The sequence below is a fragment of the Myxococcus xanthus genome (assembly GCF_013116825.1).
GTDB lineage: Bacteria > Myxococcota > Myxococcia > Myxococcales > Myxococcaceae > Myxococcus > Myxococcus xanthus_B.
In genome coordinates this window covers 1-50,491 of sequence record NZ_JABFNS010000059.1, presented here as the reverse complement: position 1 = coordinate 50,491, position 50,491 = coordinate 1, and the positions used below count along the sequence as shown (strand labels likewise).

The 50,491-nt window shown below is 68.6% G+C and carries 44 protein-coding genes and 2 tRNA genes; 21 read left to right on the top strand and 25 right to left on the bottom strand.

The window, feature by feature from the left end:
• A partial coding sequence (locus HNV26_RS18815; RefSeq protein ID WP_171452843.1) for a hypothetical protein occupies window positions 1-998 on the bottom strand: 998 nt, incomplete at its 3' end.
• Between the two features lie 235 nt (window positions 999-1,233).
• Here HNV26_RS18815 and HNV26_RS18810 point away from each other — a divergent pair.
• The gene (locus tag HNV26_RS18810; RefSeq protein ID WP_171442708.1) at window positions 1,234-2,223 is read left to right on the top strand and encodes a hypothetical protein; all 990 of its coding nucleotides are present in this window, start codon (window positions 1,234-1,236) and stop codon (window positions 2,221-2,223) included.
• 65 nt (window positions 2,224-2,288) lie between these two features.
• On the opposite strand, the gene HNV26_RS18805 is transcribed toward HNV26_RS18810, so the two are convergent.
• Window positions 2,289-2,960 carry a DsbA family oxidoreductase gene (locus tag HNV26_RS18805; RefSeq protein ID WP_171442709.1) on the bottom strand — a complete coding sequence of 224 codons (672 nt, stop codon included), beginning with the start codon at window positions 2,958-2,960 and terminating at the stop codon, window positions 2,289-2,291.
• Window positions 2,961-3,125: 165 nt separating this feature from the next.
• The gene (locus tag HNV26_RS18800) at window positions 3,126-4,115 is read right to left on the bottom strand and encodes an ATP-grasp domain-containing protein (RefSeq protein WP_171442710.1); all 990 of its coding nucleotides are present in this window, start codon (window positions 4,113-4,115) and stop codon (window positions 3,126-3,128) included.
• A gap of 78 nt (window positions 4,116-4,193) precedes the next feature.
• Here HNV26_RS18800 and HNV26_RS18795 point away from each other — a divergent pair, with 78 nt between their 5' ends.
• The 5 genes from HNV26_RS18795 to HNV26_RS18775 all read left to right on the top strand — a co-directional run bounded on the left by HNV26_RS18795 (window position 4,194) and on the right by HNV26_RS18775 (window position 10,015).
• Window positions 4,194-5,624 (top strand): sigma 54-interacting transcriptional regulator, encoded by a 1,431-nt coding sequence (locus tag HNV26_RS18795; protein ID WP_171442711.1) that lies wholly within the window; start codon window positions 4,194-4,196, stop codon window positions 5,622-5,624.
• Window positions 5,625-5,789: 165 nt separating this feature from the next.
• Entirely contained in the window at window positions 5,790-6,575 is a 786-nt protein-coding gene (locus HNV26_RS18790; RefSeq protein WP_020478445.1) for a TadE/TadG family type IV pilus assembly protein, read from the top strand.
• Window positions 6,572-8,188 (top strand): pilus assembly protein TadG-related protein, encoded by a 1,617-nt coding sequence (locus HNV26_RS18785; RefSeq protein ID WP_171442712.1) that lies wholly within the window; start codon window positions 6,572-6,574, stop codon window positions 8,186-8,188. The genes HNV26_RS18790 and HNV26_RS18785 overlap by 4 nt, the downstream gene beginning before the upstream one ends.
• 1 nt (window position 8,189) lies before the next feature.
• A complete protein-coding gene (locus HNV26_RS18780) occupies window positions 8,190-9,206 on the top strand; it encodes a TadE/TadG family type IV pilus assembly protein (RefSeq protein WP_171442713.1) in 1,017 nt (338 codons plus the stop codon).
• Window positions 9,206-10,015, top strand: a complete 810-nt coding sequence (locus tag HNV26_RS18775) for a hypothetical protein (RefSeq protein WP_171442714.1) — start codon at window positions 9,206-9,208, stop codon at window positions 10,013-10,015. Before HNV26_RS18780 ends, HNV26_RS18775 begins: the two co-directional genes overlap by 1 nt.
• 21 nt (window positions 10,016-10,036) lie before the next feature.
• Here HNV26_RS18775 and HNV26_RS18770 read toward each other — a convergent pair whose 3' ends face one another.
• On the bottom strand, window positions 10,037-10,354 hold the full coding sequence (locus tag HNV26_RS18770; protein ID WP_171442715.1) for a hypothetical protein: 318 nt from the start codon (window positions 10,352-10,354) through the stop codon (window positions 10,037-10,039).
• 125 nt (window positions 10,355-10,479) lie between these two features.
• Here HNV26_RS18770 and ileS point away from each other — a divergent pair, with 125 nt between their 5' ends.
• A complete protein-coding gene (gene ileS, locus HNV26_RS18765; RefSeq protein ID WP_171442716.1) occupies window positions 10,480-13,380 on the top strand; it encodes an isoleucine--tRNA ligase in 2,901 nt (966 codons plus the stop codon).
• A gap of 71 nt (window positions 13,381-13,451) precedes the next feature.
• Here ileS and HNV26_RS18760 read toward each other — a convergent pair whose 3' ends face one another.
• The 7 genes from HNV26_RS18760 to HNV26_RS18730 all read right to left on the bottom strand — a co-directional run bounded on the left by HNV26_RS18760 (window position 13,452) and on the right by HNV26_RS18730 (window position 22,312).
• Complete coding sequence (locus HNV26_RS18760) at window positions 13,452-14,099, bottom strand: pilus assembly FimT family protein (RefSeq protein ID WP_171442717.1); 648 nt, start codon at window positions 14,097-14,099, stop codon at window positions 13,452-13,454.
• 2 nt (window positions 14,100-14,101) lie between these two features.
• Window positions 14,102-15,301 (bottom strand): PilW family protein, encoded by a 1,200-nt coding sequence (locus HNV26_RS18755; RefSeq protein ID WP_171442718.1) that lies wholly within the window; start codon window positions 15,299-15,301, stop codon window positions 14,102-14,104.
• An 11-nt stretch (window positions 15,302-15,312) separates the two neighbouring features.
• Window positions 15,313-15,846 (bottom strand): type IV pilus modification PilV family protein, encoded by a 534-nt coding sequence (locus tag HNV26_RS18750; protein ID WP_171442719.1) that lies wholly within the window; start codon window positions 15,844-15,846, stop codon window positions 15,313-15,315.
• Complete coding sequence (locus HNV26_RS18745; protein ID WP_171442720.1) at window positions 15,843-20,090, bottom strand: PilC/PilY family type IV pilus protein; 4,248 nt, start codon at window positions 20,088-20,090, stop codon at window positions 15,843-15,845. The genes HNV26_RS18750 and HNV26_RS18745 overlap by 4 nt, the downstream gene beginning before the upstream one ends.
• Window positions 20,090-20,557 (bottom strand): c-type cytochrome, encoded by a 468-nt coding sequence (locus HNV26_RS18740; protein ID WP_141618490.1) that lies wholly within the window; start codon window positions 20,555-20,557, stop codon window positions 20,090-20,092. Before HNV26_RS18740 ends, HNV26_RS18745 begins: the two co-directional genes overlap by 1 nt.
• A 14-nt stretch (window positions 20,558-20,571) precedes the next feature.
• The gene (locus HNV26_RS18735) at window positions 20,572-21,315 is read right to left on the bottom strand and encodes a type IV pilus modification PilV family protein (protein WP_171442721.1); all 744 of its coding nucleotides are present in this window, start codon (window positions 21,313-21,315) and stop codon (window positions 20,572-20,574) included.
• Between the two features lie 238 nt (window positions 21,316-21,553).
• On the bottom strand, window positions 21,554-22,312 hold the full coding sequence (locus tag HNV26_RS18730; protein WP_171442722.1) for a Mut7-C ubiquitin/RNAse domain-containing protein: 759 nt from the start codon (window positions 22,310-22,312) through the stop codon (window positions 21,554-21,556).
• Window positions 22,313-22,551: 239 nt separating this feature from the next.
• Between HNV26_RS18730 and HNV26_RS18725 the strand changes: the two genes are divergently transcribed.
• Window positions 22,552-23,910, top strand: a complete 1,359-nt coding sequence (locus HNV26_RS18725; RefSeq protein ID WP_171442723.1) for an endonuclease/exonuclease/phosphatase family protein — start codon at window positions 22,552-22,554, stop codon at window positions 23,908-23,910.
• A 60-nt stretch (window positions 23,911-23,970) separates the two neighbouring features.
• On the opposite strand, the gene HNV26_RS18720 is transcribed toward HNV26_RS18725, so the two are convergent.
• Entirely contained in the window at window positions 23,971-24,324 is a 354-nt protein-coding gene (locus HNV26_RS18720; RefSeq protein ID WP_171442724.1) for a hypothetical protein, read from the bottom strand.
• 141 nt (window positions 24,325-24,465) lie between these two features.
• Between HNV26_RS18720 and lspA (HNV26_RS18715) the strand changes: the two genes are divergently transcribed.
• The 5 genes from lspA (HNV26_RS18715) (at window position 24,466) to HNV26_RS18695 (ending at window position 28,973) form a co-directional block, all read left to right on the top strand.
• A complete protein-coding gene (gene lspA / locus HNV26_RS18715) occupies window positions 24,466-25,062 on the top strand; it encodes a signal peptidase II (RefSeq protein WP_171442725.1) in 597 nt (198 codons plus the stop codon).
• 33 nt (window positions 25,063-25,095) lie between these two features.
• The gene (lspA, locus tag HNV26_RS18710) at window positions 25,096-25,704 is read left to right on the top strand and encodes a signal peptidase II (protein ID WP_171442726.1); all 609 of its coding nucleotides are present in this window, start codon (window positions 25,096-25,098) and stop codon (window positions 25,702-25,704) included.
• An 88-nt stretch (window positions 25,705-25,792) separates the two neighbouring features.
• A complete protein-coding gene (locus HNV26_RS18705) occupies window positions 25,793-27,097 on the top strand; it encodes a prolipoprotein diacylglyceryl transferase (RefSeq protein WP_171442727.1) in 1,305 nt (434 codons plus the stop codon).
• A 41-nt stretch (window positions 27,098-27,138) separates the two neighbouring features.
• Window positions 27,139-28,356 carry an MXAN_5187 C-terminal domain-containing protein gene (locus HNV26_RS18700; RefSeq protein ID WP_171442728.1) on the top strand — a complete coding sequence of 406 codons (1,218 nt, stop codon included), beginning with the start codon at window positions 27,139-27,141 and terminating at the stop codon, window positions 28,354-28,356.
• Window positions 28,357-28,586: 230 nt separating this feature from the next.
• A complete protein-coding gene (locus tag HNV26_RS18695) occupies window positions 28,587-28,973 on the top strand; it encodes a hypothetical protein (protein ID WP_141254034.1) in 387 nt (128 codons plus the stop codon).
• Between the two features lie 180 nt (window positions 28,974-29,153).
• On the opposite strand, the gene HNV26_RS18690 is transcribed toward HNV26_RS18695, so the two are convergent.
• Window positions 29,154-29,981: an SDR family NAD(P)-dependent oxidoreductase gene (locus HNV26_RS18690; protein ID WP_171442729.1), complete on the bottom strand. Its 828-nt coding sequence runs from the start codon at window positions 29,979-29,981 to the stop codon at window positions 29,154-29,156.
• Between the two features lie 185 nt (window positions 29,982-30,166).
• Between HNV26_RS18690 and HNV26_RS18685 the strand changes: the two genes are divergently transcribed.
• Together HNV26_RS18685 and HNV26_RS18680 are read left to right on the top strand one after the other, a co-directional pair.
• Window positions 30,167-30,457, top strand: coding sequence for a hypothetical protein (locus HNV26_RS18685; RefSeq protein WP_171442730.1), 291 nt, complete (start codon window positions 30,167-30,169; stop codon window positions 30,455-30,457).
• Window positions 30,457-31,362 (top strand): tetratricopeptide repeat protein, encoded by a 906-nt coding sequence (locus HNV26_RS18680; RefSeq protein WP_171442731.1) that lies wholly within the window; start codon window positions 30,457-30,459, stop codon window positions 31,360-31,362. Before HNV26_RS18685 ends, HNV26_RS18680 begins: the two co-directional genes overlap by 1 nt.
• A 20-nt stretch (window positions 31,363-31,382) precedes the next feature.
• Here the strand turns inward: HNV26_RS18680 and HNV26_RS18675 are convergent, their stop codons facing one another.
• The 3 genes from HNV26_RS18675 to HNV26_RS18665 all read right to left on the bottom strand — a co-directional run bounded on the left by HNV26_RS18675 (window position 31,383) and on the right by HNV26_RS18665 (window position 35,065).
• A complete protein-coding gene (locus tag HNV26_RS18675; RefSeq protein ID WP_171442732.1) occupies window positions 31,383-32,294 on the bottom strand; it encodes a DUF6929 family protein in 912 nt (303 codons plus the stop codon).
• Between the two features lie 44 nt (window positions 32,295-32,338).
• Entirely contained in the window at window positions 32,339-33,664 is a 1,326-nt protein-coding gene (gene mgtE / locus HNV26_RS18670) for a magnesium transporter (RefSeq protein ID WP_171442733.1), read from the bottom strand.
• Window positions 33,665-33,805: 141 nt separating this feature from the next.
• Window positions 33,806-35,065 (bottom strand): hypothetical protein, encoded by a 1,260-nt coding sequence (locus HNV26_RS18665; protein WP_253816768.1) that lies wholly within the window; start codon window positions 35,063-35,065, stop codon window positions 33,806-33,808.
• Between the two features lie 258 nt (window positions 35,066-35,323).
• Between HNV26_RS18665 and HNV26_RS39015 the strand changes: the two genes are divergently transcribed.
• From HNV26_RS39015 to HNV26_RS18655, 3 genes are all read left to right on the top strand, one after another.
• Window positions 35,324-35,458, top strand: coding sequence for a hypothetical protein (locus HNV26_RS39015; protein ID WP_301338487.1), 135 nt, complete (start codon window positions 35,324-35,326; stop codon window positions 35,456-35,458).
• Window positions 35,459-35,554: 96 nt separating this feature from the next.
• Window positions 35,555-35,626 (top strand) — tRNA-Gly (locus HNV26_RS18660).
• Between the two features lie 37 nt (window positions 35,627-35,663).
• Window positions 35,664-35,737: transfer RNA gene (locus HNV26_RS18655), tRNA-Leu, on the top strand.
• 58 nt (window positions 35,738-35,795) lie between these two features.
• Here HNV26_RS18655 and HNV26_RS18650 read toward each other — a convergent pair.
• Together HNV26_RS18650 and HNV26_RS18645 are read right to left on the bottom strand one after the other, a co-directional pair.
• The gene (locus HNV26_RS18650) at window positions 35,796-36,185 is read right to left on the bottom strand and encodes a VOC family protein (protein ID WP_171442735.1); all 390 of its coding nucleotides are present in this window, start codon (window positions 36,183-36,185) and stop codon (window positions 35,796-35,798) included.
• Window positions 36,186-36,273: 88 nt separating this feature from the next.
• The gene (locus HNV26_RS18645; protein WP_253816766.1) at window positions 36,274-37,119 is read right to left on the bottom strand and encodes an AraC family transcriptional regulator; all 846 of its coding nucleotides are present in this window, start codon (window positions 37,117-37,119) and stop codon (window positions 36,274-36,276) included.
• A gap of 548 nt (window positions 37,120-37,667) precedes the next feature.
• On the opposite strand from HNV26_RS18645, the gene HNV26_RS18640 reads away from it, so the two are divergent.
• Window positions 37,668-38,630: a hypothetical protein gene (locus HNV26_RS18640; protein WP_171442737.1), complete on the top strand. Its 963-nt coding sequence runs from the start codon at window positions 37,668-37,670 to the stop codon at window positions 38,628-38,630.
• A gap of 30 nt (window positions 38,631-38,660) precedes the next feature.
• On the opposite strand, the gene rraA is transcribed toward HNV26_RS18640, so the two are convergent.
• From rraA to HNV26_RS18620, 4 genes are all read right to left on the bottom strand, one after another.
• Window positions 38,661-39,158, bottom strand: coding sequence for a ribonuclease E activity regulator RraA (gene rraA / locus HNV26_RS18635; RefSeq protein WP_171442738.1), 498 nt, complete (start codon window positions 39,156-39,158; stop codon window positions 38,661-38,663).
• Window positions 39,159-39,173: 15 nt separating this feature from the next.
• The gene (locus tag HNV26_RS18630) at window positions 39,174-40,151 is read right to left on the bottom strand and encodes an aldo/keto reductase (RefSeq protein ID WP_171442739.1); all 978 of its coding nucleotides are present in this window, start codon (window positions 40,149-40,151) and stop codon (window positions 39,174-39,176) included.
• 93 nt (window positions 40,152-40,244) lie between these two features.
• Complete coding sequence (locus HNV26_RS18625; protein WP_366816901.1) at window positions 40,245-41,063, bottom strand: hypothetical protein; 819 nt, start codon at window positions 41,061-41,063, stop codon at window positions 40,245-40,247.
• Between the two features lie 263 nt (window positions 41,064-41,326).
• Window positions 41,327-42,313, bottom strand: a complete 987-nt coding sequence (locus HNV26_RS18620; RefSeq protein WP_253816765.1) for a hypothetical protein — start codon at window positions 42,311-42,313, stop codon at window positions 41,327-41,329.
• Between the two features lie 290 nt (window positions 42,314-42,603).
• Here HNV26_RS18620 and hemL point away from each other — a divergent pair, with 290 nt between their 5' ends.
• Together hemL and HNV26_RS18610 are read left to right on the top strand one after the other, a co-directional pair.
• Window positions 42,604-43,899 (top strand): glutamate-1-semialdehyde 2,1-aminomutase, encoded by a 1,296-nt coding sequence (gene hemL, locus HNV26_RS18615; RefSeq protein WP_171442741.1) that lies wholly within the window; start codon window positions 42,604-42,606, stop codon window positions 43,897-43,899.
• Window positions 43,883-45,886 carry a serine/threonine protein kinase gene (locus HNV26_RS18610; RefSeq protein WP_171442742.1) on the top strand — a complete coding sequence of 668 codons (2,004 nt, stop codon included), beginning with the start codon at window positions 43,883-43,885 and terminating at the stop codon, window positions 45,884-45,886. Before hemL ends, HNV26_RS18610 begins: the two co-directional genes overlap by 17 nt.
• Before the next feature lie 15 nt (window positions 45,887-45,901).
• Here the strand turns inward: HNV26_RS18610 and HNV26_RS18605 are convergent, their stop codons facing one another.
• The 3 genes from HNV26_RS18605 to HNV26_RS18595 form a co-directional block, all read right to left on the bottom strand.
• Window positions 45,902-46,759, bottom strand: a complete 858-nt coding sequence (locus tag HNV26_RS18605; RefSeq protein WP_171442743.1) for a hypothetical protein — start codon at window positions 46,757-46,759, stop codon at window positions 45,902-45,904.
• A 52-nt stretch (window positions 46,760-46,811) separates the two neighbouring features.
• Complete coding sequence (locus HNV26_RS18600) at window positions 46,812-49,439, bottom strand: GAF domain-containing protein (RefSeq protein WP_171442744.1); 2,628 nt, start codon at window positions 49,437-49,439, stop codon at window positions 46,812-46,814.
• 167 nt (window positions 49,440-49,606) lie between these two features.
• Window positions 49,607-50,125, bottom strand: coding sequence for a YbhB/YbcL family Raf kinase inhibitor-like protein (locus tag HNV26_RS18595; RefSeq protein WP_171442745.1), 519 nt, complete (start codon window positions 50,123-50,125; stop codon window positions 49,607-49,609).
• Window positions 50,126-50,491 lie beyond the last annotated feature (366 nt).

Sequence of the window (50,491 nt, the reverse complement as noted above, 5' to 3'; positions counted from 1 at the left end):
ACAGACCCGCGTCCCCAGCCCCCGCCGCTGGAGCTGGAGCCCGAGCTGCTGCTGGAGCTCCGGTTGCTGTTGCCGGAGCTGCCGCCACCGCGTCCCCAACCGCTGCCGCTGGAGCTGGAGTTGCTGGAGCCCGAGCTGCTGGAGCCGCTGCTGCTGCCTCCCCGCGTGTTCCAGCCGCTGCCGCTGTTGGAGTTGCCGCCGCTGTTGGAGTTGCCGCTGCTGTTGGAGTTGCCGCCGCTGTTGGAGTTGCCGCTGCCCCAGCGGTTGCCGCTGTTGTTGTCACGCGAGTCATCGTCCTTCGACGCGGCGTTGTTCGAGGAGCGTCCCGCGGGAGGGCTGTTCCAGCCGCTGCCGGAGTTGTTGCTGGGCGCGACGTTGTTCGAGGAGCGTCCCGCGGGAGGGCTGCCCCAGCCGTTGCCGGAGTTGTTGCCCTGGCCACGCGACGGCCGGTGGTAGTCGCCCGAGCTGGAACCGCGCGGCGTGCTCCAGCGCGTACCTCCCGGGGGCGGCCGGGTGCCGCTGTACGTGTTGCCGGGCACCACGGGGCGGTTGGAGGGGCGCGTCGTCGGGCGGACGTAGCCGTAGCCCGCGGAAGCGCTGTGCGTGCGGCTCCACACGTAGCCGCGGTTGCGCTCGTAGCGGTAGATGCTGCCCGTGCTCGGGTAGTAGTCGTGGGAGTGGCGCCCGTGCATGTTGCAGAGGCCGCCGTGCGCGTGCGGGTGGTCGTTCCAGTACCAGACCACCGACGGGCCACTGTAGTAGTACGCGTTGTCCGAGTAGACGTAGTACGTCGTGGCCGGCTCGTAGTCGTGGACATGCACGTGCGAGTACGGGCACCAGCCGCCGCCGAAGTCATCGGGGATGGGGTGGTCGCTCGAATAGCTGTACTCGATGACCTGAACCGGGGCGTGGTGCCGCGCCGGCCCGTGCACGTGGGCGACACAGCCAGTGCCCATCATCAGGGCAAGCGGAACGGCGAGGGCGAGCAGGCGGCGCATGTGGTGACTCTCCTGGGCGGAGTGGACGGCCGGGCCGTCCACCTTGCGGCCACGCGAGGAAGACGGCCGGGCGTGGAGAAAATTCACGCCCGGGTACAGTCCCGCTTTCGTCCACCCGGCCAGCCCCAGGATAACGCCCTTCGTCCTCTGGTGGACACCGCCTGGGTGGTGTAGGGGGAAATGTGCGTGCCGCCTGTCCCGGAAAGGTGAGCAGCGGCGCGAGGGGAGACGCACCATGGCGGAGACTGAGTTCACTTCGGGCGCGAGCTGTCCGCTCCACCCGGGATTCGATGCGGTGGGCACCTGCTCCCGCTGCGGCAACTTCATGTGCCGCACCTGCGGCGAGGGGGGCTCGCAAGTCTGGTGCCCGGCCTGCCGTCAGCGCGAGGGCGTGGGGCAGGCCTTTCCGCTGACGCGCGAGAACTGGAGCGTCTCCGGGCTGATGGACCTGTCCTGGGGGGCGTTCAAGCGCGAGTGGGTGATGCTCTGTGTCGGCGTGCTCATCTTCCTGGCGGGCTCCTTCGCCGGGCAGGTCATCTCGCAAGTCTCCTCGATGGTCGGTGGCGCGACGGGGAACACCGTCATCACCGTCCTGGGCTTCTTCATCGGGATCATGGGTTCCTACGCCATCCAGGGCGGGATAACGCTGGGCTTCCTCCGGATGAGCATGGACGTGCTCAGCGGCCGGCGCGCGGACCTGGGGCGGATGTTCAGCCAGTTCGGCAAGATTCCCACGTACCTGGGGACGCTGTTCCTGTCCTTCCTGTTGATGCTCCCGCTCCTGTTGCTCATCGCGGTGGGCGCGGTGGGCGCGGGGCTGGCGACTGGCACCGTGTCCTGGTCGGAGCTGGTGGCGCTGAAGGACCTGCCTTCCTCGGAGCTGGACGCGGCCGTGACGCCCATGTTGCCGGGCTTCGCGGTGATGGGGCTCGTGGCCTTCGCGCTCTACGTCTTCCCGGGCGGCTGGCTCCTCGCGCCGCTCCTCCTGATGCAGCCGGAGCTGGCCCGGACGGAATCGCCCGGCGCCGTGGAGACGCTGCGCCGCTGCTTCGCCTACTCGCGCGGTCAGCGCCTGCCCATGATTGGAACGGTGCTGCTGGGGGGCTTGATCGCCACGGTGAGCGTGTTCCTCTGCTGCGTGCCCGTGATTCCCGCCCTGGGTTTCTTGCAGGTGCTGATGGCCGGGCTCGTCATGGCGCTCAGCAGCGGCGCCGAAGAGGCCTGAGCTTCCCGTCCACACGGGGCCTTGCGCGCCCGTCGCGCGCAGGGCCTCCGGAAGGGTGGGGCGCCTCAGTGCACCACGCGCTCGGGTGAACCCGAGCGGGGCACGGACACCTTGCCCAGGCACGCGAGGATGTGCTCGCGGTACTCGGCCAGCTCACGCAGGCCGCACAGCATCCACCGGCCGCCGATGACGAGCGTGGGCACGCCCCGCACGCCACGGTGGGTGGCATCCCGGTGCTCGTCGAGGATGAGGCGGCGCGTCTCCTCCGAGCGGAAGGCCGCGGAGAATTCGTTCATCGCCAGGCCCACGCGCGAGGCCAGCTCGAACACCACGTCCGGGCGGGACACGTTGACGCCCTGCTCCAGCGCCGCGCGCTGCATGGCGCGGGCGAGGAACGCGCGCGCCTGCGGGCCCTGCAGCCGCGCCGCTTCCAGCGCCGCCAACGCCGGCACGCTGGTGCGCGGTGGATCTCCCCCGAGCCACAGGTCCGTGGACAACATGCGCGCGGCGGCATCCGGTTCGCGCTGTGCGCGCTCGACCTCTTCCACCAACGCGCGTTGTTCGCGCGCCGTGGGCAGCACGTCATGGACGCGCAGCGGATACGGCCTGACGCTCCAGCGAACGGCTTCGCCCAGCTCCTGGCGCAAGACATCGAGGCGCAGGTCGGCGAGGTAGCACCAGGAACACAGCACGTCCTGGTAGAGGGTGATCTGCAGCGGCTTGTGCAGCGTTTTCATTTGAGGGCCGCCAGATTAGAGGGCCACCCGCGTCGCTGCCAACTCCTCAGGACACGCGGGCCACGGAGGCATTCCTGAGTTCCTGAGGAGCATGCAAGGTGCCTTGCCCCGGCTGTGTGTCTGCTCGAAAGCAGGCGAGCAACCTCATGTGGCCCGGGTTCGCGCTCACCCGGCGCTCTTCGCCTCGGCGTACTTCAGCGCGTGGTCGATGATGGCCCCCGCGATGTCCATGCCCGTGGCGCGCTCCAGGCCCTCGAAGCCCGGGCTGGAGTTGATTTCCATCAACCGGGGACCGGCGTGGCCCTCCAGCATGTCCACGCCCGCGACCTCCAGTCCGACGACGCGCGCGGCCCGCACGGCTGCTTCCGTGTAGGGCGCGGTCAGCTCGATTGCCTGCCCTTCGCCGCCGCGGTGGATGTTGGAGCGGAACTCGCCGGACTTGGCCTTGCGCCGCATGGCGCCCACCACGCGGTCACCCACGACGAGGGCCCGCACGTCCCGTCCCTCGCTCTCCGCGACGAACTCCTGGAGCACGATTTCCTGTCCCAGGTCCCAGAAGGTGTCGAGGATGGTCTGCACCTCCGGCAGCGTGTGGGCAATCATCACGCCCACGCCCTGGGTGCCCTTGATGAGCTTGATGATGACGGGCAGCCCGTTGACCTCCTCCACCAGCCGGCGCACGTTGCTGCGGTCGTGCGCCATGACGGTGCGGGGGATGTCGAGCCCGGAGCGCGACAGGTACTGCAGCGCGCGCAGCTTGTCGCGGCTGCGCGCGATGGACGTGGGCGGGTTGAGGACAGGCACGCCCATCATCTCGAAGTGGTTCACCACCGCCAGGCCATAGGCGGTGATGGACGCGCCGATGCGCGGCACCACCACGTCCACGCCGCGCACCTCCACGCCGCGGTACGTCATGCGCGGCGCGTCTTGCGCGAGCAGCAGGCAGCAGCGCAGCGTGTCCAGCACCAACGGGCGGTGGCCCCGCGCGCGGATGGCGGCCACCAGCCGCCGCGTGGAGTACAGCGCGCGCTTGCGGGACAGGATGACGACCGTCTTCTTCGCGTGCCCTCGCCGTGGGGCCCGTTCGGGACGGTCGGGTGCCTGGGTCCCGGGCAGGACCGGGACCTTCTTCGGCTTCACTTTGCGCGGAGGCATGGGCGGGGCGTGAGAGCCTAGCACGGACGCCCGCGAGGGGCGGGCCTCGTGGGGGGCCTTTGCTATCCTCGTGCGCAGATGAGTGCTCCCCCTCTGCACCCTGACGACATCCACACCAGTCCCGGCGACGTCGGACAAGACCTGAACCACTCTCCGTTGTTGGGCGAAACGCTCGTGGTGGACCCGCGCACCACGGTGAAGCTCCACAAGTGCCGCCTGGCCGTCACCTCCGGGCCGGACACCGGCCGCTCGGTGGTGAGCGACAAGGAGCGGCTGCGCTGCGGCGCGCATCCAGGCAATGACCTGGTGCTGGTGGAGGACCGCACCGCCAGCCGTCACCACTTCGAAATCCAGTTCACCGAGCGCGGCTATCTGCTGGTGGACCTGGGCTCCACCAACGGCACCTTCCTGGATGGCCGGCGCATCGAGCGGGCCTACCTGTCACCGGGCTCGCAGATTCGCGCGGGCTCGTCGGTGCTGACCTTCGCGCCACTGGATGAGGAAGTCACCATCGAGCCCGACCGCGAGGGCGAGCTGTGCGGCATGGTGGGGCAGAGCATGAAGATGCGGCAGATATTCGGCCTCATCAAGAAGATCGCCCCCATGGGGGTGTCCGTCATCATCCAAGGTGAGACGGGCACCGGGAAGGAGCTGGTGGCACGCGCCATCCATGAGCTGTCCGGCCGCACGAAGGGGCCCATGGAGGTGCTGGACTGCGGCGCCATTCCCCCCAACCTCATCGAAAGCGAGTTGTTCGGCCATGAGAAGGGCGCCTTCACCGGCGCGGTGAGCAGCCGGCCTGGCGCCTTCGAGCGCGCGCACGGGGGCACCATCTTCCTGGATGAGCTGGGCGAGCTGCGGCTGGACCTTCAGCCCAAGCTGCTGCGCGTGCTGGAGAACCATGAAGTGCGGCGCGTGGGCGGCAACGACGTCATCGAGGTGGACTGCCGCGTCATCGCCGCCACCAACCGCGACCTGATGAAGGAGATTCAGGGCGGCGGCTTCCGCGAGGACCTCTACTTCCGCTTGTCCGTCATCACCATCCAACTGCCGCCGCTGCGACAGCGCCGCGACGACATCCCCCTCATCCTCAAGCGCGCGCTCGCGGACCCGGAAGTGGTGGGCAAGCACGGCAAGAAGCGCTTCTCCGCGGAGTCCCTGGGCCTGCTGATGTCGTATTCATGGCCCGGCAACGTGCGTGAGTTGATGAACGTGTTGTCTCACGTCCTGACTTTCAGTGAGGGCGAGGAGATTCAGCCCGCGCACCTGCCGCCCCGCGTGCGGGGACAGGTCCGCGAAGGGCCGCTGCCCTTCAACGAGCACCTCTCCTTCAAGAACGCCAAGGAGCAGCTGCTGGAGAACTTCGAGCGCGAATACATCACCAGCGTTTTGACGCGCTGCGAAGGAAACCTGTCTCGCGCCGCGCGTGAGAGTGGGCTCCACCGGAAATCGATTGAGCGGCTGGTGAAAAAGTACCAGTTGGACACCAAGGGGATGAAGTCACGTTAGCCCCATGAGTCATTGGTGGATGCTGTCACTCGGTTGTTTCACGCCAGAAAAGCGCGTTTGTCGCAGAGCCGTGTTCTCCTGTTCTCGATGCAAGGAACGTCCCGTCAAGTTGACGTATGTCCGATCTGGACTGAATTCCCGGAACATACGCCCGCCATGAATTCAATGCGCCCGAGCGGAAGACGCGAATCCGGACAGGCGATGGTGGAGTCCGCCCTGACGCTCCCCTTGATGGTGTTCCTCATCTTGGGGACGCTGCAGCTCTTCCTGATGTTGCAGGGACGGCTGTTGGCGGAGTACGCCGCCTTTCGCGCGACGCGGGTGGGCAGCGTCAACCACGGCGACTGTCAGGCCATGACTCATGCGGCCATCCTCGCGCTGATGCCCAGCTACTATTCGTTCCTGGGCGGCGCGGGGGGCTCACCGGGGCAGAAGCTGGCCAACGCCTTCGCGGCCCGCCGCGACAACCAGTACAACGGGGCGACAGGGCGGGCCAACCGGGTGTCGATGCCCGACGGGAATCATACTGGGGCCATCGTGTGGATCATCCGCGACAGCCCGCTGGCCACGGCGGTGCCGAACGAGGACGCGCTCTTCGACCAGTTCGACAATCCGGCGGGCATCGTGCGGCTCGAAACGCGGCTGGTTTATTGGTTTCCGCTCAAGATTCCCTTCGCCAACTGGGTCATCGCCCGGTTGACGATGGCGCGCTGGGGCTGGCGGGATTACACGAACCAGAACCCGTTGATGCAGACCCAACGCGCCCGGTGGACCCAGGGCCCTCCGTCCATGGGGCTGGAAGGGTTGATTCGTGAAGAGGCGCTGCGGCGGATGAACTCCGAGCAGTACGTCATCCCCATCCACGCCTCCGCTTCCCTTCGGATGTTGACGCCGGTGCAACGGCGCTTCTTCCAGACGCAGAACTGCGCTCCTGCCCCCGAGGCACTATGACGCACAAGCTACTGAGCCGCGGACAGACGCTGGTGCTGTTCGCCTTGACGCTGTTGCTCCTCACCCTGCTGGTGACCTTGACGTTGTCGTTTGGCTCCAAGGTGAAGGAGAAGATGGAGGTCCAGGCCGCGGCGGATGCCGCTGCCTACAGCCAGGCGGCGACGACGGCGCGCGCCTTCAACGAGATGGCCTTGATGAGCCGGGCGCAGATTGGCCACCTGGTCTCCAAGGCCGCGGTGAACAGCCTCATCGACTGGAGCAGCTACTACCGCGCGCAGATTGGCGCCACGCGGAATGCCTACACCATCGCGATGCTTCCCTACATCGCGTTGTTGCCGTGCTGCATTCCCTATTCGGGGTGCAGCAGCTTCTGCAGGTGCGCCATCCAGGGCGTCCGGGACATCACCCGCAGCCAGAGCGCGCTCTCTCGCTACGACCGGACGGAGATTGCTCCTCAGTGGGATCAGCTCGAGCGGCCCGCCGCGCAGCGAGCGTTGCGGCTCAGCCAGGCCGCGCAGCAGATGTTCGTCGTGGGGCAGGTCGTCCAGTACGGGCGCATGATGCTCGAATTGAACAACCAGTCCGCCGCGAACGACATCATCGACAGCGCCAGCGCGGGCAGCCGCTGGGCGGGTGAGCTCCGAGTGGACGGTGTCTCGACGACGCGCCGCGAGGTGGCGCCCTACCTGGGGGCCGTGGCGTGGCCCAACCTCATCAATGGGCATCACGTCTACGCGGCCATGGGCAGCCGGGGGCACAGCTTCGTCGCCAACCGTGGCATCTTCCCCACCGATGACATGCTCGTCACGGCGGGTATCCAGCGGCGGTTGACTGCCCCGGACACGGTGATGATTCAGGGGGATGGCAGCACCTACTGGGCCCGCACGCCGCTTCATGGCACGTATCTGGGCACGACGGACACGTACTCCATCGCGGATGACCATGGCATGGCCTTCGTCACCTTCGCCCGTGGCCGGTCCCCGTGCCCCACGCAGACCTTTGGAGTCGGTGTCGCGGCGTCGCTGCTCATCGCCTCGGATTCGAGCGATTCCAGGGACCGGCACCGCTGGTCTCCGAGCCTGGGACCGGGTGACCAGGAGCCGGCGCAGACGCGTCACAACATGGGGACCTGTTATGGCCGCAACCGGATGGGGTGCCCGTCCGTCTGGCCCATGTTCGTCGACTACAACGGCGTCAAGGTCATGGACAAGGATGACAACTGGGGCCAGCCGAAGAACTTCGCGGTCATCCAGCGGGACTATGCCGTGCGTGGCACCCAGGCGGACCCCTGGAACCTGCTGTTCCGCTTCCGGTTCGGAGGAACGGACAGCGGGTTCGACAACAGCGGGCTCGTCCTGGGGCCGGCGGGCGGCGGGTTGAACATCAGCCGCCAGACGGCGGTGTCCACCGGGTTGGCCTACTACCATCGGCGCGAGCACTGGCGCGAGCCTCCCAATCTGCTCAATCCGTACTGGCGCGCGACGCTGGTCCCCGCCACCGTGGACTCCAGCGGCGCGGAGGATTTCGTGGACGAGCTGAACGGCGCCGGCGTGGGCTGGGCGGCGGAGGCATATGAGGCCCTGCGTGCACAGGGCTACAGGGGAGGGCCGTGACATGAAGAGGCCTTCTTCGCGTCGCACCCAGCGAGGCCAGGCGATGGTGGAGATGGCCATCGGCTCGCTCGTCTTCATCACCATCCTCCTCTTCGTCATCCACTTCGCCGAGGTGTCCTTCCTTTCGGTGAAGGTGACCGAAGCGGCGCACTCCGCCATGTTGGAGGCGCCGGGACACAAGCTGCATGAGTGGCCCAATGACTCATCGCCGTCTTCCGCGGCGGCGGAGCGCGCGGGGCAGGACGCCGCCATGCGCTACCGGGACTTCGACAGCCGCACGTCCACCAACAGCGCGGGCGTCATCACGCTCGCGTTGACCCGGACGGAGGGGATGCAGGTGTCGTGTACCCAGGGCGGTCCGACCTTCGACCCGCATCCCGTCTTCACGTCGGTTGCCTACCGCGATGGCGGCGGCATCTCCTGTACCGCGCAGGCGGACCTCACGGCCTTCCGGATTCCTCAGCGGGTCGCCCAGCGGGACTCGGGGGGCTTCTTCCAGGCGGAGCACTACGAGATGCTCCCCATTCGCGTGTGTGCCATGGGGCGCGCCCAGGGCGGCAACTGCACAGGCCGTCTGACCAGCATGCTGGATGACTGGGGACTGACGGGCTCGGGTGAGTCCGGCTCGTGCCCCATCATTCCCGATATTCCCGCCCCCTGCCCCTTGAACCTGCCGTACTGGGGCATGGCTTCCAGCGTCTATGGCGTCAGCCTGATGGTGAATGCCTTTGGACCGGACTTCTCGGCGAGCCGTCTGGCGCAGACGGTTGTCGGTGGGCTGCCGCTGCCCTTCTTCTTTGGCGCGGAGAACATGTTCTGGATGAGCGCCGTGGGAGAGGAGGCCTTCTTCGGTCAGCCGCTGCCCGCTGACTCCATGGGCGGCCTGGCGACCATGGGGTTCAAGGGTTGGCCCACGTCCCCGGGCTTGTTGCCTCCGGGGCTCAACTGGCAGGCCATTCCGTACCCCGTCTCCTATGGTCGCCGGGACTCGTGCTTCCTGGGGAATGAGTGTCCCTGATGCGCGTGTGGCTGATGTGTGTGGCGCTCGCGACGGCGCCCTCCGTGGGGCTGGCTGAAACGTCGAAGCCCGCTGACCCGAAGGTGCGTCCCTCGGCGGAAGCGAAGGCGGGAAAGGCTCCTCCCAAGAAGGCTCCGGCCGCTGGCGCCAAGCCCGCGCCGGCGCCCGAGCAGGACGCAGGCACGCCACCGGCTCGCCCGTCCTTCCGCTGGGACATCCCCGCCGTGACCGCCTGGGTGGAGTCTCCCGGGCTCCAGGTGACGGATGGTGTGCCCATGCACCTTCAGCTCGCGCGCTCGTCCTGGCAGATGGACCCGCTCATCCAGCACATGGTGGACCGCTTCCGGGCCGCGGGGCTCTTCATCTCCTCTTCGCCGGAGGCGCTCAACTCACCGATTGCCGAGCCCATGCTCACGGCGCTGGATACCGAGACGCTCACGGCCTACACGGTCATCTTCCAGAAGAACCAGGACAACACCGTCACGTTGATTCTGGGGACCTCCGATGTGTCCAAGTACACCCCGGGAGGCAGCATTCAGCTGGACTGGGCACCGATGATGGCTGGCGCCGAGCAGGTGACGCGGTCCAATCTGGAAGGCTCGCAGATGGCCATGTACGCCGTGAAGGCCACGTCCGCGGAGGTCCGGGAGTTCTATCAGGTCGAGTTGACCCGGGCGGGCTTTGTCGAGGACCCGGAGCAGCCCGGTGTGTTTCAGCGAGGCACGGAGCAACTGACCATCCGCACTCAGCCCGAAGGCGACATGCTGATGGTCGGGCTCTATCGCAAGCTGGGGGTGCAGCCGAAGTGAGGCCCCGGGGGCCCCGCCCCGTCAGAGCTGGACGCCGCACTTTCGGGCGCAGCGCTCCATGGTCTGCGCACAGCGCAGCTGGCATTTACGGTCTTCCCCTTCACACCCGCTGATGCACTTCGCGACAGGCTCCTGGCACTTCGCGATGCATTGGGTTTGCTTGGCATCGTGCTTGGGCAGCTCGATGTCATTGCCATCCTCGTCCTTGACGGACGAGGTGTCGCTGGCCTGGCCAATGCTGACCGGCGCCTCCGCTCCCGGGATGGGCGACGCGGCCTCGACGGAGCCTGTCAGGAGCAGGACCGTGAGTGGGAAGAGCATCAGTCCAAGGTTCTTCATCGTCAGTCCTCGCAGAGGTGTTGGGCGGAGGGGCTGACTGGTTCCTCCTTGCCTGGCTGTCCAGCATAGCGTGGGGATTGCGCGCATTGAAGCCCTGGGGGCCGCGTGTTACGGCCGCTGTTGACATGAGCGACACGCCCCCGAAGGAAAAGGACTTCAAGGACTCGGTCAACCTGCCGCGCACGGATTTCCCCATGAAGGGAAACCTGGCGCAGCTCGAGCCGCGCATGCTCGGCTGGTGGGCGGAGCGGGGGATTTGGGGGAAGATTCTGGAGCAGAACGCGGACGCGGAGCCCTTCGTCCTGCCTGATGGTCCGCCCTACGCCAACGGCCACCTGCACGCGGGCCACGCGCTCAACAAGGTCCTCAAGGACATCGTGGTGAAGTACCGGAACATGTCCGGCCGCCGGTGTGACTTCATCCCCGGCTGGGACACGCACGGGCTCCCGATTGAGCAGGCCGTCGAGAAGCGGCTGAAGGACAAGAAAGTCGACAAGCGCACGCTGTCTCGGGACGCATTCCTGGAGGCGTGCCGCGCCTATGCGCTGGAGTTCGTCGACATCCAGAAGGCGGAGTTCCAGCGCCTGGGTGTGTTCGGCTCGTGGGAGCAGCCGTACAAGACGCTCGACTTCACCTACGAGGCCCAGGAGATTCGCGAGCTGGCCGCGTTCGCCAGGCGCGGCATGCTCTACCGCCGCAAGAAGCCCGTGTACTGGTGCTTGTATGACCAGACGGCGCTGGCGGAGGCGGAGGTGGAGTATGAGAATCACACCTCGCCCTCCGTGTACGTGGCCTTCCAGGCCGGCGCGGAGCTGGCCGAGCGCGTGCCTTCGCTGAAGGGCAAGGACGTGGCCTTCGTCATCTGGACGACCACGCCGTGGACGCTGCCGTCCAACCTGGCCGTCGCCGTCAACCCGGAGTTCGAGTACGTCTTCTACCAGCTGGGCACGCGCGTCATCTGCGTCGCACGGGAGCTCTTGCCCAAGGTGCTGGCGGAGGTGAAGGCGGACGAGCTGGCGGTGAAGCGCGTGGAGCTGCCCGGCGGAGAGGTCTCCGCGGCGGCGTTGGTGGACCCGTCGCGCATCCTGGCGTACGCGCGCGGCGAGGAGCTGGAGCACCTGACGTACCAGCACCCGTTCTACGAGCGCCGGGGCCGCGTCCTCCTGGGCGAGCACGTGACGCTGGAGGCCGGTACGGGCCTGGTGCACACCGCGCCGGGGCACGGCCAGGAGGACTATGAGGTCGGCCTGAAGTACGGGTTGGACATCTACAACCCCGTGCGCCCGGACGGCCGCTACGACGACACGGTGGGGCCGGCGCTGGAAGGCCGGCGCGTGTTCGAGGCGAACCCCGTCGTCATCCAGTTGCTGGTGGAGAAGGGCGCGCTGCTCAACGGCGCCACGGACACGGTGGCGCACACGTATCCGCACTGCTGGCGCTGCCGCAATCCGGTCATCCTGAGCGCGACGTACCAGTGGTTCATCCCCATGGACGCGCCCTTCCATGGGACGCAGACGTTCCGCCAGGTGGTGCTGGAGCAGGTGGACAAGGTGCAGTGGGTGCCCTCGTGGGGGCACAGCCGCATCCGCGGCATGCTGGAGACGCGGCCGGACTGGACCATCAGCCGGCAGCGGACGTGGGGCGTGCCCATCTGCATCGCCTACTGCGAGGGCTGCGAGGAAGCCGTGGTGTCGCCGGAGTTGATGGAGCGGGTGGCGGCGGCGGTGGAGAAGGAGGGCGTGGGCGTGTGGTACCGCACGCCGGTGAAGGACTTCCTGGGCGCGGACTTCCAGTGCCCGCGCTGCGGCAAGGGAGAGTTCCGCCGCGAGACGGACATCCTCGACGTGTGGTTCGACTCGGCGTGCATGTTCTCCGCGGTGCTGGAGAAGCGGCAGCGGATTCCGGCGGACCTCTTCCTGGAGGGCAGCGACCAGCACCGCGGCTGGTTCCATTCGTCCATGCTGGTGGCGGTGGGCACGCGCGACATGTCGCCGTACAAGGCCTGCCTCACGCACGGCTTCGTGGTGGATGGCCAGGGCGAGAAGATGTCCAAGAGCCGCGGCAACGTGGTGGCGCCGGACAAGGTCATCCAGCAGTACGGCGCGGAGGTGCTGCGCCTGTGGGTGGCGGCCAGCGACTACCGCAATGACGTGCGGCTGTCGGACCAGATTCTGAAGGGCCTGTCGGAAGGCTACCGGAAGATTCGCAACACCGTCCGCTATGCGCTGAGCAACCTCTACGACTTCGACCCGGCGAAGCACGCGGTGCCGGAGGCGGAGTTGCTGCCGTTGGACCGCTGGGCGTTGGGGCGGCTGGCGGAGGTGGTGGTGCGGGTGCGCAAGGCGTACGAGGACTACGAGTTCCACCTCGTCTACGCGACGGTGGTGGACTTCGTCGCCGGTGACTTGTCGGCGGTGTACTTCGACATCCTCAAGGACCGGCTCTACACGTGGCGCGCGGACGGGCAGCCCCGGCGCGGCGCGCAGACGGTGCTGTACGAGGTGGCCTCGGTGCTGCTGCGCCTCCTGGCGCCGGTGATGAGCTTCACGGCGGAGGAGGCGTGGCAGACGCTGCCGGGCAAGCCGGTGGAGAGCGTCTTCCTGGGCGGCTTCCCGGTGGTGTCCGCGAAGTTGGACCCGGCGCTGGCCGAGCGCTACGCGAAGCTCTTCGCGGTGCGCGGAGCGGTACAGGGCGTGCTGGAGGCTGCGCGGCGGGACAAGCGCATTGGCTCATCGCTGGAGGCGCGGGTGGTGCTAACGGCGGAGGGCGCGGCGCGCGACTTCCTCCAGGCGAACCTGGCCGAGCTGCCGGGCCTCTTCATCACCAGCCAGGTGGAGCTGGCGGACGTGAAGGGGGCTGCGGCGCAGACGCTGGAAGTAGCGCAGGCCTTCGGCGAAGGCGTCCGCGTCACGGCCGAGGTGCTCCCGGCCCATGGCGAGAAGTGCCCGCGCTGCTGGACGTACTCGGAAGCGGTGGGGCAGGGCGGCGACGTCTGCCTCAAGTGCCGCGAGGCCCTGGCGGCGTAGCGGGCCGTCTTCGAGGTGCCCTCCCCGGCGGGTGTGTCCGGGGAGGGGAACTTCTCAGGCGAGGCGCGAGCTCAGTTCGCGCACTCAGCCACCGGGCGGTCGATCGCCGCCTGGGAGTTGCAGTCCAGCACGCTGGCCAAGCCCGTCCGGGGCTCCACCATGATGAGGCTGCGCGCGCGGCCCGATGTGAAGTCGAAGCGCAGGTTGCCCGGGGCTGCGGCATCCAGCGCGGGCAGGTCATCGAGCGAGTCCCGCATGCAGCCCAGGTCGCCCGGGCGCACGGGACGGCCGGTGCCGGGCATGTAGCAGAGCCCATGAATCGCAGCTGCGTTCATGGAGACGGGAATGACGATGTCCGGACCCACCTCGCTGCAGCAGTCCGGGTTGGCACGGCAGGTGGCGTTCTCACATCCGTTCGCGGGGCAGGTCGCGTTGTCCCATTCATTGTCGCACCGGAGCTGCTCCCACCGGGCCACCGTGCGGGAGGTTCCATCGCCGCGAGGGACGTTCTCCTCCACGACGATGCGCACGGGCTGGTTGGTGGAGATGGCGCGCTGCCGGGCACGGAGCGTGGAGGCCCACAACTCGCGCGTGGCCTCGTTCTCCCGCTGGCGGTCGACGGGTGTCTGGATGCCCACCAGCGCCGCGGAGAGCAGGATGGAGGCGATGGCCACCGTCACCATCATCTCCAGCAGCGTGATTCCTCGTGTGCGCTTCATGCTCAATTTCCCACCGGAACGGGAAGCAAGCCACCCGCGGCGAAGTTCCGGAGTGTCACCCGGAAGGTAAAGGTGCGCCGCTTGAAGCCATCGATGGGAAGGTCTTCCGGGTCCAGTTCGATGGGGGCATCTGGATTGAATGCGTGCCGGTCTTGCCGCGGCGTGCGGACCACCAGGGTGACCTCCACCTCGCGGATGCGTTGCCGCAGCCGCGTTCGCAGCTCGTCGTCTGTCGCTGGGGCGACCAGTTCGCTCGGGTGCTGGTCGATGGCACAGGTTTCAATCGTGCAGGTATCAAGCTCCGGAAGGCCCGCTGCGACATCGGGGAACCAGCGGAAGCCCAGTGGTGGGACGTGGCTCATGACGCCCAGCCGGACCTTGAGGCTCTCCACGTCGCGGCTCAAAACCACCCAGTCTGCCGCGCCCGTGCCTAGATACTCCAGCGTAGGCGTTCCGCTGGCCCAGTTGACCCGGTAGGCCGCACTCTGGGCCGGCATGATTCGCCAGGACTCCTGGTCTGGACGGTCAACTCGCCAGAGGTTGTCGGCCGGGTTGCCACATGGAGGGGCGTTCGTGGGGTCCGTGCCGAAGCCAGGATCGGCCGTGACGGAGTTGCCGCCCGTGTTCACATTGAGGACGCGGAGATGACACGCCACCTGTCGGTTCGGATTCACCGCGAAGGCGGGAAGTGAGGGCGTAACGGTGGGCTGAAGCCGTGGGGAGGGATTGGGGGTCGTGCAGAAGTCCTGCGCCCCTGAGCGCACCGTGGCGCCGCAGTTGGCCAGCGTCACCATCCCACGTGTATCGCCCCAGTGGAGCTGCAGGACGTCCGACACGAACTCCTCGTAGGGGCCCGCGGGCGGCAGTGCGAAGTTGGGATCCGCGGGAAAGGGACGCGTCACGTCGACCGCAGAGAGGTCTGGCTCGGTCCATACCTGGATGGCCGTCTGGGTGCGCATGTCGCTGAAGACGATGCGCGCATTACCCATGCCTGTACCGGCGCGCTGCAGGTCCGCGGCAATCAGCTCCTTGACCACCCGGCCGGTGGACTGCGCCAGCATCGTCTGTTCCTCGAAGTGGGAGCGACGCTGCATCTGCATGGCCGCCACCAGCCCTGCTCCAAGCACGATGAGCCCGATAGCGCTCGCGATCATCACCTCAAGCAAGGTGAAGCCACGCGGCATCCGGGGCTGAGTCCGCATCGAAGAAAATCTCACGGCGCCATCCTCGTCTGGAGCATCACTACTTGCCGGTCGCGCCGCCCTGGCTCCAGCCAGCTCACGGTGACGCGGACGTGGGCGATGTTCCCCGTGGTGCCTGCCTGCCCGGGAATAAGGTTCCGCGTCAGGTCCGCTGGAACCGTGGAGCCTGGCTCGATGGTGGCGAGCTGCGAGGGGACATCCACGTCCACGACGACCTGGTACTCACGCGCGATGACTTTCGGATTGGGATGAGGGGCGTTACGCAGTTCCCCCGAACTGGTCTGAAAGAGGGTGTAGGTTTCATCCAGGCCCACCAGGTTGATGCACGGGGGTTGTACCGTGCAGCCCAGCAGCGTGATGTTCTCCAGCGCCTGCTCAGCGATGAGCTGTGCCTGCGTGGCGCTGAGGCTGCGACGATTGGAGGTGCTGGTCTGGGTCACTACCAGCATCGCCGCGCCGATGCCCAACAGCAGGATGGCCATGGTGGCCAGCACCTCCAGGAGCGTGATGCCCCTGGAGTGCTGGCGCCTGTTCAGGGACTTCACTGCTGAATCCTCCCGTCCGGGCTGGGCGCGTAGATGAGCACCTTGGAGCGGGCCATGCCCCCGTTGGCGTTGCCGGTGTTCCACTCGCCGCTACCCTGGACCCTCACTTCGCCCAGTGCCGTGGGAATGAGGAGGTGGCCGTCATGCACCACCGGTGCATTCACCGCATGGCCACCCAGCGCCACGCTCTTCATCTCAGGGGCGCTGGTTCCATCCGGAAGCTGACCGGACTCGTAGAACCTGCCGCTCTCGGTCTCGCTCAGGTTGCAGACGTCCGCCGCCGCACCCACCGCGGTGCTTGCATAGACTTTGTCTCCCGCCAGCGTCACGCCACCCCACACCGCCTGGCCTGGATCCAACTGCTGTACCCACAGAGGCTCGAGCAACTCGCACGGGCGCGTGCCCGAGGGGTCGGTGTCTTCGAAGCCGAGCAGGTGGTAGCGATAGCTGTCCTTGTTCGAAGGGCCGTCGGAGAACTCGTCCGGATTGTCACCCGTGCCGAAGTAGAAGCGGACCACGGGGGACCCGCTGTTGCGGACGATGCTCACGCCGAGGTTGGAGTGGATTTGCTGGTAGATGGAGTCCTGTCCCGTTGCCGCATCCGGGTGGTCCGACAGGGTGACCGGCGCACTGGCCACCTTGCACGTCTTCACCTTGCGGCCAAGGGGCGCGCTCGGGTTCACCGTATCCAGGTTGATGCGGTAGACATTGCCTGCCGTGGTGGGCACGTACATGACGTCGTAGTTCCCGTCGCGGTCGAGGTCGATGAGCGCCGTGCTCGCGGCGATGCCGGAGCCTCGGTCCAGGGTGATGATGCCGGCCCTGGTGCCGCCGGGCGTCGCGCCGAAGTCGAGCGGCTGCCCCGTCTTCAGGTCGATGAGGTAGAGGGCACCGGCGTGGTTCGGGGAGGTCGGCACGTAGTCTGTGCCCACGACGGCCGTCCACTTCCCTTCCGTTCCCGAGCCCCAGGTCAATCGGCCAATCGACGGCGCATGACTGGAGCCGGAGTTGTCGGGGAAGTCCACGGTGGGGTCCACGATTTTCGCCGAGGAGAACGCCAGTTCGATGCTGGGCTCGCGCAGGTTGAACTCCCAGAGCGGCAGCGGGTACCAGGCATCATCGGGGTGGGTGATGTCGAGCGCGACGACGGCAGGGCTGTTCTTGCCGGAAGCGCTGACCAGGACCGTCTTGGCACCCTGCGTCTTGTTTGCGGAGGTCGCGCGGGTCCAGGCAGGCTGTCCGGGGATGCCGAAGTCCACGTTGGCGACTTGGGGCGAGGCATCCATGGAGGGCCGGGGAAGGTTGCCCGAACCGTTGAAGCGCACGTAGGTGTTGCGGTACCGCTCCAACTGCATGCGTGGCATGTACGTGAAACGCTCCGCGCCCGAGCCGTAGTCGCGGGGCGTGACGTTGCCCGGGACGCAGCTCGCGGTCGTGTCGAAGTAGCCGCGCACCTGCGTGCCGGGCGCGCAGTCGTCGTGCGTGGAGTTGCGGAACGCGCCCGCTTCGAAGGCGTGCAGATAGCCATTCATGGTGCCCACGTAGGCCACGGTCGGACGCGTGGAGAGCGGCTCCATGAAGTTGCGGCGGTACAGGTCTCGCTCGCCAGCGCGGGCATTCAATGCCCAGGTGTCGAGGTACGGTGGCATGGTGATGGCTACGGTGGACATGTTGATGCCACCCAGGGCCCACGGCCGCCGCTCATTCGCGGGCCCGGGAGCGTAATGGTCCTCCCAGCCGTACAGCCACTCCTTCAGGAAGTTGCGGTCATTGGTGTGGTCCGTCACGCGCTTTTCTGGCGCGGTGATGGAGGGCGTGCCGCATGTTCCGTCATTGTTGAGGTCGTAGAGGTACCGTCCGTTCTGCTCCTGGTCACAGAGCCAGTCGGGGAAGAGCGGGCTGGCGCTGCTGGTGTCCGTCATCTCTTCGGAGATGGTGCTGCGATTGCCAGCGGCGTTCATCGTGTACAGCTTGCGCTGGAGCGGGTCGGAGGCGTGTCCATTCGTGCCGAAGGTGAGGGCCATCACTCGGCCGGCATCCCATCGCTGGACGGCGTTGGTGACGCTCGGATTCTCCGGGTCGTAGAGCGAGCGGAAGTAGAGCCTGCCCCGGATGGTGAAGTCCTTGTTGCCGTCATATGCGCGCGTGCCGGGCGCGGGCATGCCGTTGCCCGGCCAGGTTCCATTCGCGCCCCAGGCGCTGCCCGGCGTCTCGTTCACGCCCCAGACGATGACATTGCCCAGCGTGGACGGTGAGGCGCGCGAGTAGCTGCCGGCCCGGACGGCCTGGTAGCCCACCTCGACGTCGTCGATGATGGGACGGCACAGTTCGCTGGGGCTGGTGATGTCCACCTTCCAGCAGAGCTGAGAGCCGGTGAATCCCATGGACATGATGTCCAACTCCACCTCCTGGGTCGGCGGAGACGTGTCGGGGAAGTGCACCGGGAACCACGTGGGCGGGTTCGGGTTGGCGACGCACTCCATCTCCCCGGTGTCCGGGTTGGGCTGGCAGACGCGGCAGTCCACCGCCAACGAATAGGTGATGGTGGGACGAGGACCATCCGTGGGCGTGCAGGCGCCGGGAATCTCCTCCGTGAAGCAGGGTGGGCCACCAGTGCACGTGCGCGGCTGGGGCGCGTAGTCATCCTGCCGCTTGAAGCGCACCTTCGTGATGACGAAGTCGTTGGCGATGTCAGGCGACAGGTCTCCAGACACCGTGGCAGAGCGAATGCTGCCGCCGTTCTGCTTGTTGACGACGAACACCACGTCGTTGAAGTCGCGGTCACCGCCGCCCGGGATGTCCTCGAAGCCCAGAATCCAGCGGAAGGGGTCCGTGGTGGGGGCGCCGACGATGACGTGAGGCATGGGGTTGCGCACGCCCGCGGGTCTGGGAATCGTCACCCGCTCCATGGGCATCACCAGGTTGCCGTAGAGCTCGTCGTTCGCGAGGCGGTACAGCGTGGTGCCCCACTCGGTGATCGGGCCGTCCAGCCAGCCGCAGTAGTACTCATTGGTGTCTGCGACCCGGCACGCCTGACCCGGGGTACTGGCGGGATTGTCCCGGTTGCAGCCTTCCAGGTACTGACACCCGATGTTTCGCTCGGCGACGACGGTTCCTCCCTCGGGGTTTTGGTCCAGGTTCCAATCCGCCTTGGAGAAGAAGACGTTGATGGACGTGCGCAGGTGCAGCGCGCACCGGCCATCAGGGTCTTGCTTGAGGCAGGGATAGACGTAGCCCTCGCGGGGACCGTGGTTGCTCTCGTAGTAGACGGCGACAAAGAAGACGATTTCCTTGCCACCCTGAATCATCCCCAGGTCTACGGTCCGGTCGTACGCCGTCAGACCGGGGTCCGGGTCGACGGCGCGGAGCAGGCCTCGCGGGTCGTACGCGGACACGTTGTAGTCGGGGATGCCTTCGGAGTAATCCCCGATGTCCGGCACCGGGGCCAGGTTGCGGTGGGTGGTCCGGCCGGAGTCGTCATCGGCGAGCAGGAAGACCATCCGTCCCAGGCCCATGTTTCCGTTGCTGGGCGAGGGGGGCTCAAGCAGGTTGGGAAGGTGGGCGAAGAGTCCCCGGTCCGAGAAATTGTTGTTGGTGATGGTGCCCGAGGCGAAGGCTCCCACCTGGTCCGTTCGGTTCCACTCGCCGCCGAGGCCAGGCCGGGCATCCGCGAGGTTGATGTCATGCTGGAAGGTAACGTCGCAGTTCACGTTCATCGCGAGCTCGGGCTCGCTGTACTGCTCGCCGCCTGACGTGAACTGGCGCGTGCAGCGACGGGTCTGGCCAACGTAGGGCCGGGCCTTGGGACCGTACTGGGGCGCGAGGTTGAACAGGTCCTCGTGCAGGTCCAGGACACCGTTCTCGTTGGTGTCGAGCAGGTTGCCGTTGGCGTCGACGTACCCCCGATCGCGGAGGTCATCCATGTACATGTAGCCCAGCGAGTGCGAGGCGCCGGCGGACTCGTACACGTAGCTGATAGTGACGTTCTGGTCGAACGGGAAGAAGATCCGCTCGGCGTTCAGTGCCGTGAGGTTGGTGTTGAGCTGGAGCCGGGCCGGATTCTCCTCGGTGATGAGAATGCTCGACTCCTGAATCTCCAGGTTCTCGTCGCTGAACTCGGGCTGCTTGTTCTGGTCGAGCTGGTCTTCACACAGCTTGGCCGGCGTTTCCGAACCGGTCTGGGCATGGGCAAGCGGCGCGGTCAGCAGGGCGAACGCCGCGAGCATCTGGGGGAGGGTGCGCATCACTTCTTTCCCTGTGAACGGCGGGACGGGTCATTCGCCTTGCGTTGCTGGTGCGCACGGCGAGTTGCGAGGTCTTGCTGGAACTGTTGACGCAGCAGTTCTTCGCGTGACGGGGGCGGCGGATGGATGCTGAGCGCCAAGTGGTTGAGGAGCAGGTCCCGGTCATCCACGCGAACCAGGCGCGTGTCGCAACTCGTCTTGGGGTTGACCTGGGTGGGCCCCGCAATCCAGGTGCGCAGTTGTTCGGGCGTTCGCTTCGGAATCAGCGGGCCCAGGTCGATGCTGCGGCCGCGCTGCTTCGCAGGCGCCGCTTTCGCCGCGGTCGCTGTCTTTCCGCTGCTCTGAGACTGCGGGGTGATGGTGTGGCAGCCGGCGCAGGCCTTGTCGAAGGCGAGCTTGCCTTCATCCGTCGCGCCAGCGGCCAAGCCCGGCAGGAGCAGAAGCGACAACAGGGAGAGTCGTTTCATTGGGAGGGCTCAGCTCAAGGAGTGGAGGAAAGGACTACGACCTCGTTTTCGACGTCGATGGGCTCCTCTTCCCCACTGTCGTGAGTACCTTCGGGGCCGCCCGAATCCGATCCAGAGCCAGGCCTGGTGACGGCTGGTGCGTTCTCATTGGTGATGAGGGCATGGATGACGGCGCGCGTGGGGCGGCTGTTCGCGGGACCCACGACCTCGCCCACGGCGATGAGCCAGACTTGCTTGTTGGTATCCCGAATGCCTTGGTTGGCCGGGGTGGGATCGGTGGGATCGACGGGGTCCTCATCGTCCCGGGCGAAAACGCGGTAGCGCACGTTCTCCTGGAGAGGGAAGGCGGCGAAGGCTTCACCCGTTGGGCTCTGGCGCTCCGCTGGCGCCAGGTCCTCCTCGACGATGGCGAGCGAATTCCAGGTCCCGGCCCCTCCAGGCCCTTCCAGCACCTCGAGGAAGGGGCGGTCTCCACCGTTCAGGCCGGGCTCGTTGACCACGGGCAGGACCGCGAGCACCCCGCTATAGGTTTGATCGGTCCCCAGGCGGATGCGCATCGCCTCGCGCCCCTCGGCCAGGCCCGCCTCCGCCGCGAAGTAGGCTTCCTTGTAGCGGCGGCCATCACCCTGGACTTCCGCCTCGCGGCTCACCACGCCGTAGCTGAGGAGCACCGCGAGGGTGACCATCGTGACGACGCCCATGGCGAGCAGCAGCGTGAAGCCACCTTGCCGCCGTCGGGTTGTGGGACGTTGCACCATGTCGCGGGACTCCCTTGGACTCCAGCCCGTGAGGGCGATACCAGTGTTACTCACTACGCAATTGCCATGCCTGAGCGGCGGCACTGTAACTGGCCGGAACTCGTGGGCAACGTTTGGGTCGCACCTCAGGGTTGGGTCTCAAGAGACCTCGCAAGAGTTGCGGAGTTGCAATTGCTTGCGAGGTTTCCGTCACGCGCTGGTGACTTCTCGGGTTCCAACGTTTTGAGCGAGCCGACGCCTAGGGGGCGCCTTCGAGCTCGCGCAGCCGGTCCACCAGAGCCTGCATTCGCTGGTGGTGCGTGCCGGCCCAGTAGACGCGCCGGCAGTCCGGGCACTGTTGGAAGCGGGAGTGCCGCTCCGCCACGCGCTCGGGGATGCGGCCGGCCACCTCGGACGGCTCGGCGGAGGTCAGCGCGGCGTTGCAGGCGACGCAGCGCGAGAAGGGATGCATGCGGGACGTCAGCCCATAGCGGCGCACCACTTCGACCAACTGCTCCGCCGGGTCTGTCGAGCGGGGGAAGTAGCCACGCAGGACCTCGCCGCGCTTGAGCACCCCGATGTCACGCGAGAGGAGGATGCGGTCCTCGTCATGCGAGAGCCGCGCGAGCGTGTCGTCCGCGAAGTCATTGCGCCACAGGGCGTCGAAGCCCAGCATCCGCAAGAAGCCCACGAGCCGTCCCAGCCCCACGTCGAGCACGAAGCGGGGCGTGTCCTGGAGCGGAGGCCCCACCCGGACGCCGGGCGCCTCATCCATGGACGCGGGGTAGACCTCCACGCACGCGCCCGGCTGCACCCGGCGGCTGAAGTCCACGGCCTCGCCATCCACACGCACCACGTCCACTTCCGGGTGGGGCGGGCCCAAGGACTCGATGAGGTCCTTCACCGACGGGCGGCCTCGCAGCGCGTGGCTGAACGTCTGATGCCGGTGCGCGGGAGACAGGAAGTCATTCAGCGCGCCATGGAAGCGCATCGTCACCTGGGCCTTCGGCTGCTCCATGTCCACCCTTTGGCCCGCGTTGTCGCGGCCCTCCGTGTTTCACGGGGATGTTTCTGTGACTGCCGTGCCGGGTCCGCCAGACTTCCCGTGACGTTTCGGAGTGACTGCGTAGATAAAATCGTTCAGCTGTGCCATAAGTCACAAGATCGTCACATCGAGGGTTTCTATACTCCCGCCGCCGTCCGCACCTGGGTGTCGTCGGCGATTCCCCCCCTCTCTCGACTCCTGAGTCCGACAGCATGAAGAAGACGCTCACCTCCCTCCTGTGCGCGGCGGTTTCGCTCACCCTTCTTTCCCTGGCGTGTGGTGAGGGCAACCCGCCTCAGGTGCCGCAGCCGCTCGAGGATGGAGGGGTTCTCTGGACGGAGTGCAGCCCCGAGGGCGCCAGGGAAGACTGCTCGCAGGGCGAGTCCTGCATCTTCGTCGAGTCCCATGACCGCCACCTGTGCGTCCGGGCCTGTGATTCGCAGACCGCGTGCGAGCACCCGGATGCGATCTGCTGCCCCTCGTCCGGAGACGGTGCCGAGGGCGGCCACTGCGTGCCGAGCAACGCGTGCGTGCCGACCGACGACGCGGGCGTGGACGGCGGCTCGAACGAGGAGACGGACGGCGGCGACCTGGAGGATGGCGGCACGGCCACCGATGACGGCGGCACCGAGGAAGAAGATGCGGGCGTGGATCCGGAGCCGGATGCCGGCACCGAGCCTGACGCGGGGACGGACGCCGGTACGGACGCGGGGACGGATGCCGGTACGGACGCGGGGACGGATGCCGGTACGGACGCGGGGACGGATGCAGGTACGGACGCGGGCTACACCTCCATCCGCGTGATGGCGTCCAACCTCAGCAGCGGAAACTACCAGTCCTACGATCCGGGGCACGGCATCCGCCTCATCAAGGGTGTGGACCCGGACATCGTGCTGATGCAGGAGTTCAACTACGGGAGCAACTCGGGGGCGGACATCCGCTCGCTGGTGGACCAGATTGCGCCGGGCTTCCACTACTCCCGTGAGACGGGCGCGCAGATTCCCAATGGCATCATCAGCCGCTGGCCCATCATCCAGTTCGGCCAGTGGCCCGACCCGAAGGTGTCCAACCGGGACTTCGCCTGGGCGCGCATCGACATCCCCGGTCCCCGCGACCTCTGGGCGGTGAGCGTGCACCTGCTCACGTCCAGCTCCAGCAACCGCAACGCGGAGGCGCAGGCCATCGTCACTGAGGTCCGCTCGCAGATTCCCGAGGACGACTACCTCGTCATCGGTGGCGACCTGAATACGGACAGCTTCAGCGAGTCCTGCTTCGCCACCTTCCGGCAGGTCGTGACGACGGCGGGTCCGCACCCGGCGGACCACAACGGCAACACGGGCACCAACAGCAACCGCAACAAGCCCTACGACCAGATTCTGGTGGACCAGGACCTGCGCCAGTATCAGCAGGCGACCGTCATCGGCTCCAGCACCTTCCCCAACGGGCTGGTGCTCGACAGCCGCACCTACCGGCCGCTGTCGGAGATTTCCCCGGTGCAGTCCGGCGACAGCGCCGCCTCCAACATGCAGCACATGGGCGTGGTGAAGGACTTCCTCGTCCCTAACTTCTGAGAGGGGACGCCCTCTCTGGCGGGTTCGCGGCGGCCATCCTGGGCCGCCGCGGGCCTCGGCTCAGAAGCTCCACTTGTGCTTGTTCTGCTCGATGAAACGCGCCACGGGAGGAATCCGGGCGATGAGCGGCGTCAGCACGAACACCGCGGCCAGGCGCAGCGGCTTCACCACCTGCGACGCCGCGTAGGCCGCCGCCCAACTGCCCGCCTTCTCGCCGGTGCTGCTGGGCTGGAAGCCAGACTTGATGGCGGCGTAGAAGCCCACGATGACCAGGCCGAAGATGACGTAGTTCACCACCAGCGCCAGCGGCCCGTATTCAAGCATCAGGTTCTTGAAGCGGGCCATCAGCGAGGGCTTCGCTGGCTTGGCCGCGGCCTCGGTGGGTGGGGGCGTGTCGGAGACTGAAGGATTCACGTCGGGCTCAACAGGCGGCATGGCGACACCATGCCCCAAACCCGTGCTGGCCGGGAGATGGAGCGAGCGGACAAGGAGGGGGCGGGTGGGCGCTCTTCGTTGTCAGGACTCGGGAGGGCGCGATAGAGGAGGGCACGCGACATGAAAGCCTCCCATCGATTCGTCCTCCTCTTGATTGTCGCGGTGCTCGCCGCAGACCAGGTGACCAAGTACCTGGCTGTCTCCCGGCTGACGGACGCCCTGGATGGGCGGGAAGGCCTGGCGCGGGTGACGGGCTTCGTCACCGAGCAGAACCTGGACAACCGCCCGCCGCCCGAGGACGGGACGTTCCGGGTGCTGCGGCCCTATCGCTTCATCGAGGACTACTGGCACTTCCGCTACGTGGAGAACCCGGGCGCGGCCTGGGGCATCTTCGGCGACTTGCCCGAGGGCGTGCGGCGCCTCTTCTTCCTCGTGGTGAGCCTGGCGGCCATGGGCTTCATCTTCGTGATGTACCGGCGCACGCCCATGGAGCAGCGGCTGGCCCGGGTGTCCCTGGCGCTGGTGGCGGGTGGCGCGCTGGGCAACTTCGTGGACAGGTTGCTGCGTGGCTACGTCATCGACTTCATCGACTGGCACTGGCGCAACCAGCCGGGGATGCGCTGGCCGACCTTCAACGTGGCGGACGTGGCCATCACCGTCGGCGTGGGGCTCCTGCTGCTGGACTCGCTGCGGGCGCCGAAAAGCCCCAAGCCGTGACGGGCGGGCGGCGGCTGGTGTAAGTCCCGGCCCGTGCCGCGCAAATACATCATCCTCCTCGCCGTCGCCCTTGGCGTCATCGTGCTCGACCAGTGGACGAAGTACCTCGTCGTCCGCGAGCTGACCACCCAGATGGATGGCAAGGAGCGCCTGGGCGAGCGCCTGGCCGCGATGTACTCCGAGCCGCCCCCCAAGGGCTTCACGGGGCTGCACTATCAGCCTCGGCGGCACATCGAGGTCTCGGAGTCGTTCTTCCGCATCCGCTACCTGGAGAACCCGGGCGCCGCGTGGGGCATGTTCCGGAGCATGCCGCCGGAGGCGCGGGTGCCGCTCTTCCACGTGGCCATCATTGGCGCGCTCGTCCTCATCACCTTCAGCTTCCGCAAGCTGACCGGCACGGACCCGGAAGAGAAGTGGGCGCTGTGGGGGCTGCCGCTGGTGCTGGGCGGCGCGCTGGGCAACTACATCGACCGTATCGCCCGGGCCTTCGTCATCGACTTCCTCGAGGTCCACTGGTTCGACAAGGCGACCTTCCCGTCCTTCAACATCGCCGACGCGGCCATCTGCATTGGCGTGGGAATGCTCATCGTCGACTCCTTCGTCCGCAAGGAGAAGCCGGCCCAGGCCCCCACCCAGGCCTAGGCCGCCGAATCGGGCCGAGCAGCCGGGCGGGTCCGGATGCGCGCATGCGTGTCGTTCCACCCGTGCAACGAGGATAGCCTTCGGTGCCATGCTCCCTGTCCTCGTCCACCTCACGTTCACTTCGCTCTGGTCGCAGCTCCTGCTGTACGCGATGGCCGCGGGCACGGTGGGCTACGTCGTCTTCAACGGATGGCGCAGCGCCGAGGGTGAGCTGGATGCCCGGACGGGCACGCGCGCGCCGGTGTCCTCGCAAGACCGGCTGCTGCGGGCCGCGGGGTATGGCGTCGTGGGCGCGGTGCTGGCCTGGTTCGCCCTGCGGTATTCGCTGCCGCCCGGGGCCTTTCCGGGCGCCAAGGGCGAGGGCATCCCTGTGCACACCTATGGCCTGCTGCTGGCCCTGGGCTTCATCACCGCGGTGACGGTGGCGGGCCGGCTGGCGCAGGACGAATGGCGCACGCTGGAGCTGAAGGACGGAGCGTGGGTGGACGTGGAGGGGCCGAAGAAGCGCGAGCAACTCATGGACATGACAGTCTGGATTCTGCTCGGCGGTATCGGCGGGAGCCGGCTGCTCTTCGTGCTCGTGAACTGGCAGGACTACGCCCGTGACTGGACGCAGGTGTTCTCCCTGGGCGGAGGGCTCGTCTTCTATGGCGGCCTGATTGGCGCGTCCGCGGCCGCGTTCGTGTTCGCGCGGATGCATGGCTTGGACTTCTGGCGCCTCGCTGACGTGTGCATCCCCACCGTGTCGTTGGGCCAGTGCCTGGGCCGCCTGGGGTGCTTCAGCGCGGGGTGCTGCTGGGGGGACGTGGCGCCCGCGCATGCCGCCACCGCCGTGCACTTCCCCGGCAGCGGGGTGGCGCAGGACCTCCTGGGCGGGGCGGGCAGCACGTCCAGCCTGGCGTATTCGTCCCAGCTCCAGGACACGCGGTACGTCGTGGAGGCCACGGGTGAAATCTTCCACCACGCCGCGCCTGGCGCGGTGCGCATCTCGGATTGGGTGGCGCAGCAGGGCCACACCCTGGGGGTGTACCCCACCCAGCTCTTCGAGTCCGTCGGGCAGCTGGTGCTCTTCGTGGGGCTGCTGTACGCCCGGCGCTATCGCCGCTTCCATGGCCACGTCCTGGCGTTCTGGCTGATGGCCTACGCGGTGCTGCGGAGCACGGTGGAGCTATTCCGTGGGGACGTGGAGCGCGGCACCCTGCACGGCCTGCTCCAGTCGCTGGGGGCGGGGGAACTGGCGGCGGCGGTGCCGCTGGAGGCGTGGTACAATGTCTCCACCAGCCAGTTCATCTCCCTGTGCATGTTCACCTTTGGCGCGGTGCTGCTCGCCCAGAAGGGCCGCCGGCGGGAGAGCGAGGCGGCAGGCCTGGGGCCCACCCCCTCGGCTGCGTGAGGTTGAATCGCGCGGGCCTCTTGGGGACACTCTGAGGAGTCATGCCGCCCCCCGACGCCCGACAGTCCGCTTCCAAGAGCTTCGCTGGCAGGTCCACCCCGGCCGACCCCGGCTCCAGCGAGGCCGTCCTCCAGGAGTGCGAAGTCCTGGAGGCGGAGGTCGCCGTCCTCCGCAACCTCTACGAACAGTACTTCCTGGGCAACGAGCGTCAGGCGCCGTCGCGCGCCCACGAAGACCTGAAGAAGCGGATGAACAAGCTGAAGGGCGCGTTCATCCGCAGCACCTCCGCCAAGTTCCGCGTCGCCGGCCTGTACAACAAGTTCCTCACGTACGAACGGCTGTGGGTGCGCACGCTCCAGGAAATCGAAGCGGGCACCTATCGCCGGGATGTCTTCAAGGCGCGCCGCCGCGCGGAGAGCCAGAAGGCCGGCGCGACGGGCACGGCGGGCCAGAAGGGCGTGGTCGAACTGCCGGAGGACATCTCCGACATGGACTTCGAGGAGGTGGAGGAGTTGATCCGCCCCCGTCCCGCCAACGAGCCGCAGGTGGCCGCCAGCTTTCTCCAGGCCACGGGTGGAGCGCCGTCGAAGGGCCCGCCCGCGGTCGCGCCGCTGACGCCCGCCATCACGCCCCTCACGCCCGCGGTGGGAAGCACGCCGCTGCGAGGCACCCCCGCCGTTGCGCCGCTGACAGGGATTCCCTCCGTGGCGCCCGTGGCGGGGACACCGCCGCGCGGGCAGCCCACCGTGACGCCCGCGGTGGGTGGCACGCCTGCGCACGGCACGTCGGTGGCGCCGCCGGGCATGGCGGCGAAGGCACCGGGCGCCGTGGCCAGCACGCCGCCTCCGTCGAGGACCGCGGCCGTCGGCGCGAGCGGCACGCCGCCTCCGTCGCGGCCCGTGGCCGCTGGCGCCGGGAGCATGGCTCCCCCGTCCAGGGCGCCCGGCGCGGGCGCGGCCGGCAGCATCCCTCCGCCGTCGCGGCCCGCTTCGACGCTGCCTTCCCCCGCCGCGCCCCGGCCTCCCTCGGCGAGCGGCGGAGGCGGGTTGGCGGACGACAAGCTGCGCGCCGTCTACGACGCGTACGTCACCGCGAAGCGTCGCTGCCAGGAGGACACGTCGAAGCTGTCCTACGAGGCGGTGGCGGCCACGTTGCGCAAGCAGGTGCCGGAGCTGCTCAAGCAGCACAACGCGAAGGCGGTGGAGTTCAAGGTCGTCATCAAGGACGGCAAGGCATCGCTCAAGGCCGTGCCGAAATAGACGTCACTGGACAGTGTGTGGACGGCTGCACGTCGTTGGCTGGACGCAGGTGTGTGCGCACCCCCTTCCGCCGCCGACCTGTCCCCCGCGCCACCAGTGTCGGGAACCGTCGCCTGCTGAAAGAACGACTGCCTCTGCTGCTGGAGCGGGTTGTCGCCCCGGGGGTGCCTCCCTAGCTTGCGTTTCGCGTAAGCGGCCGGTGGGCGGCGCGAGACACTGCGGGAGGCGACGTGGGGATTCGGCGGAGGTGGCTCGGGCTTTCCATGGCGATGGGACTCTCCCTTGGCACGGGGTGCATGTCGCCCTCTCAGGAGGCGCAGGAGCGTCTCGCGGCGCTGGAGGCCGAAGGCGAGGCGATGGACGCGGTGCTCGACTCCGTCGAGGAGCGGCTCCTGGGCAACCAGGCCATGCTCCAGACGTGGCAGGAGCTCGGCCGCCGCCACCAGCAGGTGACGCAGCTGCACTGCGAGACGTCCGACCCACACATGGTCGCGATGATGAAGCACTACAAGAAGCAGGAGGATCGCGCGCGTCAGCTCAAGCGGCGCGGCAGTGGTGTCGCCTCGGTGGACAAGGCGGTGCTCACCTCCGGCAAGGCGCCGCGCGGCAACAACTGACGGTGCTCAGACGCTGAGCCTTTCGCGGAAGCGCTGCGACTGACGGCGGGCGCAGCGACAGGACGAACCGCGCCGAAAGGGCGTGGCGAGATGCCGCCCATCTGCAAGCCGGGCGAGGACGGGCTGTTGCCGCCGAGCCTCACCGCGCGCGGCCTCTGTCGGCCAGCGCCTTGAAGGGGCTCAGCGTCGTCGCAGAAGCCACGCGCGAGCGGAGCGGTCCATCGCGGCGACGGCGCGGAGGAAGAGGCTGGGGGACAAGCGACGCAGGCGCCAGCCCCAGCGCGCATCCGCCATGGGGACGGTGTAGAGGCTTCGCGCGTCCACGGCCTTGAGGAGCCTGTGCGCGATGGTCTCCGGGCCCAGGCGGGCCGCATCCATCATCCCGACCGCGAGGGTGCGCAGCGTGTCGTTGGCGTAGGAGCCCGAACTGGCAATCTGGGTGCGGAAGAAGCTGGGGCACGCCACGGTGACGCCGATGCCGGTGGACCTCAGCTCGGCGTGGAGTGTCTCGGAGAGCGCGACCACGCCCGCCTTGGACACGTTGTAGGCCGCCAGGTCGGGCACGTACACGAGCCCCGCCGTCGAGGCGATGTTGAGGATGTGGCCAGACCCCTGCCTGCGCATCCGGGGGACGAAGACATGGCAGCCGTGGATGACGCCCCACAGGTTGATGTCCAGCACGCGCCTCCATTCGGAGAGCGACAGCTCGCCCACCCGGCCCGCGCTGACGACGCCCGCGTTGTTGACCAGCAGGTCCACGCCGCCCAGGAGCCGCTCCGCGGCGTCGGCCATGGCTTCGACCTGGGCCGGCTCGGTGACATCACAGACATGGACGTGGGCTTCGCCTCCCGCGCGGTTGACGCGCAGCGCGGTCTCCTCGGCGGAGGCGGCGTTGATGTCGGTGACGAGCACGCGGGCCCGTCTGCGTGCGAGCTCCTCGCAGAGCGCGCGGCCCAGGCCGGTGCCTGCGCCGGTGATGACGGCTCTTGGATGAGATGGAAGGCTCATGCGTGTCGTTGGAGCGATGGCGCTCAGCATGTCCCTGTCGCTGCCTTCGCCGCCATCACCCCGGCGGCGCCTTGACGCGAGCGCTCAGTGCGGCCCTGGCACCGGGTGTTCCATGACACACCTGACATCCCTGTCCCGAAATCGCGAACGCGGCTCCTGGCGCCAGGCAAGCGAGCGGGGCGTCAGTGACGACGCGGGTGAATCCGGGTACAACCGCCGCCGTGAGACGCGCCTTGTGCGGAGCGTTCGCCGCCATCGCGGTGGGCCTCTTCGGATGCAACGACTTGGAAGTCTGTGGCTCGACGGCCAGCGCCATCACGCGTGATGGCGGGGAGCCCTACCGCTGCGTCACGGCCGAGGACTGCCCGCGCACCTCGCGCGTCAACGTCTGCGTCACCGACGTCTCGCCAGTGGAAGTCTGCGTCCGCTGTCAGGACACGAAGTGCGTCACCGTGACGCCGGAGGCCTGCGACTGATGAAGTCCTTGCGGCTCGCGCTCGCCGTGCTGTCCCTGGCCGCCACGGCGTGCCGGGACAAGCCCGTGGACCATCTCCAGCGGGCCCGTGACGCCACCTTCGAGAAGCGGCCCGACGAGGCGCTCGTCGAGTACCGCAAGGCCTTCGACGCGCTTCGCCACGACTCCTCACCGGAGGCGCTGGTGCTCCGCGCGCGCGCCCTCAAGGGGGCCGCGGATGTCTACTGGCTGGAGCAGCGCAAGGTGAAGGAGGCGGTGGGCGTCTACCGCGAGCTCATCCAGCAGTGCCCCGAGTCGCCGGAGGCGCTCGAGTCCCGCATCATCCTGGCGGACCTGCTGCGCGTGCATTACCGCGACCTGCGCGGCGCCATCGACCAGCTCACCGCGGCCCTCAAGCTCAATCCACCGCAGGGCGCGGAGCTGCACTACCTGGTCACCAAGCTCTACTTCGAGCTGGGTGACTATCAGCAGTGCGAGCTGGAGACCCGCCGGGTCATGGAGCGCTTCCCCACGAGCGCCTACGTGGATGACGCCCTGTACCTCCAAGCCCAGGCCATCGCGATGATGGAGGGTCGCCGCCAGGAGGCCTCCCGCACCTTCGCGGACCTGCGCACGCGCTTCCCGGACTCCGAGCTGGCGCCGCACGCCCTCTTCGAGATGGGCAAGCTGCGCGCCGACGCCGGAGAGAACGAGAAGGCCATCGAGACGTGGGTGGAGGCGCTGAAGACGCACCCCGACCCCGCGCTGGTGCAGGACTACATCGCGAGGGCGCGTCGGCGCATCGCCAACACCACGGCCGCGGGCGTGGGGCAGCGCGAGGTGGCCTTCGACCGCGTCCGGCCGGCGCGCACGTCGCTGGAAGCCGTCGGTGGCCGCCCCGAGGAAGCCGCGCACGAGCACGACTGACTCGGGGCGGACACGCCGCCCTACGCCGGGACGTCCAGCGTCGCTTCCAGCAGGTTCGCGGGGCCCGCCCCCTCTTCGGAGAGGGCCGTCAGGAGCAGCCGCACGCGCCCCTGTTCCACCCGGGCATCCACGCCCGTCACTGTCACGTGGCCCTCCAGCGCGTCGAGGAACTGCGGCGAGCCATCCGGCGCCAGCACGCCCACGACGGAGCCGCCCACGGTTGCCGTCGGGCCGGTACTCCCCGCGGTCGCGGTGAAGACCATCCGCCCGCCAGGAAGCGGCGATGCCGCCGTGAAGGACAGCCGCATGCCTCCGGCTTGTCCCAGCTCCCAGCGGCGCGTCATGCGCACCACGTCCGGGCCCAGCGCGCCGGCTTCCAGTCCGCGCAGCACCCGCTCCGCGTCCAGGTCCACGAGGGCGTCGGTGCCGGGCTCGCCGCCGCGCTGGAGCAGCCGCATCAGTCCTCCCGACATCGCCGCCCCGGCGATGTGGAGCGGTCCGAACTCCCGGCTGAGCTGGGTGTACAGCGCCGTGACGTCCACGGCCCGGGCATCTCCCGCCAGGGTGCCGTCCGCGCCCAGGGCGACCAGCACGCCGCGCTGCCTGCCCGCGGAGGTGCCCGACGGCAGCATCAGCAGCGAACCGTGGGGCGCGCTGCCCTGGGGCGCCAGCAGGCAGGGCACCTCCAGGTCGGGCTGCGACGACTTGAGGGTGACGGGCGCGTCGGGTTGGTGGTTCGCGAAGAGCACCACGCCATGGCCGGGGCTTGCCCTCGACAGGGAGAACGCGGCCAGGTGCAGCGGCTCATCCGCGACGGTGTAGAGCCAGTCGCCCGAGCGGACCAGTCCGCTCGAGGCGGTGACGTGAGACGAACGTCCCGGCGCGACGGGCGCCTCCAGGTCGAGGGTGCGCCGTGGGGTCAGGTGAAGCATGGCCGTGTCTCCCGCGAAGCCGCGGCCTCACGGGCCCCGGCGCTTCAGAGCAGCGTACCGCGCAGCAGGAGGCTGGCGACGGTGAAGTAGATGAGGACGCCGCTAACGTCCACCAGCGTGGCCACGAAGGGCGCGGAGGCGCTCGCGGGGTCGAAGCCGAACTTTCGCAGCACCAGGGGCAGCATGGAGCCGGCCAGGGTGCCGAACGTCACCACGCCCAGCACGGACAGTGCGACGGTGATGCCCAGCACCAAGGCGTGCTCCCCGTAGACGCCGGAGATGGAGTTCCAGATGAGGATGCGCGCCAGGCCCACCACCCCCAGCACCACGCCCAGCACCAGTCCGGAGAGCAGCTCGCGGCGAGCCACGCGCCACCAGTCCCTCAGCCGCATCTCCCCCAGCGCGAGCGAGCGGATGATGAGCGTGGAGGCCTGACTGCCGGAGTTGCCGCCCGAGGAGATGATGAGCGGCACGAAGAGGCTCAGCACCACGGCGGTGGCGATTTCGTCCTCGAAGCTGCTCATCGCGGTGGCGGTGAGCATCTGCCCCAGGAAGAGCACCAGCAGCCAGCCGATGCGCTTCTTCAACATGCCGAAGAAGCCGGTCTCGAAGTAGGGCGCCTCCAGGGCCTCCATACCGCCGGCCTTCTGGATGTCCTCGGTGGCCTCTTCCTGGACGACGTCGACGATGTCGTCCACCGTGACGATGCCCTTCATCCGCTGCTGGGCGTCGAGCACCGGCAGGGCCATGAAGCCGTGCTCGGTGAACAGCCGGCTCACGGCCTCCTGGTCGGTGTCTTCCGACACGGTGATGACGTCGCGCTGCATGACGTCCGCCACGCGCTTGTCGCTGGCCGTCTGGAAGAGCTGACGCAGGGACAGCACGCCCAGCAGGTGCTGTTCGGCATCGAGCACATAGGCGTAGTAGACGGTCTCCACCCGCTCCCGCGCCTGCTTGCGCAGGTAGCTGATGGCCTCGTCGATGGACATGTCCGGCCGCACGCGGGCGAAGCGCGGATTCATCAGGCCGCCGGCGTCGTCCTCCGCGTAGGCCAGGAGCACGTTGACTTCGCGGCGGCTGGCGTCGTCGAGCTGCGAGAGGATGGACTCCGCCTGCTCGGGCTCCACCGCCTGTACCAGGTCGGCCAGGTCGTCCGGGGGCAGCAGCCGGACCCAGGTCCGTCGCTCTGCCGGCTGAAGGTGGAGGATGAGCTCCGCCTGCTCACGCGCCGACAACGCCAGGAAGAAGTCGTCCGCCACCGAAGCGGGAAGCAACCGGAAGCCCTCCAGCCGCTCATCAACGGAGAGCACGGGCCACGCCTCGTGCAGTTCCTCCATGGAGAGCGCGGCGCTCTGGGGGCTTTCCATCATGGGGGCTCACCTCCGGGCGTGTAGGGTGGAGCGCGTGGTGCCGCGGCGCGCGGGCCTCTCTACACCCGGAAGGCCAGGTATCGCGAGAGGCAGGCAGGCGACATTTCGCGCTTTCCTTCCGTGTGTGCCCCAACCGTCTCGTTATTTCAACGAAGACGCACGCCGTGCGTACACCCGCGTCCCACCGAGGCCCTGCCCGCCGCCGGCCTCCCAATAGAAGCGCGGAGAGAGGGTTCGCAGTCCGGGAGACAGGTCCGCGTTGCCCGGCAGCAGCTCCAGTCCCAGCGGGCCCTGTGGCTCGGGCGGTACGGGGACTGCGGAGCCGACGCCTGACTGCCTCCACTGGAGGAAGGGGATGGCGAAGCCAGGGCGGAGGGGCGCGCTCACCAACTCGAGCGGCGCGTCCACGACCAGGGTGCCTCGTTCGGTCAGCGCGCCATCCACCGCGGCCCACCGGTACAGCGTCTGTCCTGGCTGCGGCAGGAGCAGGGTGTCCACGCGAGTCCACACCGCGCCATCCTCGATGCCCGCTGGCACGCCCGGCAGGCGCTGACACGGCGCCTCCGAGGCGACGAAGGCCCCGCTCGGGCCCAACCGGAACGTGCACGCGCGGCTGTCGGGTTCCTGCGTCACCTGGACGACGCTGACCGTGTCGGGGCCCAGACGCACGAGCAGGCCCAGCACCATGTCGACGCCGAAGGGCAGCTGGTTGACCCGTCCCCACGGCGTGGGGGGGGCACCGATGACGACACCTTCTGAGGTGAAGGCGAAGCGGTGCAGTCGCTCCGAGTCGAGCACCCACAGCTCATCCGTGGTGGCGAGCCGATTCTGGATGACCTTCACGGTGTCGCGCTGGTTGAGCAGGAGCGAACCGGTGAGCTCGAGCTCCGAGCCGGTGTCGACGAAGCGGCGCACCCGGTCCTCGCCCACGACCCAGACGACATCACCCGCGACGGCCACGTCGGGCATGCCGGAGACGCCGCCGAGTGGCGTCTGGGTTCCGTTCGACGCGTGCACCGCCACGCCGTCACACAGCCAGGTGCCATGCGTGGTGCGGTCCAGTTGCGTGCAGCGGGGCAGCGGCAGCACTGTCGACGCTCCTCCGGTCCACGCGCGGGACACGTAGGCGCCGAACTGCTGGAGGCTGCCCACGGGGGCGAAGGCGACGCGGACGTGGTGGCGTCCGGTGGTCGTCGGCGTGAAGCGGACGGTGGCCGCCTGACCATTGCCGGTGAGGGACGCCTCCGCGGCCACGGCGTGGTTGTTCGGGTCGAACACCTCCGCCGTGATGCTGTCGGGGACCTGGGAGGTGTCAGGGCCCTCACAGGTGAAGTTCAGGCTCGGCTGGACTTGGAGCTCCGCGGGGACCTCCAGCGACAGCAGGGGCGGGGTCTGTCCCATGCCTCCTGGCAGCGGGACGAGGCCGCATTCATCGCCGGTGTCCGCACACCCGGACAGGGACAGCATCGCGGACCATGCGAGCAGGCAGGGAACGGTCTTCATCGAGGGGGGCGCCGCCCGGGTGACCTCGGCCTGGGGGAGGCGGCGCAGGCTCCAGGGCCTTCATACCCCATCCGCGGGCCGGGCCGGTGACAGGCGTGGCGCGGTGTCAGGCCCCGCGCTTCCAGCGCGTCATTTTTCACAGAAAGGAGCGGTGACATGCAGACGACGAACCTGACGAGCCCGGTGAATCCCGACACCTTGAACGACACTGTCATCGGCGCGCCCGTCGCCCTGCTGCCCGCTCCCGTGCTGCCCGGTCTACCCATTGGCGGTAGATGGCCCGGACTCTGACGCCTTACGCCCGTCCATCGACGTGGCATGGCAGGCCAGAGGCCGGGCTCCCCGAGGGAACCCGGCCTCTTTCTTGTCCGGGTCGTGGCAGCACATGCGGTCGTGGCCGAGTGGTCAGGCCCCTGGTCGCCATCCAGGTGAACACGGGTTCGAATCCCGTCGACCGCTTTCCGGCAGCCCACCCGGGTTGCCGTCATCGAAGAACGCCGCGGTAGCCCAATTGGTAGAGGCGCTGCACTCAGAATGCAGAACGTGCGGGTTCGAATCCCGCTCGCGGCAAGTTTGTTTCCGGGACGTCGCTCAGCTTGGACAAGAGCGCGCTTGGGGTGTGCGGCCACTACCCTCCCATCGGGGTGCAGAGCTCCACCAGGACGCCGTTGAGGTCTCTCACGTAGGCTACCGTCTGCCCCCAGGGCTTCAGCTTGGGCGGTTGCGTGGCCTCGGCGCCCGCCGCCACGGCGCGCGTGTACGCGGCGGCCACGTCGGGGGTGACGAGCGCCAGTTCAATGGCCGCGGCCTCCTCCTTCGGACGCAGATGACGCACGGTGAAGCCGTGCTCCTTCGCAGCGCCTTCCTCGACGAAGGCCAGCGCGGTGGTGCCTGTCTCCATCTCCGCGTAGCCGCCGCTCTCATGGATGAAGCGGCGCGCCAGTCCGAAGGCCTTCTCGTAGAAGGCGATGGCGCCGCTCACGTCCGGTACGTAGAGGATGATGTAGCCGAGCTTCATGGCGGACTCCTGTGGGGCAGTGGGACGTCTGTGGGAGTGCGTCGTCACACGGATGGCGCGGGTCTGTCTTGAAGGAATCGGACAGCGCTCAGCCCAGGAGTGCGGTGGGCGACACGCCGGCCAGTTCCCGCACGTCTCGTGACAGATGCGCCTGGTCCGCGTAGCCGCATTCGAGCGCGACGTCACACAGGTCCGTGCCCTCACGGGAGCGCAGCAGGGACACCGCCCGCTGAAAGCGCAGCACGCGCGCGAGCAGCTTCGGCGGTACGCCGGCTTCGTCCAGGATGTCCCGGTGCAGGGTGCGCTCACTCACGCCCAGTTCGCGAGCGAGCGCGGCCATGCGCACCTGTCCCGATGCGGCTTGGAGGTGCCCCAGGGCCTGGACGGCGCGCGGCTTCGCCATGCTCCGGAACGAAGCCCAGCGTCGGGCGATGGTGCGCTGGAGCAGGGCCATGGCCCGGGCGGGCGAGGCGCAGTCTTCCATCCGCCGCTGAAGCTGTGTGAGGGCGGGCGAGCAGTCCTGGGCGGAGACGTTGAGTCCGCAGAGTTCACGCGGACTGACACCCAGGAGGGCCTGCGCCCAGCCAGGACGGAGCCTGACGCCCAGGCTCACCCCGCCGGGCTCGAGGTCTACGAGGACGAAGCGCTTCATGGGGCCGACGACGGCCAGCCGGGGTGCGGTCAGCCACACCGGGCCTGGGGCATGTTGGAATCCGAAGATGAGGTCGGTGCAGCCATCCGGAAGGACCCGGTGCTGCCGGGGGAGGGGGATGCCGTGGGGCTTTCGTGGCACCCAGAACTGCCAGAACGCGTCCACCGCGTCCGCCATCTCGATAGGCGGTGCCCATTGACTGTAGCCCTGCTGCTGCGCGTCCTCCGCCATCGCGTCCCTGTCTTCAGCCCGTGCGCAGCCTGTCAGGCCCTGTGCGGCCATTGCGTCCATTTCCCATGAAAGGAGCGGTGGCCATGAAGACGGCGAACCTGACGAGCCCGATGAATCCCGACACCCTGAACGATACTGTCATCGGCATCGACGCGCTCGCACTCGCTGGCCGGGCCACCGCTCGTGATTCCAAGCGGGGGGCGACCTCCCGTCGAGGTCTCCCGCCTGGGTTCTGACCCACCGTGCCCGTCGAAGGACAGGGCATGGCAGGCCAGAGGCCGGGCTCCCGAGGGAGCCCGGCCTCTTTCTTTTCCGGGTCAACCCCACTGCTCCGGGATGCGATTGGAATCGCAGCACGGCCGTCTACCGTGTGAACAGGGTTCGATTCCCTGTCGGAGCGCTCATTCCCGAGGTGACGCCCATGACTCCCCTCCCCACTGATTCCGAGCCGGAAGACCTGTTCGACGGCATCGCTTCCTTCTGACACCGCGCCCCGCAGCTGGGGCGCTCTCGCAGCCAGTTGTCTGGTGCACTGTGGGTATGGCAAGTGGGGACCGCTCCGTCATGGATGACGCGATTTCCCTCTTGCTGGACACTCCGTGAGCCCGGTCACCCTGCAAATCAACCTCGCGCCCACGGACTATCCGCACGCGCGCCTCATCCTTCCGCATCAACTGCGCCAGCTCGGGCCCTCCGTGCAGGAGGTGCTGCTCGTGCTGGACCTGCACCGCAGCCAGGGCAGCCGCTTCGCGGGTGCGTGGCTGGAGCGAAAGCCGAAGATGGATGCGCTGCTGTCGGAGCTGTCCTCGGCGGATCCGCGCATCCGGCTGGTGGAGGTGGACTACTCCCCCGCCGTCACGAAGGCACTCTCCGAGCAGTTCTTTGGAGGCTCCCGGCTGCCCATGAAGGACTCGCGCGGCGGGCCCTTCCATTCCTATTTCTTCGGGCTCGCGGCGGCGAAGCACCCGCACGTGATGCACCTGGATGCGGACATGCTCATCGGCGGAGCGTCGCGCGCCTGGATGGCGGAGGCGGCCGCGCAGCTCGCGTCACGCGAGGAGTTGGTGAGCTGCAGTCCCTTGTCGGGCCCGCCGCGCGCGGACGGGACGATTGCGGGAGACCGTCGCTGGTACGAGCCCGATGCACAGGGCGCCCACACGTTCCGTTTCCGGCGCTTCAGTAGCCGGGCCTTCTTCGTGGACCGCGATGCACTGGTGCGCCGGGTGGGCCCGCTGCAGGCGAAGCTGGCGCCGCCCATTCACGTGCTGCGTGCCTTGCGCGCGGGCAATCCGCCGTACCGCGAGCCGGAGAACCTGGTCACCCGGAGGCTCAAGCGTCGCGGCTTGTGGCGGCTGGACTTCCTGGGCGTGGCGCCGGGCCTGTGGACATTGCATCCCCAGTACCGCTCACCCACGTTCTACGAGCGGCTTCCGGAGCTGATTTCGCGCGTGGAGTCAGGGGACATGCCGGACGCCCAGCGCGGCCAGGAGAACGTGCACGACTGCCTTGTGGACTGGTCCGACGTGAGGGCCGCGCGGCGGAAGTGGTGGCGACGCGGGTAGTGCCGGCACTGCCGCCCGGGGCCCCTGGCGTCAGCCCAGGGGCGACTCGGAGGTGACGATGCCGTCCAGGTCCGCATAGACGTAGTGGCCGGGGCGGAAGGTGACTCCGGCGAAGCGGACCTCCACGTCACGTTGTCCTTCGTTGCGCTTGAGGCTCTTGAGCGGGTGGGTGCCCAGCGCCTTGACGCCGATGCGCATGCGGCCCACGTCCTCGGCGTCTCGGATGCAGCCATTCACCACCACGCCCGCCCAGCCATTCTGTTGGGCGAGCAACGCGAGCTGGTCTCCCAGGAGCGCGCAGCGGCGGCTGCCTCCGCCGTCCACCACCAGCACCCGGCCCTGGCCGGGCTCCTCCAAGGCCTTGCGCACGAGGGAGTTGTCCTCGGGCGCCCGCACCGTGCTGATGGGACCCGCGAAGGTCCGGACGCCGCCGTAGTCCTGGAACCCCGGCTCGGCAATCTGGAATCGCGGCGTGCCCGCGTGGGCATCGCAGAGGTCGGCCGTCTTGAAGTCGGTGAACGTGCTCATGGGCTTCGAGCCTTCTCAGGCCTCGCGGGACGACGCAACGTCCAGGGCTCGGAGGTCCTCCTCCGTCAGTTGCAACGTGAACGCGCCCAGCAGCTCCTGCGTCTGGCTGGCGGACGTCGCGCTCGCGATGGGCGCGACGATGGTGGGCTGAGCCGCGAGCCACGCGAGCGCGACCTGGGCGAAGTTCGCTCCCGGATGCCGGCGCGTCACGGCGTCCAGGGCATCAATCACCGCCCAGCCGCGCGCGTTTCCATACTGCTTCAGCACACCTTCGGCGCGGGCAGACTTCGGAGGTGGCTGGTCCTTGCGGTACTTGCCCGTCAGGAAGCCCGAGGCCAACGCGAAGTAGGGCGCCACCACGAGCCCTTCCCGTTCACAGATGCTCCGGAGCGAAGACTCGAAGTCCTTGCGCGCGACGAGGTTGTAGTGTGGTTGAAGCACCGCGTATCGGGCGAGGTTGTTGCGGCGGGACACCTCCAGCGACTCGGTGAGTCGCCGCGGGGAGTGGTTGCTGGTGCCCAGCGCGCGGACCTTGCCGGTGCGCACCAGCGCGTCGAAGGCCGCCATCGTCTCCTCCACTGGCGTGCTCAGGTCCTCGTAGTGCGCGTAGTAGAGGTCGATGACGTCCACCTGCAACCGGCGCAGCGAGGCCTCCACGCTGCGCTGGATGTGCTCGCGGCCCAGGCCCTTCCCCAGCTCCGTCTGCGAGCCCACCTTGGTGGCGATGACGACGCGCTCCCGGGCGCCGCGCGACTTCATCCACTTGCCGATGAGCGTCTCCGACTCGCCGCCGCGGTTGCCGGGAACCCAGCTCGAATAGACGTCCGCCGTGTCGATGAAGTTGCCGCCGTTGTCGGCGAAGGCATCGAGCACCGCGAACGAGGTCGCCTCATCGGCAGTCCAACCGAAGACGTTTCCTCCCAGGCACAGGGGGGATACCTGAAGGCCGGTGGTTCCGAGTGCCTTGCGTGCTTCGAGCTTCGTCTGGGGCATTGCCTGTCGCTCCCTCGGTGAGTGGTAGGCTCGCGGGCCGTGGTCGCCGTAGCTAATGCGTCCCGGAGCAGGGTGCAGGTCAAAATGCCCCGTTCACCGGTGAGAGTGTCGCCGTGCGGTATCGAGCATTTCCCACCGCTGGGGATGCTCCGCGAGCAGTGCAATCCAGGGACTCACTTCGTCTCGAGCCGCGGCGTGCGTGTCACGGAGCCGCTTAAGGACGGGCAGGGCGCGGCTCAGGCCCAGCCGGGAGATGGATTCCAGCAGCGCCTCGCGCACGCTCGCCTCGGATTCGACGCTGTAGCGGGCGGCGAGTGCGTCGAGGCTCGCGGAGAGCTCTGCCACGGGCGAGGTCGCCAGGGCCCGTGCAGCCGCGGCGCGCACGACGGGGGGCTTCGCTGACTGGAGCAATGTTCGGACCTGTGCCACGGACGGTCCTCTCACCGCTTCGATGGAAGACGCGCCCAGGAGTCCCGCTGCCGTGGCCGGGTCTTCCGCGACGGTGGCCAGCGACACCGCTCGCTCCGCCACCACGCGGTAGCGGCCGGCGTTGCGAGCGGCTTCCTCCCGGAAGTTATCCACCGCGGCCGCGCGGACCTCGGGCGCTGCGTCCGTCACCCAGTCGCGGTAGACGTCTCGGCCCTTGAGGACCTGGATGCCCAACAGTTGGGTGGAGGGCTCACCCGTCTGTTGCAGTGAACGAATCAACACGGCACGCAGGCGCGCGTCAGGTGACTCACTTACGCGGTCCACCAGCCGCTCCAGGATGCGGGACTGTCCCTCCAGCGCGTAGCGCAGCACCCAGGTGTCGGAGAGCAAGGCCAGCACGTCAGCGTCCTGCTCGTCGCTGAGTTGCTGCCAATGCACGTCCTCGGACAGTGACTCCACGAGCCCGCGGAGTTGTTCTCGCACGTAACGCCGATACGCTGGTGAAGCGTGGCCTTGGCGATACTCCGCGAGGAGTGCGGTGAACTCACACGGCACTTCCTTCAGTGGCTGCGCATGGGCGGGCAGGGGCGGGAGCGTCGAATGTCCGGCGTCAGCAGCCTGCGGCGTCGAGCCATTGAGGACAGGCTCGGTGTTCCTTTCAGGAGCACGCCAGAGGCGTGTGCCCACCACGGCTGCGCCCAACGCCCCGGCGAGGAGGACCCAGCCGAGCCTTCCACGCGGATTCCTCATGGCGTCAGGTCCTCCACGTCCTCAGGGCAGCGGTGATACACGCGCTTGTTCAGCCACAGCCGGTCGAAGTCCTCGTGTCCCGCGTCGTAGAGCGCCTGGAAGTCGGCGACGTCTCGTGCGAATCGGCGGTCCTGCCTCGCGTAGTCCCGCACTTGGGGAAGGGCCTCGGCGCCACCGGCCCGGAGCGCGTATCGCAGGAGCGCCCAGCGCACGCACAGGCGCTGCTCTCCACGAAACGCGGCGCTGAAGTGATTCAGCACCGCGCGCGTGTCGCGGCCATCGGACAACGCCAGGGCCGCCAGCTCCCGGACGTTGGCGTCTGCGTCATTGTCGAGCACCCAGGCCAGTTGCTCCACGGCCCGCGCATCCAGGCGCACGGACAAGGATGCAGCCAGCTCCACCGCCAGGGCGCGGATGTGGCGGTTCTCGGACTCCCGCGCCAGTGTCAGGAGTCGCGTGAGGTAGGGCTCCTCCGAGCCTCCTGCCTGGAAGTCGTTCTTCATCACCCTGCCCAGGGTTCTCACCGCGAGCAGGGACACGCCCTGCGGGGCCGTGCTTCTCCTGGCCAACGCCATCAGCCGGTCCTGCGCAGGGGCGCCGAAGCGCGCCTGGGTCTCCAGTGCTTGGAGCGCCTGAGCGCGGTGGTCGATGGATGCGTGCTGCTCCGCCATCGAGAGGAGCCGCTCGGCCACCCGTGCATCCCTCACCGCGGAGGCTTCACGCAGGCCCGCCAGCAGCACGGAGGCTTCAGGCGTCGGTGCGGTGTCAGCCCAGTCGAGCACCAGAAGCGCGGCCTGGCCGTCTTCACCCAGGACTTCCGGAATCCGTTCGGTGAGGAAGGTGAGGGCGGCGGGGTCGTTCTGCGCCAGGGCCTGCTGGATGGCGGCTCGCACCGTCGGTAGTCCGTGAAGTTGTTCGAAGTCCAAATAGCCCGCGCGGCAGGTGAGGCGTGGAAGACGTTGGAGGGGCGGCTTGGCGGCCATGGCGGGAGGGACGCCACACACGAGGAACGGCCAGAGCGCGCGGGCCCAGCCTCGGACTCGTGTGCGAAGGGGCTGGCTGTGGGGAGGGGAGGCGGGCATGGCGCGTGTCGAGCCCCGGACGATGCGTCGCTGAAACCACCCAATTTAGTCAGATTTACAAGAAAGACGGTTTCTTCCGCACAGCTTGAGACTGTCCATAATGTGTCGACGACGGCACGAAGAAGCGGGGGGCATGGGAGCGGGCGTGCGGGGACACAGACTGCCTCGTGCCGCATGTTATGGAACGAGCCATGAACCACGCTCACAGTCAGGCTCTCTTCGCTCGCGCGCAGGCTCGCATCCCCGGCGGAGTGAATTCCCCGGTGCGCGCCTTCCGAGGCGTTGGCGGCGACCCTGTCTTCTTCCGTGAAGGCTCAGGTGCCTGGCTCACGGATGTGGACGGCAACCGCTACGTCGACCTCGTGGGGAGCTGGGGACCGCTCATCCTGGGCCACGCGTATCCGCCCATCTTGGACGCCATCATCGACGCCGCGCGCCGGGGCTCGTCCTATGGCGCGCCGCATGCGGATGAGGTGGAGTTCGCGGAGCTCATCTGCGCCACCATGCCCGCGGTGGAGATGGTGCGCCTGGTCTCCAGTGGCACCGAGGCCACGGTGGCGGCCATCCGCGTCGCGCGGGGCTTCACCGGCCGCGAGCACATCCTCAAGTTCGAAGGCTGCTTCCACGGCGCGGGAGACCCGTTCCTGGTGAAGGCGGGCAGCGGCGTGGAGACGCTGGGCCTGCCGGACTCTCCGGGCGTGCCGTCGGCGCTGGCGAAGCTCACGCTCACCGCGCCCTTCAACGACCTGGCCGCCGTGGAGCGCATCTTCGCGGAGAGTGGCCAGGACATCGCTTGCGCCATCATCGAGCCGGTGGTGGGCAACATGGGCGTGCTGGTGCCGAAGCCGGGCTACCTCGAAGGGCTGCAGGCGCTCTGCCAGAAGCACGGCGTGCTCCTGGTGCTGGACGAGGTCATGACGGGCTTCCGGCTGTCGCGCGGCGGCGCGCAGGAGCTGTACGGCCTCAAGCCGGACCTCACCACCATGGCCAAGGTGATTGGCGGCGGCATGCCGATGGGCGCGTATGGTGGCCGCCGCGACATCATGGAGAAGGTGGCTCCCGCGGGCCCGGTGTACCAGTCCGGCACGCTGTCGGGGAACCCGGTGGCGGTGGCGGCGGGCCTGGCGTGCCTCAAGGCCCTGGCGGCCCCCGGCACCTACGCGCGGCTGGAGGAGGTCAGCCGCATGTTGGAGGTCGGCCTGCTCGCCGAGGCGAAGGCCGCGGACGTGCCCGTCACCGTCAACCGCGTGGGCAGCATGCTCACGGTGTTCTTCACCGGTGAGCCCGTCTACGACTACGCCAGCGCGAAGAAGGCGGACACGGCGCGCTTCGGGAAGTTCTTCCACGCCATGCTGAACGAGGGCGTCTACCTGCCGCCCAGCCAGTTCGAGGCGGCGTTCGTGTCGCTGGCCATCGGCGAGCCGGAAGTCGCGCACGTCCTCGCGGCGGCGAGAAAGGCCTTCCGTTCGCTTGGCAAGACCGGTTGAGCCCGCGCCCCTCGAGGGGCCCGTTCGCTTCGGTCCCTATACCCTCGTGCGCCGCATCGGCGCCGGGGGGATGGGAGAGGTGTTCCTCGCGCGTGAGGAGGCGCCTCGTCGTGCCTGTGTGGTGAAGAAGGTCCTCCCGCAGCTCATGGCGAGCCCGCAGTTCGCCGGACGCTTCCGAGATGAAGCCCGCGTCGTGGTGCGGCTGCACCATCCGAACATCGCGCGCGTGTACGCCATGGGCGAGGTGGAAGGGCAGCTCTACCTGTCCATGGAGTACGTGCAGGGCAAGACGCTCAGCCGGCTGACGTACCGGTTGCGGCAGCTCGGGCGGACGCTGCCGCTGGGCATCATGCTCCACCTGGGGCAGCGGCTCTGTGAGGGCCTGGCCTACGCGCACGACGCGACGGACGAGTTCGGCAATCCGCTGCACCTGGTCCACCGGGATTTGTCTCCCGCGAACGTGTGCATCAGCTACGCGGGCGAGGTGAAAATCATCGACTTCGGCGCGGCGCAGTCCACGCTGAAGGAGCAGCAGACGGCGCCCCGGGTGGTGATTGGCAACCTGACGTACATGGCACCGGAGCAGGCGCGGAAGCGCTTCGTGGACCGGCGCGCGGACGTCTACGCGGTGGGCGCGCTGCTGTGGGAGCTGTTCGCGTGGAAGCCCCTGGCGCAGCGGGGCGACCCGGTGGAGCGGTGGCGGCGCGCGGCATACCCCCAGTGGGAGCCAGCGGGGAGCGTCCGGCAGGGCGTGCCTACCAGCGTGGATGCGTTCCTGATGCGCGCGCTGGCCTCCGAGCCCGACCATCGCTTCCCGGACGCGGCCGCCATGGGCGCGGAGCTGGAGCGGATGAAGGCGAAGCTGGCGCCCAACGTGGGGGATGCGGATGTCGCGCGCCTCATCGCCGCCGCGTTCCCCCGCGAGAAGAAGGCGGAGGAGCTCGTGCTCCGCGAACTGCTGCGGGAGCCGCGCTCCCGCGCGCTCACCGAGCCCGCGTTGGCCGCCGTGCTCGCTCCGCCCACCGCGCTCGCGTTCGAGCACGAAGGCATCGACGCGCCCGAGGACTACGTCCCGGCCGAGCGTGGTGACGCGGAGCCTTCGAAGGCGCCGCCGTCCGCCCATCAGTCTGATGCGAATGTCCCAGCCGCGCCGGATGCATCCGGGCGAGGCACGCCAGCGAAGGCCGCGCCCGCCGCGCATGCTGACGCGGACGAACTTGAAGTCACGGTGCGAGGGACTCCTGGAAAGGCGCCGGAGTCGCCCCGCGTTGAGAATGCACCTCGCGTCACCGCGCTGTACGGGACGGAGGACGAGGCGACCGTGGTGGAGGGCGGAGCCTCGCGAGCGCGACGGGGCCTCCCCGGCCGCGAACGGGCACACCTCGATGTGGAGGGGGAGGCCACCGTCGTCCATCCATCGCGAGGCCCGGCCGCGAGCGCGCCACTCGGTGCGGATGAGGAGCCGACGGTCGTTCAGCCCGAACGTGCCCGGATGGCGGCGGCCGCTGGCGTGGCGTCGAAGTCCGAGGTGGGCCCTGGGGCCGCGAACGCCGGAGCCAATCTGGGCGGAGACGCGGCGGCCACCGAAGCCGTCGATGCGGCGAAGCTGATGGTCGCGCTCGAACGGGCGGAGGCCATCCGAAGCCAGGGCGCCCGTGCCGCCGCGTCCGAGGATGTCACCGTGACGGAGGTGAATCCCGCCAGGGCGCTCCAGTCCTTGCCGCCCCAGGCCGCGCAGTTGCGCCGAGCCACCCGTGAGACACAGGTGGGCTTCGGCGTGGACATCTCCCAAGCGGTGGATGCGGCGGCGGTGGAAGCCCGGCGTCTGGAGTTGGTGCGCGCCATCACGGGGGATGACGCGCTGCCCATGCCAGAGCCCGAGGAGGACTCTGGCACGTGGCTTCGCGGCGGTCGTCCCTGGCTCGTCGCGGGGCTCTGCGCGGGCGCGTGTGCCTTGGGGCTCGCGCTGGCTTGGGCGCTGGCCTGAAGCCATCCGCGGGCGTCAGTTTCCCCAGGGCAGCCGGTAGCTGAAGCCCAGGCTGATGGTGGCGGTATCAATCCAATTGCTGGTGAAGCCGTCGCCAAACTCGTCTTCGTTGTCGTCCGACGTGCCTCGCGCGCCGCCGCCCAGGTAGCGCAGGTTGAGGAACGCATCCACGTTGTCGGTGATGCGCACGCCGCCGCGCAGGGACGCGTCCAGCAGCGCGCCCGTGGTGTTGGAGTCACTGTCGCCGTTGATGATGGCCGTGGGCGCGTAGCTGCCGTCCGCCTCGAAGCCCAGCCACCAGCCACCGCCCAGTCCCCACCGTCCGCGCACCTTCAGCAGCGGCACCGGCCCCACGTCCCGCGCGGTCCGTCGCAGCGCTCCGTCCGCGGAGGTGAAGACGTAGTTCGCGTTGCGCAGTTGGAGCGACACGCCCACGGACAGTTCGCGGTCCGGACCGGACAGCAGGTCATACAGATAGCTGGCCCGGTAGAAGGGGAAGCTGTAGCTCACGTCCAGTGGAGTGCCCGCGGGGAAGTCCAGCGCGTCGATGCGCACGTCCCGCTTGAGCACCACCTGCGTGTCGATGGCCAGCGGCTGGTAGAGGAACACCACCGAGTGCCGGCTCTTCAACGTCAACTCCGCCGACAGCCGCATGAAGTTGTAGAGGTTGTCCTGCCCGCCGTCGTCCGTGTAGCGGAACAGCGTGCCGTCACTGCCCTGGCGGATGCTGTGCGCCAGCACGTCCAGGAAGCCCAGCTCTCCCACGAACTTCAGCTGCACCCGGGGCTCGTCCGGAGCCGTGGGCGCCTGGGCCTGGACGGTGAAGGTGCTCAGGCAGAGAAGGACTCCCAGGACGGCGGCATGGCGGTGCATTTCTGCTCCTCGCGAAGGGGTTTGCGCCCCGGACGCGTGAGCTTCAAGTGTGTTACCAGCCTTCGTTCACTGCCGCGGCGGAGGTGTCCAGCGGGAGATAGAGCCGGAAGGTGGTGCCCTGGCCTAACTGGGATTCCAGCGCGACCCGGCCCTGGTGCGACTCGATGATGCGCTTCACCACCGCCAGCCCCAACCCGGTGCCCTTGGCCTTGGTGGTGAAGAAGGGCTCGAAGATGCGCGCCCGCACGTCGGGGGGGATGCCCGGCCCGCTGTCCACGAACTGCACTTCGACCTCGGGAGTCCCCGTCGCGCGCCGGACACTCGCGCGCAGCATGCCGCCCTGAGGCATGGCCTGCACGGCGTTGATGGCGAGGTTGAGGAAGGCCTGGCGCATCATCCGCTCGTCCACGGTCACCGAGGGGACATCGTCCGCCAGGTCCAGCTCCACGCGCACCTGGCCCGGGGCCTCCGCCAGCGCGCCTCGCACCGCGTCCTCCACCAGGGGGGACAGCGGCACGGCATAGGGATGCGGCGCGGGCGGCCGCGCGAAGGTGAGCAGGTCCGCGACGATGCGGTTGAGCCGGTCCGACTCCTCCCCGACGATGTCCAGCAGCGGCACCGCCGCGCTGTCCGGCCCGACGATGCGGCGGATGGACGCCACCGAGTTGAAGATGGCACCCAGTGGATTGCGCACTTCATGGGCGACCACGGCGGACAGCTCGCCCAGCGCGGCCAGCCGTTCGCGGCGCACCAACTGTGCCTGGGTCCGGGCCAGCTCCACGTAGCTGGCTTGAAGGTCCTCCACCAGCCGCGCGCCCTCGCGGGCCAGCGCCAGTTGGTTGGCGATGGCGCTGGCTCGCTCCACCTCCGCGGGCGTGAAGCGCCTCGGCCGCCGGGTCTCCACCGCCATCATCACGCCCATGGGGCGCTCGTGGACCACCAGGGGGAGCACCAGGAATGCTCGAGCACCGGGCAGGCGCCGCACCTCCTCGTTGACGCGCAGGTCGGAGCGGGCGTCCTCCACCATCACCACCTCGCGCGTGTGGAACGCCACCGACGCGAGGGACGCATCGGCCGGGAGGAGTGGCAGGGCGGGCCCTTGAAGCTCCGGTGAGCCTCCTGTCATCGCGCGAAGCTGGAGCCGTTCCCCCGAGGTATCCGGCAGGAACACGTATGCATCCGACGTGTCCACGATGCGCGCCAGGCTGGTGGCGCCAATGTGCAGGAGCTTGTCCAATTCCAGAGTGGCCGCCAGCGCCTTGGCCACCTCGTGCAGCAGCGCCAGGTCCTCGGCGCGGCCACGAAGCTCATGCAGCAGCCGGTGGGATTCGATGGCCGCCGCGAAGTGGCTGCCCATGGCCTGCAACGTCTCCCGTTCGAGCGGTGTCAGGGGCCGCCGCTCCCGGAAGAGGGCGGACAGGGTGCCCACGCCCCGCGAGCGCACCCGCAGGGGGACGACGACCACGGTGCGGAAGCCCTGCCGGCGCAGTTCCTCGCCCAGGTCGTCCGGACAGGACTCCACCTCGCGCTCCAGCGGGATGCCATCTCGTTGCGCCTGGAGGCACAGGTCTCCATCTCGCCAGCGCCGCGTGAAGCCCTCCGAGCCTTCGGTGTCCAGGCCGCTCGAGTACGCGAGCTCCACTTCGCCGTCGTCCGCTGGCAGGAGCACCGCCACCGCGTCGCAACCCAGGAGCCCGGCGATTTCGTCGGTCCCCGGAGCGAACAGGGCCTGTGGGTGCGGCGCGGAGGCCGTCACCGAGGCCAGGCGGTTGAGCGCCGCCAGCGCCGTGTTCTGCGCGGACAGGCGGGAGATGGTGAGCGCCGCGTCCAGCGCCGCGGACACCTGCGCGCCGAAGAGCCGCACGGGTGGAAGCTCCTCCTCGCGCAGCCAGTCCGCCACCAGCACGAGCATGGCCCGGGGCTGGCCCTCCACGTCGATGCGCACCGCGATGGCACGCGTCTGTCCGGCGCGCTGGATGCCCTGGCGAACCAGCACGCCCCGGGCGCCTCGGAGGAAGCGCTCGGCCTCCTGGGGCAGCTCGTCTGTATAGGCCGCGCCGTCGCGCCAGGCGCGCTTCAGCAGGGGAGGCCACTGGCCCACCACATCCCGTACCCAGCGGCCACTCAGCGCCGCCGCTTCCGTGGGCACCATGCCGGGCGGCACGAACGTCTGTCCCAGCCGGACCCCCAGCCGGTCTGGCGAAAGCCACGCGCAGCCAAGTCCCAGCTCCTCCACGCTGGAGAACATCCTGCGCAGCACCTCGCCCTCGGTGCGCAGGGAGGGCAGGTTCGCGCCCAGCTCGGCCAGCCGCTGGAGCACGCTGCGGCGCCGGGCCCTCGCCGACACGTCGCGCACCAGCACCACCCACTCCGTGCCGCTGGGGATGACGGTCAGCTCCACCCGCCGCTCCCCTTCGGTGGTGCGCAGCATCGTCTCGTACGTGGTGGGGACGGGCTCGCCGCGCTTGCGACGGGCGTGGCGGGACGCCAGCTCCGCCGCGCTGGCCGCCGAGACGAGGAGCGTGGCGGGCTCACCCAGCACGCCCTCGCGCGGGTGGCCCGACATCGTCACCAGCGCTTCGTTCACATAGACGAAGCGGCCGTCACGGACGACGCAGACTCCCACGGACATCGCATCGAAGGGGCCGTAGGCTGCCCCGATTTCGGCGGCGGTTTTCACGGCAGCCTGACTCTTCCACCGCTGCCAGTCCGTGCGAAATTGCTGACCCGCCGCTTCGCCCACCAGCCCACATCCCGGTGCCAGCCCTGCGGCTTGTACTTAGAACGGGCCCGGCCGCGCAGGGCAGCCGAGCCCATGTCCTCAGGGGAGCTGTCGCCCGCGCCGAATCAGGCGGGAGTGGCCCCGGGGGACTCCGCGCCGCGGTGGTGGACCTTGGTGTACAGGCCGATGAGCTCCGCCTGCCCCACGATGTGGCCTTCCATGGCCTCCCGGAGCTGTGTGCGCGTGGCGCGGCCCAGGTCCGGCAGCACCGTGTCCAGGGCGAACAGGCGGAAGTAGTACCGGTGCATGCCCACGGGCGGCATGGGGCCCCCGTAGTTCTGGCGGCGGAAGTCGTTCTGACCCTGGCGGGCGCCCTCCGGGAGGACGTCCGGCGTGGCGCCTTCCGGCAGGCCCTGGGCTGAAGGTGGGATGTTGTAGACAACCCAGTGGGAGAAGGTCATCTGGGGATTGCGCGGGTCTGGCGCGTCTGGATCCTCCACGATGAGGGCCAGGCTCTTCGTCCCGGCGGGCATGTTCGTCCATTGAAGCGGCGGTGAGATGTCCTCGCCCTCGCCGGTGTAGGCAATGGGGATGAGGTCGCCGTCCTTGAAGCGGGGGGACGTGAGCACGAGCGGCTTCGGCATGGAGTCCTCCAGAGGTGTCGCGGTGGGTTGACGCGTATCGGGTGCAAGCTGGCGACGCAGGCGCCCTGGCGCCGAGGAGCGGGCCGCCCGGCGCCCGGAGGCCGGCCTCCCGGGCGTTGGGGCAGGCGCCCCCATCTCCACGCGCCTGCTCGGGCCGCCGGACCCCAGCGCCTCTCCCAGAGACGAGCCCGGGCCCTGGCGAGCCCACGGGAAAGGCCCTCGATTCCATGCGGGGCAGATCGGCGGTAGCTGAGCTTGCCGAAGCGGCAATCGCCACTGGGGGCCGGGGGGCCGCTACCCATGGTAGCGGTTGCGTGTGCCGCGTGTTCGGTGTTAAGCGGCGCCCCGCGTGGAGGGGGTGGGGCG

Bases quoted from the DNA above. Each gene is read 5' to 3' on its own strand.
- HNV26_RS18810 (WP_171442708.1), top strand. From the start codon at position 1,234: ATGGCGGAGACTGAGTTCACTTCGGGCGCGAGCTGTCCGCTCCACCCG.
- HNV26_RS18805 (WP_171442709.1), bottom strand. From the start codon at position 2,960: ATGAAAACGCTGCACAAGCCGCTGCAGATCACCCTCTACCAGGACGTG.
- HNV26_RS18800 (WP_171442710.1), bottom strand. From the start codon at position 4,115: ATGCCTCCGCGCAAAGTGAAGCCGAAGAAGGTCCCGGTCCTGCCCGGG.
- HNV26_RS18795 (WP_171442711.1), top strand. From the start codon at position 4,194: ATGAGTGCTCCCCCTCTGCACCCTGACGACATCCACACCAGTCCCGGC.
- HNV26_RS18790 (WP_020478445.1), top strand. From the start codon at position 5,790: ATGCGCCCGAGCGGAAGACGCGAATCCGGACAGGCGATGGTGGAGTCC.
- HNV26_RS18785 (WP_171442712.1), top strand. From the start codon at position 6,572: ATGACGCACAAGCTACTGAGCCGCGGACAGACGCTGGTGCTGTTCGCC.
- HNV26_RS18780 (WP_171442713.1), top strand. From the start codon at position 8,190: ATGAAGAGGCCTTCTTCGCGTCGCACCCAGCGAGGCCAGGCGATGGTG.
- HNV26_RS18775 (WP_171442714.1), top strand. From the start codon at position 9,206: ATGCGCGTGTGGCTGATGTGTGTGGCGCTCGCGACGGCGCCCTCCGTG.
- HNV26_RS18770 (WP_171442715.1), bottom strand. From the start codon at position 10,354: ATGAAGAACCTTGGACTGATGCTCTTCCCACTCACGGTCCTGCTCCTG.
- ileS (WP_171442716.1), top strand. From the start codon at position 10,480: ATGAGCGACACGCCCCCGAAGGAAAAGGACTTCAAGGACTCGGTCAAC.
- HNV26_RS18760 (WP_171442717.1), bottom strand. From the start codon at position 14,099: ATGAAGCGCACACGAGGAATCACGCTGCTGGAGATGATGGTGACGGTG.
- HNV26_RS18755 (WP_171442718.1), bottom strand. From the start codon at position 15,301: ATGCGGACTCAGCCCCGGATGCCGCGTGGCTTCACCTTGCTTGAGGTG.
- HNV26_RS18745 (WP_171442720.1), bottom strand. From the start codon at position 20,090: ATGCGCACCCTCCCCCAGATGCTCGCGGCGTTCGCCCTGCTGACCGCG.
- HNV26_RS18740 (WP_141618490.1), bottom strand. From the start codon at position 20,557: ATGAAACGACTCTCCCTGTTGTCGCTTCTGCTCCTGCCGGGCTTGGCC.
- HNV26_RS18735 (WP_171442721.1), bottom strand. From the start codon at position 21,315: ATGGTGCAACGTCCCACAACCCGACGGCGGCAAGGTGGCTTCACGCTG.
- HNV26_RS18730 (WP_171442722.1), bottom strand. From the start codon at position 22,312: ATGGAGCAGCCGAAGGCCCAGGTGACGATGCGCTTCCATGGCGCGCTG.
- HNV26_RS18725 (WP_171442723.1), top strand. From the start codon at position 22,552: ATGAAGAAGACGCTCACCTCCCTCCTGTGCGCGGCGGTTTCGCTCACC.
- lspA (WP_171442725.1), top strand. From the start codon at position 24,466: ATGAAAGCCTCCCATCGATTCGTCCTCCTCTTGATTGTCGCGGTGCTC.
- HNV26_RS18705 (WP_171442727.1), top strand. From the start codon at position 25,793: ATGCTCCCTGTCCTCGTCCACCTCACGTTCACTTCGCTCTGGTCGCAG.
- HNV26_RS18700 (WP_171442728.1), top strand. From the start codon at position 27,139: ATGCCGCCCCCCGACGCCCGACAGTCCGCTTCCAAGAGCTTCGCTGGC.
- HNV26_RS18690 (WP_171442729.1), bottom strand. From the start codon at position 29,981: ATGAGCCTTCCATCTCATCCAAGAGCCGTCATCACCGGCGCAGGCACC.
- HNV26_RS18680 (WP_171442731.1), top strand. From the start codon at position 30,457: ATGAAGTCCTTGCGGCTCGCGCTCGCCGTGCTGTCCCTGGCCGCCACG.
- HNV26_RS18675 (WP_171442732.1), bottom strand. From the start codon at position 32,294: ATGCTTCACCTGACCCCACGGCGCACCCTCGACCTGGAGGCGCCCGTC.
- mgtE (WP_171442733.1), bottom strand. From the start codon at position 33,664: ATGATGGAAAGCCCCCAGAGCGCCGCGCTCTCCATGGAGGAACTGCAC.
- HNV26_RS18665 (WP_253816768.1), bottom strand. From the start codon at position 35,065: ATGGGACAGACCCCGCCCCTGCTGTCGCTGGAGGTCCCCGCGGAGCTC.
- HNV26_RS39015 (WP_301338487.1), top strand. From the start codon at position 35,324: ATGCAGACGACGAACCTGACGAGCCCGGTGAATCCCGACACCTTGAAC.
- HNV26_RS18650 (WP_171442735.1), bottom strand. From the start codon at position 36,185: ATGAAGCTCGGCTACATCATCCTCTACGTACCGGACGTGAGCGGCGCC.
- HNV26_RS18645 (WP_253816766.1), bottom strand. From the start codon at position 37,119: ATGGCCGCACAGGGCCTGACAGGCTGCGCACGGGCTGAAGACAGGGAC.
- rraA (WP_171442738.1), bottom strand. From the start codon at position 39,158: ATGAGCACGTTCACCGACTTCAAGACGGCCGACCTCTGCGATGCCCAC.
- HNV26_RS18630 (WP_171442739.1), bottom strand. From the start codon at position 40,151: ATGCCCCAGACGAAGCTCGAAGCACGCAAGGCACTCGGAACCACCGGC.
- HNV26_RS18620 (WP_253816765.1), bottom strand. From the start codon at position 42,313: ATGGCCGCCAAGCCGCCCCTCCAACGTCTTCCACGCCTCACCTGCCGC.
- hemL (WP_171442741.1), top strand. From the start codon at position 42,604: ATGAACCACGCTCACAGTCAGGCTCTCTTCGCTCGCGCGCAGGCTCGC.
- HNV26_RS18605 (WP_171442743.1), bottom strand. From the start codon at position 46,759: ATGCACCGCCATGCCGCCGTCCTGGGAGTCCTTCTCTGCCTGAGCACC.
- HNV26_RS18595 (WP_171442745.1), bottom strand. From the start codon at position 50,125: ATGCCGAAGCCGCTCGTGCTCACGTCCCCCCGCTTCAAGGACGGCGAC.